We start from the raw sequence: 55,948 nt of genomic DNA, 5'->3' as shown, positions 1-55,948 counted from the left end.
CCGTGCGCAGGAACGCCACCCAGCGCCCGTCCGGCGAGATCGCCGGGGCGGAGTCGCGCCGGCCGTGGGTCCACGCGGACTCACCGCCGTCGAGCGACACGCGGCGCACCGCGCCGAGCGTGGCGTTCGCCTTCAGGTCCGGCTGTTTCAGCGCGGTGAGCAGCAGGTTCCCGCGCAGGGCGGGACGGCCGGGGACGACGAGGTCTTCGATGTCGGCAGGACGCACGTCACCGACCGTACCCGACATCCTTAGCGAGGCGAACGATTTTGCCGGACGTTAAGCCGCTACCTGCTTGCGCTCGTCGCGCCGCGCCTTGGCCAGGCTGGCCGCCGTGGTCACCGACAGCACGACGACGATCACGCCGAGGGAGACCCAGTTGTTGATGTCCAGCCAGTCGGGCACGACGTGGTACTCGTGCAGCGCGTGCAGGAACAGCTTCGCGCCGATGAAGGCGAGGATCACCGCGAGGCCGTAGCTGAGGTAGACGAGCTTGGTCACCAGGCCGCCGAGCAGGAAGTACAGCTGCCGCAGACCCATCAGCGCGAACGCGTTGGCGGTGAAGACGAGGAACGCCTCCTGGGTGATGCCGAAGATCGCCGGGATGGAGTCGACGGCGAACAGCAGGTCGGCCGAGCCGATGGCCACGATCACCAGCAGCATCGGGGTGATCATCCGCTTGCCGTCGATCTTCACCGTGTAGTGGTGACCGTGGTAGTCGTCGGTCACCGGGGCGAACCGGCGGACCTGCCGGGTGACGGCGTTCTCGTGGTATTCCTCTTCCTCGCCCTTGCCGCGCAGCATGCTGATCGCCGTCCAGATCAGCACCGCCCCGAACAGGAAGAACACCCAGACGAACTGGGCGATCAGCGCGGCACCGATGGCGATGAAGACGCTCCGCATGGCGAGCGCGAGCAGGATGCCGACCAGCAGCACGCGGTGCTGGTGGATGGCGGGCACCTTGAACGAGCCCATGATGATCATGAAGATGAACAGGTTGTCGACGCTCAGCGAATACTCGGTGATGTACCCGGTGAAGAACTCGACGCCCGGGTCGTGGCCGGCGAAGACCCACACGCCGATGCCGAAGACGATGGCGCACGAGACGTAGAAGATGACCCAGCGAGCAGCTTCCCCCGTCGTCACTTCGTGCGGCTTGCGATCGACGATGACCAGGTCCAGCGCGATCAGCGCGAGCAGGCCACCGATCGTGGCGATCCACAGCCACAGGGGGACAGTCATGGAACTCGAACCTCCGGATAGTGCGCAGCAGCAACTAACCGGAGGTCTCTCCCGCCGGTGAAAACACCGGCCGACGGTGCCGGGGGCGCAGGGCCACCGTGCTGACGACACCGCCGCGAAGGAATACTCCCCTCACAGCGCGTCCAGTTTGCCGGTTCCTCCCACCGAAAGCCAGCCGGGATCGCGCACGTCACCGGGTTGGGCCTGTAATTCCGGTCACTTCGGTCCACCAGGCGGTCGCGGAGGTGTGATCACTGTGAGGAGCGCAGGACACTCTCAGCAAACTTCACCTACGGTCACGTCGTGCCCCGACTCCCGCTCCCGCGCACCCGCCGAGCCCGCGTCACGGCGCTCGGCGCCGTCGTGGTGGTGCTCGCCGCCGCGATCGTCCTCTGGGCGACGCGCGACACGGCCCCGCCCGCCGTGCCCACCCAGGACGCGATGATCGACCTGCCCGCCGCCCCCGGCTCGGCGGAGCAGGTCAAGATCGACACGACCACCTACCTCCCCGCCACCGTGCCCGCGCCGGCCGTCCTGCTCGCGCACGGCTTCGGCGGGGACAAGACCAGCGTCGCCGACGACGCCCGCGAGCTCGCGCGGAAGGGCTTCGTCGTGATGACGTGGTCCGCGCGCGGCTTCGGCAAGAGCACCGGCAAGATCGGGCTCAACGACCCGGACGGCGAGGTGGCCGACGCGAGCCGGCTGATCGACCGGCTCGTCGCGCAGCACCAGGTGACGCTGGACGCGAAGGGCGACCCGAAGGTCGCCGTCACCGGCGCTTCCTACGGCGGCGCGCTGGCGCTGCTGCTGGCCGGCACGGACAAGCGCGTCGACGCGATCGCGCCGGTGATCACCTACAACGACCTCGCCCAGGGCCTGGTCCCGAACGCGGCGACCCCCGCGTCCACGGCTCCGGGCACCCCGTCCGCCGGTGCCTTCTCGGCCGACGGCGTCTTCAAGAAGAGCTGGGCGGGCATCTTCTTCTCGGCCGGTTCCGGCGCCGCGGCGAGCGGCTCGCCGTCCGCCGAAGCCCCGGAAGCCGGGCAGGAGACCGACACCGGATCGACCGGCGCCACCGGGGCCGGCGCGGCCGCGGGGGCCGCCCTCCCCGCCGGTCCGCCGGGCGCCGGCGGGCTGCGCGGCGGGCCCGCCGACCCGTGCGGCCGGTTCACCGCCGCCGTCTGCCGCGCGTACACCGAACTCGGCACCACCGGGCGGGCGAGCCAGGCGAGCGTCGACCTGCTGCGCCGCGTCTCCCCGGCGTCGGTGACGGGCAAGATCACCGTGCCGACGCTGCTGGTGCAGGGCGAAAGCGACACGTTGTTCGGCCTGGACCAGTCCGACGCGAACGCCCGGCAGATCACCGCGGCGGGCGGCAGGGTCAAGACGATCTGGTACACCGGCGGCCACGACGGCGGCAAGCCGGGGCCGCAGCTGCGCGCCAAGATCGGCGACTTCCTGAAGACGGCGCTGGACGGCGGCGACCCGGGCACCGGCTTCAGCTACGACGTCCAGGGCACGTTGCGCGCCAACGGGACGCCGTCGGTCCGCACGGTCAACGCGGCCGCCTACCCCGGGCTGACCGGGCCGGCCACCGAACGGCGGCTGCTGGCGCTGAACGGGCCCGCGCAGCCGGTGGTGCGCCCGGCCGGGGCGAACCCGGCGGCGGTCAGCGGGATCCCCGGTCTCAACGGCGTCGCGAGCAGCTCGTCGCGGCTCGGCGCGCTGTTCAGCAACGACCCGCCCGGCCAGGCCGCGCAGTTCGCCACGGCCGCCTTCGACGGCCAGGTCGTCATCAGCGGCTCGTCCACCGTGCGGCTGCAGGTCGCCGCGGACCCGGCGCACCCGCAGCCGGACGCGGTGCTGTTCGCGAAGCTCTACGACGTCGGGCAGGACGGCTCGCGCGTGCTGCCGGCCAACGCCATCGCGCCGTTCCGGGTGAGCGGGCTGCCCGCCGACGGCACCCCGGTCGAGGTCACCGTGACGCTGCCCGGCATCGTCCGGCCGATCGAGGGCGGGCACTCGCTGCGGCTCGTCGTCGGCACCACCGACCAGGCGTTCGCCGCCCCGGCCGCGCCCGCGGTGTTCCGCGTCGGGCTCGCCGGCGGCACCGCGCTGGCGGTGCCGGTCGTGCCCGGGACGTCGGTCGGTTCCCCGGCGCCGGCCGGGCAGCTCGTCGGCATCGGCGTGACGCTGGCGATCGGCCTGGCCGCGGTGCTCTTCGCGGCGCTTCGGCGGCGTCGGGCCACCGACGTCGACCCCGAGCTGGCCACCACCCCGCTGGTCATCGAGGGGCTGCGCAAGCAGTACGCGGGCGGGTTCGTCGCCGTGAAGGACCTGTCCTTCCGCGTCGAGCCGGGTCAGGTCCTCGGCCTGCTCGGGCCGAACGGCGCGGGCAAGACGACCACGCTGCGGATGCTGATGGGCCTGATCACCCCGACCGCGGGCAGCATCCGCGTGTTCGGGCACAAGATCACCCCGGGCGCGCCGGTGCTCTCGCGCATCGGCTCGTTCGTCGAGGGTTCCGGCTTCCTGCCGCACCTGTCCGGCCGGGCGAACCTCGAGCTGTACTGGGCGGCGACCGGGCGTCCGGCCGAGAAGGCGCACTTCGCGGAGGCGCTGGAAATCGCCGGGCTCGGCAACGCGGTCGAGCGCCGCGTGCGGACCTACAGCCAGGGCATGCGGCAGCGGCTCGCGATCGCGCAGGCGATGCTCGGCCTGCCGGAGCTGATGGTGCTCGACGAGCCGACCAACGGGCTCGACCCGCCCCAGATCCACCAGATGCGCGAGGTGCTGAAGCGGTACGCCGCGACCGGCCGCACCGTGGTGGTGTCCAGCCACCTGCTGGCCGAGGTCGAGCAGACCTGCACGCACGTGGTGGTCATGCACCGCGGCTCGCTGGTGGCCTCGGGCGAGGTCGGCGAGCTGGCCGCGGCCGGCGGCGAAGCGACGTTCCGGGTCGACGACCCGGCGGCGGCCGCGGCGGCGCTCAAGGCGCTGAGCGGGGTCACCGACGTCGACGTCGACGGTGAGCTCGTCCACGCGAACCTCGGCGAGCTGCCGCGGGCCGAAGGCGTGGCCGCGCTGGTGCGCGCCGGCGTCGCGGTGGAGCAGGCCGGGCCGCGGCGCCGGCTGGAAGACGCGTTCCTGCAACTGGTCGGAGAAGAGTCGTGACCGCCGACGTACTTCTCCCGCGGAGGCGAAATGAGCACTGAGGGTGTCCACACCGATCCGCACGCGCTCGACGAGCTGAGCGACCTCGCGTCGGCCGAGCACGCGGGCGTCGGGCCGGATGGCGCGGTCGAGGGCTACTCGGCGCGCCGGACGCTGCGGCTCGGCGTCGAACTGCGGCGCCAGCTCAAGCGGCGGCGCACGCAGTTCCTGCTCGGGTTCGTCGCGCTCCTGCCGTTCATCCTGGTGCTCGCGTTCCAGCTCGGGCAGTCGAGCCCGAACCGGCGCAGCGGCGGGTTCGTCGACCTGGCCACGGCGTCCGCGCCGAACTTCGTCGTGCTGGCGCTGTTCGTGTCGGGCACGTTCCTGCTGCCGATGATCGTGGCGCTGTTCTTCGGCGACACGATCGCGAGCGAGGCGTCGTGGTCGAGCTTGAAGTACCTGCTCGCGGTGCCGGTGCCGCGGCAGCGGGTGCTGCGGCAGAAGGCGATCGTGTCCGGGCTGCTGTCGGCGTTCGCGCTCGTCCTGCTGCCCTTGGTGTCGCTCGGCGTCGGGGTGCTCTGGTACGGCGCGGGCGACGCGATCAGCCCGACCGGCGACGCGGTGTCCTTCGGCGACAGCCTGCTGGCCATCGCCCTGTCCACTGTGTACATCATCCTGCAGCTGGCCTGGGTGGCCGGGCTCGCGCTGGCGCTGAGCGTGTCGACCGACGCCCCGCTCGGCGCGGTCGGCGGCGCGGTGCTGGTGGCGATCCTGTCGCAGATCCTGGACCAGATCACCGCGCTGGAGGGCCTCCGGAACTACCTGCCGACGCATTACGCGTTCTCCTGGATGGACCTCATCTCGACCGACGTCGACTGGACCAACCTGGCGAGCGGGATGTTGTCGGCGGCGATCTACGGGACGGTGTTCTTCCTCTTCGCCGGGCGGCGGTTCGCTCGAAAAGACGTCACCAGCTGACGCCCGCACCCGGCGTACGCTCCATCGATGACGTCCGCAGTGGAGTGGTACCAGCCGCCCGCGGCGCTGGTGCGGACGATGAACGTGGTGTTGCGCCGGGTGCTGCCCAGCCCGCTCGGCCGCGGGGTCGGCGAGTTCATGCTGCTCGCCTTCACCGGCCGGCGGACCGGGCAGCACTACCGCGTGCCGGTCACCGCCCACCGCGTCGACGGCGCCCTCGGCGCCCTGACGCCCGCGGGCTGGCGGCTCAACTTCCGCGGCGGCGCCGACGTCGACGTGACGTTCGCCGGCCGGACGACGCCGATGCGCGGCGTGCTCGTCGAGGACCGGGCCGAGGTGGCCCGGATCCACCTGGACCGGATGACCGAGCTGGGCATGCGCCGGGCGGCCCGCATGATCGGGGTGAAGTTCCCCCTCGGCCGCCTGCCGACCCTCGACGAGGTCGCCGACCTGGCGCGCCGGGAGCACTTCGGCGTCGTCCGGTTGAGCGTCGCGGGCTGACCCGCCGCCGGCCCCGCGGTACGGTCGGGCCGTGCCGATCACCCTGGACCGCCACCGCGACGTCGCCGTGCTCCGGATCGACCACGGCCGGGGCAACACCCTGGACACGGATTCCTGCCGCGAGCTGGTGCTCCGGCTCGAGGAGGCCGAGCAGGCCCGGGCCGTGGTGCTCACCGGAACGGGCGGGATCTTCTGCGCGGGCGTCGACCTCAAGCGCATCGACGACGGCGGTGCCCCGTACGTGGCGGAGTTCCTGCCGCTGCTGTCCGACGCGTTCCTCTCGGTGTTCGGCTTCCCGCGCCCGGTGGTGGCGGCCCTGAACGGCCACGCGATCGCCGGCGGCGCGGTCCTCGCGGCGGCCTGCGACCACCGCGTGCTAGGCACCGGCACGATCGGCGTGACCGAGCTGCTGGTCGGCGTGCCGTTTCCGCTGGCGGCCCTGGAGATCCTCCGGTGCACGTACGGAACGACGCGCCTGCCGTCCCTCACCTACCCGGGTGAAACCTGGGGCGGGGCGGCGGCCCTGGCCCGCGGGCTGGCCGACGAGCAGGCGGCGCCGGAGGAGGTGCTGGACCGGGCGATCGCCGTGGCGTCCCGGCTCGGCGAGCTGCCCGCCGAGCCGTTCGCCCACACGAAGGCCCAGATCCGGCAGCCGTTCCACGAGCGGACCGCCGAGTACCGCCACTCGGACGACCCGCAGGTGGAGCGGATGTGGCAGTCCGCCGAGGCGCTGGCCGCGGTGAAGTCCTATGTGGACCGGGTGCTCCGCTAGGCGGCGCGGACCCCGCTTTCGGCCAGGGACTTGATGCCCTCGACCGTCTTCTGCATGTTGGCCTGCAGCTCCCCGAGCCGCATCGCGACGATCTCTTCCTCGTGCTCGGGCATCGAGCTGATGATCTTCGTCAGGTTGGACGGGCCCGGGCCGATCTGGGCCCACTGGCGCAGGACCGTGCCGTCGCCGTCCGGGATCAGCTCGAAGCGCCACGAGGCCGCCGGGTTCGTCACGTCCATCACCGCCCAGGCGAACAGGCGGCCGGGCTCGTAGCCGGTCACCGTCGAAACCGTCTCCCACTCCCCGGCGACCGGGTGGGAGTTGCGGCCGCGGAACTGCGCGCCGAGACCGGGCTCGGATCCGTCGACCCAGCCGCCGCCCTGGAACTCGTTCGAGAACCGGGCGGGCAGGTCGACGTCCAGCAGCCAGGACCAGACCTCGGCCGGCTGGGCGGCGATGCGGACCTCGACCTGGGTCGTAGGGCAGTCGGAAACCTTCATGGCGGACCCCTCGCTCGATGCCGGTGCCTACGGGTTCGGACCGTAACGTGGCCCCGATCACCCGGACAACTTGCACGGTGCCCGCGGCTGCGCACGCCGGAGGACGCCGGACCCGGTGCCGCACCACCCGCCGAAAGTCGGATCCTGACCGATTCTGCGCCCGGACAGCCGATTGCCGACCCGGGCCGGTTCTGTGAGGGTCCCTCGGAGGGTTCCGAAGCCGGGGAGAGTGCTCGATGCGCAGACTTTTCACCGCCGGGGCGGTCCTGCTCGCGCTGGCCGGCCTGGCGCCGGCGGCCGCGGCGGCGCCCGACATCAGGACGGAGCTGCAGCGGATCCCGGGCCTGACCATCGTGTCGGAGGACCCGGCGCCGGCCGGGTTCCGGTTCTTCAAGCTGACCTACACGCAGCCCGCCGACCACCGGCACCCCGAGGCCGGCACGTTCCAGCAGCGGTTCACCCTGCTGCACCGGGACTTCGCCGCCCCGACGGTCGCCTTCACGAGCGGCTACAACGTCAGCGGTTCGCCGAACCGGTCCGAGCCGACGCAGATCGTCGACGGCAACCAGCTTTCGATGGAGTACCGCTACTTCACGCCGTCGCGCCCGGAGCCGGAGAACTGGGCGAAGCAGCTGACGATCTGGCAGGCGGCGGCGGACGAGCACCGCGCGGTGCAGGCGTTCAAGGCGATCTACCCGGGCAAGTGGCTGGCCACGGGCGGCAGCAAGGGCGGCATGACCGCGACGTACTTCCGGCGCTTCTTCCCGGACGACGTCGACGCGACGATCCCGTACGTCGCGCCCAACGACGTCATCGACCCGGTCGACGTCTACAACAAGTTCCTTTCCCGCGTGGGCAACGATCCGGCGTGCCGCGCGGCGCTGAAGGCCATCCAGCGCGACGCGCTGAAGCGGCGTGACGAGCTGGGCGCGATCGCCGCGGCGGACGCGGCGCAACGCGGGCTGACGTTCTCGATCGTCGGCTCGGCGGACAAGTCCCTCGAGATCTCGGTGATCGACTCGTACTTCGCGTTCTGGCAGTACCAGAAGCAGTCGGACTGCGCGACGGTGCCGGCCCCGGGAGCACCGGCGGCCGACGTCTACGCCTGGTACGAGAAGGTGGAGAGCCTCAACACCTACTCGGACCAGGACCTGGCGCCCTACATCCCGTACTACTACCAGGCGGCGGTGCAGCTGGGGTCGCCCGAGGCGTACGACGGATACCTGCGCGACCTGCTGCGCTACCCGGGCGCGGACCAGCCCAGGACGTTCGTGCCGTCGTCGATCCGCCTGCCGCGGTTCGACTACCTGGCGATGCCGGACATCGACTTCTGGGTGAAGTCCCGCGGCACGCGGCTGTTGTTCGTGTACGGGTCCAACGATCCGTGGGGCGCGGAGCCGTTCGAGCTGGGCTTCGGCAGCCGCGACTCGTACCGCTACTACGTCCAGGGCGGCAACCACGGATCGAAGATCGCCCAGCTGGCCCCGGCGGAAGCCGCGGCGGCCACGGCGACGGTCCGTCGCTGGGCGGGACTGCCGCCGGTCGCTTCGGTGGCTCCGCGTTCGGCACCGGCGGGCTTCCCGGACTTCGACGCGGACCTGACACCGCGCGCGCGGCTGTAACTTTTCTCAGGCCGGGCGTACTCTCACGGCACCTGACGGCCCGGCCTGAGGAGGCAGCATGCCTCGTCCCGTCCACTTCGAGATCCACGCGGGCGATCCCGAACGAGCTGTGGCGTTCTACACGGCGGTGTTCGGCTGGAAGTTCGAGCGGTGGGGTGATGTGCCGTATTGGATGATCACCACCGGGGAGGGTCCTGGGATCGATGGGGGGTTGCTGCCCCGGCAGGGTCCGCCGCCGGAGGCATCGGCGCCGGTTCACGGGTTTGTGAACACGATCGATGTGGCGGATCTGGATCGGGCTTTGGGTGAGGTGAACCGGGCTGGGGGGACGTTGGCGTTGCCGAAGAATCCGGTTCCCGGGGTGGGGTGGCTGGCTTATTGCAAGGATACCGAGGGGAATGTTTTCGGGATGCTGGAGGCGGATGAGAACGCTCCGGCTCCGGAGTGATCTGGGGTTAGGGGTGGTTCGCCGGGCGTTCGGACGGGTTGGCCTGGTTTGGCGGCCGCCGGTTCCGTTGTGGGAGCAATCCTGCTTTGGGTGGGCCCTCCATCCCGATGGCCCATTGTGACTACGGCCAGCAGCACCGCGTCAAGGCGGGAAAGCGTGCCTTGACCCGGTGCTGCTGGCCGTGTTGGGGCTTCGGATCGGGATGCAGGGCGAGGTGTGGCTGTCGGTCCCGGTTTTGCGCGGTGTCCTTGCCGTGCCGCGTCGGCTGCTTCGCCCTCCTGGACCGGAGGCCCAGCCAACCTGCCGCCGGCCCGGCGGCCTGGGTCCGATCCGGCGCCGGCGCTACTTGATGCCGGCCGCGTCCATTCCCCTCAGCTCCTTCTTCAGGTCCGAGATCTCGTCCCGCAGGCGGGCCGCCAGCTCGAACTGCAGGTCCCTCGCCGCCTGCATCATCTGGTCCGTCATCTGCTGGATCAGGTCCGCCAGCTGGGCGCGGGGCATCGCCGACACGTCCTTGTCGACCAGCATTCCCGAGCTGCGCACGCGGTCGCCCTGCTCCGGCTTCTTGCCGCGTGAGGAGTTGCGGCCCGAGCCGCCCACCGAGACCTGCTCGGTGTCCTCCGCCTCGCTGTACACGCGGTCGAGGATGTCCGCGATCTTCTTCCGCAGGGGCTGCGGGTCGACGCCGCGCGCCTTGTTGTACGCCACCTGCTTTTCGCGGCGGCGGTCCGTCTCGTCGATCGCGTGCTGCATCGACTCGGTGATCTTGTCCGCGTACATGTGGACCTCGCCCGAGACGTTCCGGGCTGCGCGGCCGATCGTCTGGATCAGCGACGTCCCGCTTCGCAGGAAGCCCTCCTTGTCCGCGTCGAGGATCGCCACCAGCGAGACCTCCGGGAGGTCGAGGCCCTCGCGCAGCAGGTTGATGCCGACCAGCACGTCGAAGTCGCCCGCACGCAGCTGGCGCAGCAGCTCCACCCGGCGCAGCGTGTCGACCTCCGAGTGCAGGTAGCGCACCCGGATGCCCAGCTCCAGCAGGTAGTCCGTCAGGTCCTCGGCCATCTTCTTCGTCAGCGTCGTGACCAGGACGCGCTCGTCCTTGTCCGCCCGCTCGCGGATCTCGTGCACCAGGTCGTCGATCTGGCCCTCGGTCGGCTTCACGACCACCTTCGGGTCCACCAGGCCCGTCGGCCGGATCACCTGCTCGACGAACTCGCCGCCGGCCTGGCCCATCTCGTACGGGCCCGGTGTCGCCGACAGGTACACCGTCTGGCCGATCCGGTCGGAGAACTCCTCCCACGTCAGCGGCCGGTTGTCGACCGCGCTCGGGAGGCGGAAGCCGTACTCCACCAGGTTGCGCTTCCGGGACATGTCGCCTTCGTACATGCCGCCGATCTGCGGGACCGTCTGGTGCGACTCGTCGATCACCAGCAGGAAGTCGTCCGGGAAGTAGTCGATCAGCGTCGCCGGCGCCGAACCCGGGCCGCGGCCGTCGATGTGGCGCGAGTAGTTCTCGATGCCGGAACAGAAGCCGACCTGGCGCATCATCTCGATGTCGTAGGCCGTGCGCATCCGCAGCCGCTGCGCTTCCAGCAGCTTGCCCTGCTTCTCCAGCTCCGCCAGGCGCTCTTCGAGCTCCTTCTCGATGCCCTGGATCGCCTTTTCCATCCGCTCCGGGCCGGCGACGTAATGCGTCGCCGGGAAGATCCGGACCTCGTCGACCTCCTTGACGATGTCCCCGGTCAGCGGGTGCAGGTAGTACAGCTTCTCGACCTCGTCGCCGAAGAACTCGACGCGGATCGCGAGCTCCTCGTACGCCGGGATGATCTCGACCGTGTCACCCCGCGCGCGGAACGTCCCCCGCGCGAAGGCGATGTCGTTGCGCGTGTACTGGACGTCGACCAGCGCGCGCAGGAAGACGTCCCGGTCCAGCTGCATGCCGACCGCGAGCTTCGACGACCGGTCGAGGTAGGACTGCGGCGTGCCGAGGCCGTAGATGCAGGACACACTGGCGACCACGATGACGTCCCGCCGCGACAGCAGGTTCATCGTCGCCGAGTGCCGCAGCCGCTCGACGTCGTCGTTGATCGACGAGTCCTTCTCGATGTAGGTGTCCGTCTGCGCGATGTACGCCTCGGGCTGGTAGTAGTCGTAGTAGCTGACGAAGTACTCGACCGCGTTGTGCGGGAAGAGCTCGCGCAGCTCGTTCGCCAGCTGGGCGGCGAGGGTCTTGTTCGGCGCCATGACCAGCGTCGGCCGCTGGACGCGCTCGATCAGCCACGCCGTCGTCGCCGACTTGCCGGTGCCGGTGGCGCCGAGCAGCACGACGTCCTTCTCGCCCGCCTTGATCCGGCGTTCGAGCTCGTCGATGGCCGCCGGCTGGTCACCGGCGGGCTGGTAGTCACTGACCACCTCGAACCGGCCGCCGGTCCGGGGGATCTCCGAGACGGGCCGGAAGTCGGACTGGGCGAGCACGGGGTGTTCGGTTGCGAAAGCCACGTCCACAAGAGTAGGCCGACCCACCGACAATTTCCGTCGGGCCAGGTCAGGGGCCCGGAACACCGTGACGGACGTGACATCGGAGCCGTCGACGGCGCAGTGCAGGACGGCGTCGTCGCCGAAGCACGAGACCAGCACGCGGTCGGGGCCGGTCGCCTGGACCTCGGCGACCTCGCCGCCGGGCGCCGCCAGGTGCGCGAGCACCACCTCACGCGCGGACGGCGGGGGCGGGGATCGGCAGGCCGTGGCCTTCGAAGAGGCGGTTCAGCTGGTCGGCGGCCGCAACGGCGCGCGGGAACCCGGCGAACGCGGCGGTCTGGACGACGACTTCGCAGATCTCCGCGGGCGACAGGCCCGAGGCCGGCCCGGTGCGGAGGTGCACGCTGAGCGGCGGGCCGACCATCCCGGCGGCGACGATGGCGGCGAGCGTCGCGGCTTCGCGGGTGCGGGCGTCCAAGGCCGGGCGTTCGTGCAGGTGGCCGTAGACCGTGCCGACGGCCAGCTCGCCGAGCGCCGGGACGGTGGCGAAGAGTGCGTCGAGGCGCGCCTTACCGCCTTCGACCAGCCCGGCGAAGTTTTCGCGTCCGCGGTCGTGGAGGCCGGCCATGGGTTCGGTCTTGTTCTGCCCCCCTCAGCAGCTGCAGTCGCAACAGCTGCAACAGTCGCCGTCGCAGCCGTCGCACGTGGTCACCGGTTTTCCGCTCCAGGGGCCAGGATAGGGATCGCGGCAGCAGAACTGGCAGGTGCAGCACATGTAGGGGGTGAGGGCGCAGCCGAGGAAGAAGTTGCGCTTCTTCGGGGGGACGGCGAATTTCGGGTACCAGAGACCGCCGCCCTTGCCGTCGTAGAACTCGGGCTTGTCGTGCTTGCCGGGGTCATTGGGGTCCTTGGGGCCTCCAGGTTCGCCGGGTCCGCCAGGGCCTCCGGGTCCCCCGGGGCCATTGGGACCGCCCGGCCCACCCGGGCCGCGCCCGCCAGGCCCATTCGGACCGCCGGGGCCACCCGGACCGGGAGCTCCTGGCGGCGGAACCGGACCCGGCGGCGGAAACCCGTGCGGCCGCGGGGAAGCGCCCCGGCCGGGCGGCACCTGGTGCGGGTGCTGCTGCGGCGAAGGTCCGGGCCCGATCCAGCCGGGCGGAGTCTGGTGCGGGTGCTGCTGCGGGGTCGGCCCCGGCCCGATCCACCCGGGCGGCGGCTGCTGGCCGACCGGCTCGCCCAGCTGCCGCAAATCGCCGTGGGCGGGCAGCGAGCATTGCCCAGCCGAAGAGCCTTGCCCCGGCAGCAGATCTTGGCCGGAGGATGAACCCGCCCCTGGCCGCGAGCCATGGGCGTGAGCCGAGCCGTGACCGAAGGCCCGTCGCACCGCCTGCCGCAGCTCGTGCACCAGCAGCGCGTGCACCAGCGCCGGCTGCGCGAACTCCGCCTCCCGCAACGCCAGCTCCACCCCCATCACCGCGTCATCACACAACCGCCGGGCCTCCGCCATCCCCGTCCCCGTCGCCACCAACGGGTTCCACGCGCCCACCGCCGCGTCCGCCGCGTAGTCCTCCACCGCGTCCAGCAAGTGGGCCACCCGGCCGAACAGGCGGCCCGCCTCCCGCAACGGGGCCACGTTGCCCGGCCGTCCCGCCAGCTCCGCCGTCCGGGCGAACGCCGCCGCCGTGGCTCGCTCGGCCGGTTCCGTCGCCACCAGCGGCGAATCACCGAGGCGCACCGACGACTCCAGTGCCGCCTGGCCCGAGACCGCCTCTGTCAGCACCGACGTGTCGAACCCGACGCGCCCGCCTGTGCGGTGGCCCTGCGAAGCCCAGCGGGCCGCGACCCGGCGCGCTGCCGCAGCCACCGGGCGCCTGCCGTATGCGCCGTCGCCGTCCTCGACGTGGTCGCCGACCTTCGCCGCCGCCAGCACCAGGGACACCGCCGCCGCCAGCTGGGCTCCTTCGCCGCGGGCCACCGATGCCGTGCGCATGCCGCGCAACGGGCACGGGCCCGCTTCGCGCCGGCCGTCCGCCCGGGGGGTCTGGGCCTCGACCAGCACCGAAATGATCAGGCCGTCGTAGTTGGTGACCACCCGGGCCAGCTGGCCGTGTTCGTCGCGCAGCGTGAGGCACAGCCCGCACAGGTGGGCCTGCCAGTCCGCGTACAGGCCGGCGGCCAGCCGGTGGCGGCACGGCCGGATGATCCCGAACATCCCCAGTCCCCCTCGATCGCCCGAAACTCGGCGCACCTTAGCCCGAACGCGTGACGCCCGGGGCGGGAGTTCGCGTTTCGTGACCGGCCCGGCAGGATGACCCGCATGGCCGCACTGCACCCCCCGAAGGTCGAGGTCTTCGACCCCGCCGCGCGCGCGAACATCGACCCGAAGGGCATCCTGCGGGAGGTCGAGGAGTTCCGCGAGGAGCCGTTCGGCCTGTACCTCGCCCGCCCGACCCCGGGCCGCGCCCAGTTCCACTACCTCGAGTCGTGGCTGGTGCCCGGGCTCGGCCTGCGCTTCACCGACTTCTGGTTCTCCCCCGGCCACGAACGCGACCAGGACTTCTACCTCGACGTCGTCCGCGTCCACCGCGACGGCCCGCGCTGGGTCGCCACCGACCTCTACGTCGACATCGTGCTCAAGGACAAGCTCTCCCTGCGGGTCATCGACACCGACGAGCTCCTCCAGGCCCTCGAAGCGGGCCTGGTCACCGCCGAAGAGGCCGAGTACGCCCTGAAGACCACCTACACCGCCGTCGAGGGGCTGGCCGCGCACGGCTACGACCTCGCCGCCTGGCTGGCCACCCTCGACATCGCGCTGACCTGGCGGCGGCACCCCTGACCCCGTCGGCGCCGGCCCGCACGTAGGGTGCGGGAAGACCGGCGCCGACGAGGAACAGGAGCACGATGGACGCCGTGGCCACGGCCCCCGACCAGGCCGAAGCCGAGCTCGCACCGTTCGCCCGGCTCCCGGTCCTGCTGCTCGCGGCGGGCACGGCCACCGCGCTGCTGCTCACCGCCGGCCGCTACGGCTACTTCGGCGACGAGCTGTACTTCCTCGCCGCCGGACGGCACCTGGCCTGGGGTTACGCCGATCAACCGCCGCTCGTGCCCGCCCTCGCCTGGGCGATGAACACCCTCGCCCCCGGTTCGCTCGTGGTGTTCCGGCTGCCCGCGATCGCCGCCACCGCCGCCGGGGTCGTCGTCACCGCGCTGATCGCCCGCGAGCTCGGCGGGCGGCGGAAGGCGCAGGCCCGCGCCGCGGCGGCGTACGCGATCTGCGGGCAGTTCGTCGGCAGCGGCCACTACCTCGCCACGTCGACGATCGACCCGCTGCTGTGGACGCTCGTGCTGTGGCTCGTGGTCCGCTGGGTCCGCACCCGCAACGACGCCCTGCTGGTCTGGCTCGGCGTCGTGACGGCGGTGGCGCTCAACGGCAAGCTGCTCATCGCCGCGTTCTGGGCGGTGGCGGGGCTCGCGGTGCTCGTGTTCGGACCGCGGGAGCTGCTGCGCCGCCCGAAACTGTGGCTGGGCGCGCTGATCGCCGCCGCTTCCCTGGTGCCCACGCTGCTCTGGCAGCGCGCGAACGGCTGGCCGCAGCTGGACATGGGCGACGCCGTCGGCGCCGAGGTCGACGCCGCAGGCGGCCGCGCGAGCTTCGTGCCGGACCTGCTCGCCGGTGCCGGCTGGGTGATCGGCGCGCTCGGCGTCCTCTACGGCGTCGCCGTGCTGCTGGGGAGCAGGCAGCTGCGGCCCTACCGGTTCCTCGGCTGGACGGCGCTCGGCGTCGTCGCGGTCTTCCTGGTCGCGAACGGGCGGTACTACTACGCGGCCGGGACGTTCGGCGTGCTGTGGGCGGCCGCCGCCGTCCACCTCGAAGCGCGTGAGCCCGCCCGGTGGTGGCGGTGGGTACCGGCGTGGCCGGTGTTCGTGCTGTCCGCCATGTTCAGCCTGCCGTACACGCTCCCGGTCTGGCCGGTGCACTGGCTGGTCGAGCACCCGGGCGCGCCGCGGCCCGCCTACGCGGCCGAAGAGGTCGGCCGGCCGGACCTCGCCGCCGACGTCGCCACGCTGTACCGGACGGCGCCGCCGGACACGGCGATCGTCACCGGCGGGTACTGGCAGGCGGGCGCACTCGACCGCTACGGACCGGAACGCGGCCTGCCCGAGGCGTCCAGCCCCAGCCGCGGCTTCTGGTACTTCGGCCGTCCTGCCGAAGACACCCGCAACGTGCTCTTCGTCGGCTACGACCCGTCGAAGATCGCGAAGCACTTCGGCGACGCAAGGATCGTCGGGGAGGTCGGCAACCGGCTCGGCGTGCGCAACACGAGCGAGCACATGCCGGTCTGGCTGCTCACCGGCCGGGTGGGGAGCTGGGCCGGAATCTGGCCGCAGCTCAAGGACATGCGCGCTCAGGGCGTCCAGCCGGTGGCCGCCGCCCACTTCTCGGCGCGGGCGAACACGCCGTTGACGAACTCCTGCTTCTCGTCGGCGTACGCCTCGAACGTGGGGTCGGCGGCGTGCGCCGCGGCCAGCCGCAGCTTGACGTCGCGGTAGTCGTCACGCTCGTCCGGGTTCACCCGCAGGTAGTCGCGAAAGAGGAGAGCCAGCCGCCACGCGGGCGTCTCCGCCGAGCGGACGTGCAGGTTGACCGGGCGCCGCGGATCGGCGCCGACGTGCATGCGCTTGGGCCACGTCCCGGCGCCGTCCTGGGCGTCGTCGGCCCAGTCGCCGGACAAGCGCGGGAACCCGGCGTCCGCCAGCAGGTCGCCGAGCGTGTCCGCGTCGTCCAATGTGGACACGGTGAGCTGCAGGTCGAGGATGTTCTTGGCGGGCAGGCCGGGCACGGCCGTGGACCCGATGTGGTCGGCGCGGCGGGCGAGCTGCCCCGCCGCGGCGCGGACCCGGGCCAGCACCCGCTCGGCCTGGGCGGGCCAGGTCAGGTCGTAGTCGGCGATCTTCGGCGCCATCGGCGGCCGCGGCCGGCGCAGCCGGACGTTCGCCTCGAACGGCACCAGCCGGTCCGCCCAGAGCGCGTCGACCTCGGCGAGCACGGCGTCTTCGGCTCCGCCGTTGTCGAGCCAGACGTCGGCGACGGCGCGGCGCTGCTCGGTGCTCGCCTGCGCCCGGATCCGCGCCCGCGCATCCTCTTCGGCCATGCCGCGCGCCGACACCAGCCGCCGCACCCGCACCTCGACCGGCGCGTCGACCACCACGACCAGGTGGTACGCCGTGGCGAGACCGTTCTCGACCAGCAGCGGGATGTCGTGGACGATGATCGCGTCCGGCTTCGCGGCCGCCATCAGCTCCCCGGTCCGGGCGCCGACCAGGGGATGCACGATCGCGTTCAGCCGGCGCCGCGACTCGTCGTCGGCGAACGCCTTCGCGGCGAGCGCGGGCCGGTCGAGCGAGCCGTCCGCGGCCAGGATCTCCGGGCCGAACTCGGCGGTCAGCCGGGCGAGCCCCTCGGTCCCGGGCTCGACCACCTCCCGCGCGATCCGGTCGGAGTCCACCAGCACGGCCCCGTGTTCGGCGAGCCGGTTCGCCACGGTCGACTTCCCGGCCCCGATCCCACCCGTCAACCCCACGCGCAACATGACGATCACCCTAGTCACGCTCGGAGCGCGTGACTCAACCGATATCCGGACACGCCGTGTTGCTTACCCACGTGGACCGGCGCGAGTGCGTACGGTGCCCGCGACGAAGACGTCCACGCGGAGGAACGATGGCGGACAGCAAGCACGTCGGGAGGCACCGGCTCGGCACGCCGGGGCTGGTGCACTGCCTTGTCCATCGCCCGGTGGCCGACGCGCTGGCGGACTACCACCGAACCTGGCTGAGCACCCTGCTGGTGCCGGCCAAGCACAGCTTCGCCGGCCTCCGCCGCAAGGCCCGCGCCGCGGCCCTCGAACGCATCTGGGTGCCGTCGGTGAGCCCGGCCCGCCCGGCCGCGGTCACCATGCGCGCCGCCTGAGACCACCGATGCTTCGCCCCCCGAACCCCCGAACCGGGGGTCAGCGGGTTTCGCGCGTCTCGATCGCGATCTCCGACGACAGCGTCCGGTGCACCGGGCACTTGTCGGCGATCAGCATCAGCCGGGCGCGCTGGTCGTCGTCGAGGTCCCCTTCGAGGGTGATCTCGCGGGTGATCCGGCTGAGCATGCCCCGCTCGGTTTCGCACCTCGCGCAGTCCTCGGCGTGGATGCGGTCGTGACGCAGCCGGATCGTCGCGCGGGTCAGCGGGATGCCCTTGCGGTCGGCGTACATCCGCAGCGTGATCGCCGTGCACGAACCGAGCGACGCGAGCAGGAGCTCGTACGGGTTCGGGCCGGCGTCGCCGCCGCCGACCGCGACCGGCTCGTCGACGAGGAGCTCGTGGGTCGCCGTCGTGACCTGCTGGGTGTAGGTGCCGTCGCCGCTCGCGGTGACGACGACGGTGCCGGGCTCGGGGTGGTCCATCGGGCGTCGGCCCTCCAGTGTCGGTGCGCGCGGATCCGGACATCGGCGAACATTCCCAAGACGCCGCGGATATCGTATCTTCTGCAGCGGGTGAGTCACCCGGACGCCGCTTGCGCCGGGCTGCCGCGAAGGGGGTGCGCCGTGGCCACCAGGCACTTGCCGATGCGGGCCGCCGATCAGGGCGGCCGCGAGCGCTACCTCGATGCCGCCTTGTCGGTGCTGGTGAACCGGGGTGTCCCGGGGCTGACCGTGCGCGGGGTGGCCGAAGCGGCCGGCGCGTCGACGCTCTCGGTGTACGCCCGCTTCGGCGGCCGCGCGGGCCTGCTCGACGCCCTGTACGAGCGCACCTTCGACTCGCTGCGGGAACTGCTGGAGAGCCTGCCGCCGTCGAGCGAGGACGGCGTCGGGGATCTGCTGCACCTCGCGCTGGAGTACCGGACCTTCGCCCGGGAGAGCCCGACCCGCTACGCGTTGATGTTCGAGCGGCCGGTCCCCGGGTTCGATCCCGATCCGGCGCTGCGGTCGGCGGTGCTGCGGACGACGTTCTCCCTCTTCATCGCCCGGGTCCAGCGGGTCTGCCCGCCCGGAGCGGACGCCCGGTCCACCGCCTACCAGCTGTGGACGACCATGCACGGCCTGGTCGGCTCGGAACTGATGCTGGCCTCGCGCCGGCCGCTGGCGGACTGGTTCATCCCGCCGACCGAAGAGGCCAACGAGGAGATGTACCGGCAGGGGGTCAGCGCGATGATGGCCGGCCTCGGCCTGCGCAACCGCTGAACCCCGGCAACGAAGAACCCCCGGTCCACTCGGGACCGGGGGTTCTTCGTTCAGCTCAGAGAGCTAGTGAGGCTTATTCAGCCGTCGGCCGCCGCATGACTTCTGCGGTGATCAGCGGTCCGCGTGCGGGGCACGGCGGCCTAACCAGAATAAGCCTCAGTGCTCACGCACCGCCGGAGAGCTTCTCGCGGAGCGCCGCGAGCTGCTCGTCGGAGGCGAGGGTGCCACCGCTGCTCTTGGAGTCGGCCGGGGCCGAGCCCGAGGTGTAGCTTTCCGCGCCACCCTCGATGCCGGTCGCCGCGTCCGCCGCCGCTTCGGCGTCGGCCTCGACGGCCTTCTGGACCTGCTTCATGTGGGCCTCGTAACGAGTGTGCGCCTCGGCGTACTGGCGCTCCCACTCCTCACGCTGCTTGTCGAAGCCTTCCTGCCACTCCTGGGTGTCCGGGTCGAAGCCTTCGGGGTAGATGTAGTTGCCCTCGGCGTCGTACTCGGCGGCCATGCCGTACTGGGTCGGGTCGAACTCGGTGTCCGGCGTGACACCCTCGTTCGCCTGCTTCAGCGACAGCGAGATGCGACGGCGCTCGAGGTCGATGTCGATGACCTTGACCATGACGTCGCCGTTGACCTGGACGACCTGCTCCGGGATCTCCACGTGGCGCTCGGCCAGCTCGGAGATGTGGACCAGACCCTCGATGCCCTCTTCGACGCGGACGAACGCACCGAACGGAACCAGCTTGGTGACCTTGCCCGGCACGATCTGGCCGATCGCGTGGGTGCGGGCGAACTGGCGCCACGGGTCTTCCTGGGTCGCCTTCAGCGACAGCGAGACGCGCTCGCGGTCCATGTCGACGTCCAGGACCTCGACCGTGACCTCCTGGCCGACCTCGACGACCTCGGACGGGTGGTCGATGTGCTTCCAGGACAGCTCGGAGACGTGCACCAGGCCGTCGACGCCACCCAGGTCCACGAAGGCACCGAAGTTGACGATGGACGACACGACGCCCTTGCGGACCTGGCCCTTGGCGAGCGCGTTGAGGAACTCGCTGCGCACCTCGGACTGGGTCTGCTCCAGGTAGGCGCGGCGGGACAGGACCACGTTGTTGCGGTTCTTGTCCAGCTCGATGATCTTCGCCTCGAGCTCGCGGCCGACGTACGGCTGCAGGTCGCGCACGCGGCGCATCTCGACCAGGGACGCGGGGAGGAAGCCGCGCAGGCCGATGTCCAGGATGAGGCCGCCCTTGACGACCTCGATGACGGTGCCCTTGACGGGCTCGTCCTTCTCCTTGAGCTCCTCGATCGTGCCCCAGGCGCGCTCGTACTGCGCGCGCTTCTTGGACAGGATCAGACGGCCTTCCTTGTCCTCCTTCTGGAGGACCAGGGCTTCGACCTCATCGCCGACGGTGACAACCTCAGCCGGGTCGACATCGTGCTTGATGGAGAGCTCACGCGAGGGGATGACACCCTCGGTCTTGTAGCCGATGTCGAGCAGGACCTCGTCGCGGTCGACCTTGACGATCGTGCCTTCGACGATGTCGCCATCGTTGAAGTACTTGATCGTCTTGTCGATCGCCGCGAGGAAGTCTTCCTCCGACCCGATGTCGTTGATGGCGACCTGCTGGGGCCCGGTGGGGGCGGTCGGGGCGGTGGCGGTGTCGGTGGTCATTAGGCGGGTTGCTCCGGTGGATGGGAATCGAGGGTTGGCAGTTGTCGGCGCGATGGGAGAGCATGCGACGACCCTGCGAGCAAACGTCCACCAGTGAACGACCGCGGCATTGACCCCGCATACGGTGCGCGACCCGAGTCCCAACCAGAAGCTGAGCGGAAGGCAGCGCGAACCCACTGCGCTAACACTTATCCTACGCGGCAGCCGCTAGGCGGCACAATCAGGGTCCCCCTGGCTCGCTAAGGTCCTCGCGGAAGCAAACCGCACGCCCGAGGATGCAGGTGGAACAGGTAGCAGCCACCAGGACCGGAGACCCCATCATGCCACCGGAGGAGGCGCCCGCGCCGGGGCGCCACGACGCCGCCGAGCACCGGCTGGGCACCACCGCGGTCGCCTACCGCGAGGTCGGCGGGGCCGAAGCCGCGGCGGCCAACCTCGCCTGGTGGGACGCCGACGCCGACGACTACCAGGCCGAGCACGGCCGGTTCCTCGGCGACGCCGACTTCGTCTGGTGCCCGGAGGGCGTCCGGGAGGCCGACGCGCGGCTGCTCGGCGACGTCCGGGGCAAGCGCGTGCTGGAGGTCGGCTGCGGGCAGGCCGCCTGCGCGCGCTGGCTCACCGCCGAAGGCGCGCACGCCGTGGCGACCGACCTGTCCGCCGGCATGCTGCGCCACGCCCGCGACGGCAACGCGCGCACCGGCCTGGCCGTCCCGCTGGTGCAGGCCAACGCCGAGCACCTGCCGCTGGCTTCGGGCAGCTTCGACGCGGCGTGCTCGGCCTTCGGCGCGATCCCGTTCGTGGCTTCGGTGGACGCGGTGTTCGCCGAGGTGCACCGGGTGCTGCGGCCGGGTGCGCCGTGGGTGTTCTCGGTGACTCACCCGATGCGGTGGATCTTCCCCGACGACCCGGGCCCGCAGGGGCTCACCGTCACGCAGCCGTACTTCGACCGCACGCCCTACGTCGAGGTCGACGACGAAGGCACCGCGACCTACGTGGAGTACCACCACACCCTCGGCGACTACGTGCGCGCGCTGTCCGGCGCCGGGTTCACCCTCACCGACCTGGTCGAGCCCGAGTGGCCGGCCGGGCACACGCGGGTCTGGGGCCAGTGGAGCCCGTTGCGCGGCAAGCTCTTCCCGGGCACCGCGATCTTCCGCACGCACCGGTCGTGAACTCCCTCGAAGCGCAGCAGAACGCCCGGTTCGCCGCGCTCGACCCGCTGCTCCCGCCGATCACGGCCCCGCCGTCGGCGTCAAGCGAGCCCCTGCTGGTGACGGCGGGCGAGCGCCGGGCGGGCGGCCTGCTGACGCACGCGGTGCACGCGCCGGGGTCCTGGCCGACGCTCTGGGGGCCGTCGGAGATCCGGGACCTGACCGCGGTGCCCGGCGACAGCGGCGCGGCCGGCCTGGCCGCGCTGCTGGGTGCGTGGCGCGAGCGGCTGCGCGGGACACCGGCCGGCCCGGACTCGGGCTGCACGCTGACCTGGCCGAGCCGCGACGCCGAGGCGTCGGCGGTGCTGCTGGCGCACGGGTTCGCGCCGATGACGTGCCTGGCGGTGCGGCCTCCGGACCCGCCCGGCGAGCCGGGGCCGGCGACGGTGACCGTCCGCCGCGCCGGCGAGGGTGACGTCGACGCGCTGACCGAGCTGCGGCTGGCGGAGTGGCGCTACACGTCGCTGGTCGGCACCGCGGTGCCGAGGCCGGGCGCCCGGGCGCTGCTGCGCGCGGAAGTCGTCCGCTCGCTGCGGTTCAGCGGGCTGGTCTGGCTGGCGGAGGACGACGGCGTGCCGACGGGCATGGCCGCCTGCGCGCTGGCCTCGCCCGCGCCGGGAGACAGCATCCACGGGCGGCTGCTCCCGGGCCGCTGGGGGTACGTCGACACGCTGTCGGTCGCGCCCGCGGCCCGCGGCGGCGGGGTCGGCCGGGCGCTGATGGCGGTGGCGCACCGGGAGCTGGTCCGGCCCGGGACGCGCGGGACGTTCCTCTTCTACCACCCGGCGAACCCGCTTTCGCCGGTGTTCTGGCACCGGCAGGGCTATCGTCCACTGTGGACCATGTGGATCCGGCGCCCGGCCTGGTCCTGACCGCACGCCACGAGGGGGCACCATGGACATCGCCGAGCCGCTGCTCGCCGCCCACCGCGCGCGGTTCGCCGCGGTCGACGCGCTGCTGCCGCCCGCCGCGCCCCCGGCCGAAGGCGAGCGCCTGGACGCGGCGACCGCCGACGGCACGCAGGTCACCGGCGTGCTGCAGCGGCAGCGGCTGGCGCCCGGCGACGTCCCGATGCTGTGGTCGGCCGCCGATACCTGGCAGCTCTTCCCGTACTTCGGCGCGACCGGCACCGAAGGCGCCGACCTGCTGCTGCGGGCGCTCAAGGCCCGGCTCACCGCCGAGGAGACCGGGGACGACTCGGCGTGCGTGGTCGTCTGGCCCAGCCGGGACGCCGAAGCGATCCGCGCGTTCCTCGACCACGGTCTCGTCCCGTTGTCGGCGGTCGGCGTGCGGACCGCTCCCCCGCCCGCAGCCGAGCCGGGCGTGACGATCCGCCGGGCCGGCCCCGGCGACTTCGCCGCGGCCCTGGACCTGGCGGCGGCGACGTTCGACTACACCGGGCTCGTCGCGGCGCCCCGCCGCGACAACACGGCAGAGTTGCTGGCGCCGTCCCTGCGGGCGGCCCTCGCCGAGGACGAGCCGTCCGTCTGGCTGGCCGAAGCGGACGGCGAGACCCGGGCGTTCGCGCACTGCGCGTGGGTCGACGCGGTGCCGGGCAGCGAAGCGGGCGAGTTGCTGCCGCCGGGGCGCTGGGGGTACGTGAACAACGTCGTGACGGCACCCGGTGAGCGCGGCAGCGGGCTGGGCCGGGCCCTGATGGCCCACGTGCACCGGGAGCTGCACCGCGGCGGCGCGACCCGGACCTACCTCTACTACAACCCGACCAACCCGTTGTCTTCGGTGTTCTGGCACCGGCAGGGCTACCGTCCGTTGTGGACGACGTGGGAGGTGCGCCCGGCGGCGGCGCTCCGGTGAGCCACCCACAAGTGTGACGTGCGTCCGGTGATCTTGCCGCCACCTCCCCACGGGACTAGCTTTTGAACTGACCGGTCAGTTCAAAAGTTCTCGAAGCGGGAGAAACCGTGCAGGTCCGAGCCGATCGGGTGTCCCTCGAGGGGCACCACGGCACCTTGTTACCGCCCACCTCGCTGACCTTCGGCGAGGGCGACCTGGCGATCGTGCACGGCGAACCCGGCGTCGGTGTCACCGCCTTCGGCCTCGCGCTGGCCGGCCGCCTGAAGCCGACCACCGGCACCGTGCACGCCGAGGGCGTCGACACGCCGCTGACCGAGCTCGTCGCCGTCGTCGACGCCCCCGGGGTCAGCGAACCCGACGACGCCCTGCCGCTGCGCGTGGTCGTCGGCGAGGAGCTGGCGCTGGCGCACCGCCCGGCGGGCAAGGAGGACGTCGCCCGCTGGCTGGCCGGCCACGACGCCGCGCCGTTCGCCGGCACGCGGTTCGAGAACCTCACCCCCGCCCTGCGTACGCGGCTGCTGACCGAGCTGGCCGCCGAGCGCAAGGGCGTGCGCGTGCTCGTCCTCGACACGCCCGACCGGCACACCAGCGACGTCGAGAGCTGGGCCGGGCCGGCGCGCGAGCAGGCCGGGCGCGGCCTGGCCGTGGTCGTGCTGACCGCGACGACGCCGCCGTCCGCGCTGCCCGGCACCCCCGCGCTCCTCGGCGCGGCGGAGCAGCCGGAGCCGCAGCACTGTGCTCCCCCCGCCGCCCCCGAACCCACCGAAGAGCTCCCCGCGAGCACTGACGGAGACCCCGAATGAACGCCTTCCGGATCGCGCGCAACGAGCTGCGCCGCCTCTCCACCGGCACCCTGCCGAAGCTCGCGCTGGTCGCGCTCGTGCTGGTGCCGCTGCTCTACGCGTCCTTCTACCTCTACGCCAACTACGACCCGTACGGCCGCCTCGACAAGCTGCCCGCCGCCGTCTTCACCAGCGACACCGGCGCGAAGGACGCCAGCGGCCAGCAGCGCAACGTCGGCCGCGAAGTGACCGACGAGCTGGTCAAGTCCGGCACGTTCCAGTGGCACGAGGTGTCCGAGCAGGAGGCCCGCGACGGCGTCCGCGACGACAAGTACTCGTTCGCCATCGGCATCCCCAGCGGCTTCTCCGCCGCGCTGCTGTCGGTCGGCAACTTCCAGCCGCAGCAGGCGACGATCACGCTGACCACCAACGACGCCAACAACTACCTGTCCGGCACGATCGCGAAACAGGTCGCCGAGCAGGTGCGCAAGACGATCGCGGAGAAGGTCGGCAGCGAGGCCGCGGACCGGTTCCTGGTCGGCTTCTCCACGATCTACGCCAAGATCCAGGAGGCGTCGAACGGTGCGTCGCAGCTCGCCGACGGGGCCACGCAGCTCAAGACGGGCCAGCAGAAGCTCGCCGACGGCGCCGCCAAGCTGGCGGACGGCTCGTCGACCCTCGCGACCGGCCTGGGCACGCTGAAGAGCGCCACCGCCGACCTGCCTTCGCAGACGCAGAAGCTGGCCAACGGCGCTTCCCAAGTGGCCGCTGGGGACCAGAAGGTCGCCGACGCGGCTTCCATCGCCGCGACGGCGTCGTCCGACATCCAGGGCAAGCTGGACTCCTACCGCAGCCAGCTGCAGACGGACCTGCGCAGCGCGGGTGTGCCGGAGACCCAGGTGGAGGCGATCCTGGCGAAGGCCGACCAGCTGCGCTCCCCCGTCGACCAGGCCAACGGCAAGATCCAGCAGGCCAACGGCGACCTCGCGAAGCTGGCCGACGGCGCCCGCCAGGTGTCCGACGGCGCGGCCAAGCTCGCCGCCGCGTCCCCGCAACTGGCGAGCGGCATCGCGCAGGCGTCCGACGGCGCGAACCAGCTGAAGGACGGGGCGTCGCAGCTGAGCGACGGCGAGAAGACCGCGGTCACCGGCACGAACCAGCTCGCGGACGGCGCGGTGAAGCTGCGCGACGGGCTCGCGGCCGGCCTCCAGCAGATCCCGAACCCCGACGACCCGACGCGCAGCGCGACGGCCAACACGATCGCGGACCCGGTGGCGGTGAACGCCAACGGCGAGGCGTCGGCCGGGACGTACGGCGCCGGCCTCGCGCCGTTCTTCATCTCGCTGGCCACCTGGATCGGCGCGTTCGTGCTGTTCCTGATCCTGCGCCCGCTCTCCACGCGCGCGCTGACCGCGGGCGCGGCGCCGTTCCGGGTCGCCGTCGGCGGCTGGCTGTCTTCGGCGCTGCTGGGCATCGCGCAGGTGGTCGTCCTGTTCGGCGCGGTGACCTGGCTGGTCGGCATCCACATCGCCCACCCGCTGGAGGCGATCGGGTTCGCGGTGCTGGTGTCGCTGACGTTCACGTCGGTGGTGCACGCGCTCAACGCCTTCTTCGGCGCGGTCGGCAAGTTCCTCGGCCTGGTACTGCTGGTGCTGCAGCTGGTCAGCGCGGGCGGGACGTTCCCGTGGCAGACGATCCCGGACGCGCTGTACCCGCTGCACGTGGTGCTGCCGATGGGGTACGCGATCGACGGCTTCCGCCACCTGTTCTACAGCGGCGCCTCCACCGGGCGGCTGCTCGGCGACATCGGCGTGCTGCTGGCCTACCTGGTGGGCGGGATCCTCGTGTCGACGCTGGCCGCCCGCAAGCGTCGCGTTTGGACGGTGTCGGCCCTCAAGCCCGAGCTGAGCCTGTGAGCGGCGGGACGAAGCAGAAGCTCTTCGAGGCCACGCTGGAGCTCTCGAAGAGCCGGGGCCTGGTGGGCCTGACGGTCGACGACATCGCGGCGGCGGCCGGCGTCGCGAAGGGCACGGTGTACTACAACTTCGGGTCGAAGGACGGCCTGGTCGACGCGCTCCTGCGGTACGGCGTGGACATGCTGGCTTCCCGGCTGCGGGACGCGGTGTCTTCCGCGGACCCGCTGGACGTCATCGAGGCCCAGGTCGACACGACGCTGGAGTTCATCGCGCAGTACCCGGGGTTCTCGCAGATCCTGGTGAGCGAGCTGTGGCGGACGCCGGGCCAGTGGCACGGGACGTTGTCGTTGCTGCGCGAGGAGATCATCTCGATCGTGAAGCAGCAGTTGTCCCGGTTGGAGTCCGCCGGCCGCCTGCCGGAGGGGGTCCAGATCCCGACGGCGGCGGCCGGGCTGTTCGGGACGATGCTCGTGGTGGCCCTGGACTGGCAGGTGTTCGGGCCGCAGCGGACCCGCGCGGAGGTGCGGGACGCGGTGATGGTGCTGATCCGCGGTCTCGGTCGCCGCTGACGCACGGCTCGGACGCCTCCGGTTTCCCGCGGGGTCGCCGGACATGAGGCCCCGCCGGCCGCTGTGCCCGCGGGGTGGCGCTTCGCGGGCGGGTGGCGGCCGCGGGGGCGCCCCCGTTCCCTACGTGTGATGTCTAGGGAGATTGGTCAGCCGGGTGACCGGCGGTTTGCCGCCGGTTGAGCTGTGGGGTCGGTGGTGATGGTAAAAGTGCAGCCAGCCTGGTAGCGCCGCCCGCCGCAGGGTCTCCGATGGGCAGAAACGGGCGTAGGCCCACCCGTCGGCCAGGGTGCGGTGGAACCTCTCGATCTTGCCATTGGTCTGCGGCCGATAAGGCCGGGTCCGTTTCGGGGTGATCCCCAGCTCGGCGAACCAGGCGACTGCCCGGTGCAGTACCGCGGTGGCGGTGGCGGCGGTTTCGTCGGTGTGAATTTCGGCGTAGGCGACGCGGGAGTGGTCGATGCGGGACAGCCAGTTGATCCGGCAGCGCACCCGCACCGCGTGCACCGTCGAGGCAGGTAGCCCGAGCCGGCCACCGATCTGGACCGGGCCCAGCCGCTGCCGCCACCGCAGTCGCGCGATCTGCCGCACTATCGGAGCAGGGTGCGGTTCGGGCTGTCGTGGGGACGGCTGCTGCGGTCGGTCATCCCAGCCACACCTTCGGCGCGATACCGCCTGGCCCGACTTCACATCCGGAGGCCTTCACCTGTCTGCACGACAGGCCGTCACCAGGTCACCTCAACTCGGGACAACGTTCCTGGACATCACACCTACGCTACCGGAGGGCACCGACAATTCGGGCGCGCCGGAAGCCGCTCGAGCGCGGCCATCTGCCCGGCCGCGGGGGCGCCCCCCGATTTCCACGCTACCGGTCGGCACCGACAATTCCGGCGCCCGGCAACCGGATCAGCCGCGGTCCTCGATCCGGGCCCGGACCGCCGCCGCGTAGGTATCGACCGCCGTGGCCGCTGCCGTCAGCTCGCAGGGGCCGTCGATCAGCAGCCTCTTCGCCGGGATGTACGCCTGCTCGATCTCCGGGTCCCCCACCAGCCCGTGCTCGCGGGCCAGTTCGTGGTCGCCGGCCAGGCGGGCTCGCAGCTCCTCGCGGCGGGCCACCAAGCCGTCGAGGACCGCTCGCTGGCGGCGGCCGTCCTCGACCGCCGGGGCCACCGCGTGCTCGTGGCTGTCGATGTGGCGCTCCACCCACTCCGCGTCGCCGTCCACCTCGGCCGATCGGAGCTGCTTGAGTGCTCCGCGAAGCCGTTGTGCGCGGGCCGGCAGCATCGCGACGCCCGTGAAACGCGTGGCCACGCGCAGCTGGTACGCCTCGATCTCCGCCAGCTCCGCCACCGCCTGGGTCAGCACCTCAAGCCGGCCCGCGAGGTCGTCCGGGGCCGGGCGGGCCTGGCCCGTGCTCGCCCTCACCGCCGCCACCCCCGGTGACGACTCCTCGCGGAACCCCAGCAGCAGACGCAGGCCGAGCTCGGCCGCGCGGCCGGCCAGCGGGGCCAGCACCTCGCCGACCAGGCGGTCAGGCTCGGCGGAGTCGTCGATCCCGTCGACGACCAGCGTGCGGCCCGCCACTCCGTTGGTGAGCCGGTCGGCGATGCGGTGGCGGACGGCGTCGGCCGTGCGGCCGGTCGCGTCGACCGCGAGGTCGACGCTGCCCGGCGGCGGCATCTCGCCGAGCGCGGGCGGCAGGCCGGGCACGCCGAGGGAACGTTCCCGGTCGGCGAGGACGATCCCGAACCGCAGCGCCGCCGCGACGGGCGAGCCGGCCTCGCCCGTGTCGACCACCCAGACGGTGCCCGGCTCCGCGCGGGAAAACCAGTCGGCGACGCGCTGCACGAAGGACACGTCGACGGCCTCGCCGACCGGGCGCGAGAAGCTGGCGTCGACCGCCGGGCTGCCCGAGGTCCAGATGCTCAGCTGGGGCAGGTGACCGAGCATCGTTTCGACCGGCACCATCCACGTGCCGGTGTCCTTGCCGACGACCATGCCGACGACGTGCCCGGTCGCCTCGTCGAGCACCGCCGTGCCGCCGAAGCCCGGGCCGAGCGGCTCGGCTTCGGCCGTGCGGAACAGGCGGACCCACTCGCCGCCGGTCTGCTCCGGGCCGCCGAGCCGCGCGTGCGTCCAGCGGCCGACCGAACCCGGCGGGAAGCCGAACGCGCGGACGAGCTGGTGCTCGCCCAGCGGCATGCGGTGCAGCGGGGCGCGGAACACGCGGGATTCCGGCCGTTCCAGGCGCAGCAGGGCGAGATCGCCGTGGCCGCCGCCGTCGGAGGGCACCCAGCAGCCTTCGACGACGGTCGCGGCGCCGGGCAAAGCCTCGGCCAGGCCGACGAAATCGACGCTCAACGCGGCGCGCGGGCCACCGGCGGTCTCGACGACGTGCGCGCTCGTGAGCACGTGGTACTCGTCCAGTACCGTGCCCGCGCCGCACACCCGGCCGAGTTCGTCGTGCAACCGGACCCGCCAGCGTCGTCGCTCACGCTCGAACCCCATTCGGCGGACCCTACGCCGTGATCGCCACGCGTTGGCGCCGACCCACTTACCCAGCGGTAATGGCTCACCCGAACGGAGTCGTCCGTTCGGCGCAACGCCCGATCACAGTCGCCCGAACACGCGGCTGCCGGGCGCGGCCGGATCGTCGCCCGCCCAGAACTCGAACCAGTGCTCGACGAACTCCTCGCGCGACAGGCGGCCGTCGCCGTCGGTGTCGAGGAGGGCGAAGACGTCCTCGGACGGCGTCCCGACGCCGTTCCAGGCCGCGATGAGGCGGTCGTACTCGGCGGCGGAGATCACACCGTCGCCGTTTTCGTCGACAACTTCGAACATCGCCTCCGCCGTGCCGGTGACCGCGCCCGGCATCGCCGGGAGGGCGTCGACGACCTGCAGCACCTGGTCGAGGCCGACCTTGCCGCCACCGCCCGCAGCGTCGTCGAGGGTGCCCCACCAGCCCATCATGATGCCGGTGAGGCGCCGCCCGTCGGGCGTGCTCGCGTCGGTGCCGCGGAGGTCGAGCCACCGCGTGGTGAGCGCCCGGAAGTCGGTCTCCGTCAGGAAGCCGTCACCGTCGGCGTCCATGGCGCCGAACACGCCGGAGATCTTGCGCCGCTGGAAGTCACTGGCCATGGCGCCAGCATCGCCGCGGCCCGGGACTCCCGGCGACGTCCGCCCGAGTACTCCCGCGTCACGACCCGGTGATCCGGGCCGTGACGCGGAGTGAGCGGAACCTAGTGCGCCGCTTCGTTCCAGGAGCGGCCGTAGCCGACCGAAACCTCGAGCGGCACCGCCAGGGCGTACGCCGAGCCCATGCCCTCGCGCACCAGCTTCTCCAGCTGCTCCTTCTCCCCGTCCGCGACCTCGAGGACGAGTTCGTCGTGGACCTGCAGCAGGATCCGGCTCTTCAGCTTCGCCTCGACGAGCGCGCGGTGGACGTTCAGCATCGCCACCTTGATGATGTCGGCCGCGCTGCCCTGGATCGGGGCGTTGAGGGCCATCCGCTCGGCCATCTCGCGACGCTGGCGGTTGTCGCTGTTGAGGTCCGGCAGGTAGCGGCGGCGGCCGAAGATCGTCTCCGTGTAGCCGCACTTCGCCGCTTCGCCGACCACAGAGTGGAGGTAGTCGCTGATGCCGCCGAAGCGCGCGAAGTACGCCTCCATCTGCTCCTTGGCTTCTTCGGTCGAGATCCGCAGCTGCTGCGAAAGCCCGTACGCCGACAACCCGTACGCGAGTCCGTACGACATCGCCTTGACGCGGTAGCGCAGCTCCGGCGTGATCTCCTCCGGCGGCATCGAGAACGCCCGCGAGGCGACGAACGTGTGCAGGTCCTCCCCGCTGTTGAACGCCTCGATGAGGCCCTCGTCCTTGGACAGGTGCGCCATGATCCGCATTTCGATCTGGCTGTAGTCCGCGGTCATCAGCTCGGTGAAGCCCTCGCCGACGACGAAGGCGTCGCGGATGCGGCGGCCTTCCTCGGTGCGGACCGGGATGTTCTGCAGGTTCGGCTCGGTCGAGGACAGCCGTCCGGTGGCCGCGATCGTCTGCAGCAGCGTGGTGTGGATGCGCCCGTCGTCGGCGACGGACTTGATCAGGCCCTCGACGGTGGTGCGCAGCTTCGTCGCGTCCCGGTGCTCCAGCATGTGCTGCAGGAACGGGTGCTCGGTCTTCTCGAACAGGCCCTGCAGCGCCTCGGCGTCGGTGGTGTAGCCGGTCTTGGTGCGCTTGGTCTTCGGCATGCCGAGCTCGTCGAACAGCACGACCTGCAGCTGCTTCGGCGAGCCGAGGTTGATCTGCTTGCCGATCACCGCGTACGCCTCTTCGGCGGCCTGGGTGACGCGCGAAAGGTAGTGTGCCTCCAGGGTCGTCAGCTGCTCCAGGTCGACCGCGACGCCGGCGATCTCCAGCTCGGTGATCACCTCCAGCAGCGGCAGTTCGAGCTCGGCGAGCAGCTTCGCGCCGCCGATCTGCTCGAGCTCCTTGTCGAGCGCGCCGGCCAGCTCGAAGATCGCGCGGGCCTTGACCAGCTCGTCCTGGATTTCCTTCTGCTCCAGGCCTTCCGCGCCGCCGTCGAGCAGCGACAGCTGCCCGTCGCCGCCGTCGGCCTCCGAGCGCAGCTCGCGGTGCAGGTAGCGCAGCGCGAGGTCGTCCAGCTCGAACGTGCGCTGCCCGGGCCGCACCAGGTACGCCGCCAGCGCGGTGTCCATGGCGAGCCCGGCGACGGCCCAGCCGCGGGCCCGGATCGCGTGCAGCGGGACCTTGAGGTCGTGGCCGGTCTTGCGGATCGCCGGGTCGGCGAGCCAGGCGGCGAGCGCCGCGTCGTCGGCCTGGTCCATCGCCGTGACGTCGACGTACGCGCCTTCGCCGTCGGACGTCGCGAAGGCCACTGCCCGCAGGTCGGACCGGACCGACGTGCCCACCGCCCGGAAGGACAGGGCCACCGGCTCGCCGGCGCCCGCGTGCGCGGTCAGCCACGCACCCAGCGCTCCGGGAGCCAGCGCCGAACCCGAGACCTCGAAGCCCTCGTCGGCCTCCGGCTCGGCGCTCTGCAGCGTCGCGAACAGCCTGTCCCGCAGCACGCGGAACTCCAGCTCGTCGAACAGCGCGTGCACGGCTTCGCGATCCCACGGGCGCAGCTCGAGCCCGGCCGGGGCGACCTCGAGTTCGACGTCGCGGATCAGCTCGGTCAGCTGGCGGTTGAGCTGCACCGAGGACAGGTGCGCCCGCAGCGCGTCGCCGACCTTGCCCTTGACCTCGTCGACGCGGTCGATGAGGTCGTCGAGCGAGCCGAACTGCTTGATCCACTTGGCCGCGGTCTTCTCACCGACACCGGGAATGCTCGGCAGGTTGTCCGACGGGTCGCCGCGCAGCGCCGCGAAGTCCGGGTACTGCTGCGGGGTGAGCCCGTACTTCTCCTCGACGGCGTCCGGGGTGAAGCGGGTCATCTCCGAGACGCCGCGCTTGGGGTAGAGCACGGTGACGTGCTCGGTGACCAGCTGCAGCGCGTCGCGGTCGCCGGTACAGATGAGGACGTCGAAACCGTCCGCGGTCGCCTGTGTCGTGAGCGTGGCGATGATGTCGTCGGCTTCGAAGTTCTCCTTCACCAGCGACGGGATGCCGAGCACCTGCAGGACGTCCTTGACCAGGTCGACCTGGCCGCGGAACTCGTCCGGCGTCGTGCTGCGGTTCGCCTTGTAGTCGGCGTAGGTTTCCGAGCGGAACGTCTTGCGCGAGAGGTCGAACGCCACCGCGAGGTGGGTCGGCGCTTCGTCGCGCAGGAGGTTGATGAGCATCGAGGTGAAGCCGAAGACCGCGTTCGTGACCTGCCCGGTCTTCGTCTTGAAGTTCTCCGCGGGCAGGGCGAAGAACGCGCGGTAGGCCATCGAATGGCCGTCGATCAGCAGCAGCTTCGGACGCTCGGCGAGGCTGGTGGATCCTGTGGCGTTGGCAACGGTCGTCTTCTCACTCGGGCTCACGGGGCCGAGTCTAGGCTGAGGGTCCGACACTCTTACGTGTCGCATAGGAACAGGAGCTTTGTGTGACGGAAAGTGCCGCCCCCATCGACGTGGAGCGGCTGTCGGGCATCGACCCGGCGGCGGCGGACCAGCAGCTGAACGACAAGGTCGGGATGAAGCTGCTGGAGGCGACGGCCGAACGCGTGGTCGGCACGATCCCGGTCGAGGGCAACCTCCAGCCGTACGGCCTGCTGCACGGCGGCGCCAACGCCGTGCTCGCCGAAGCGCTCGGCTCCACGGTCGCCGCGCTCAACGCCGGCCCGGGCAAGGCGGCGATGGGGCTGGAGCTGTCCTGCACGCACCACCGGGCCGTCCGCTCGGGCACGGTCACCGGGGTGGCGACGCCGCTGCACGTCGGCCGCGGCACGATCACCGCGGAGATCGTGCTCACCGACGACGAAGGCCGCCGCACCTGCACCGCGCGGCTCACCTGCGTGGTCCGGGACCGGCCGCCGGGCGCCTGAGCCGGTGGACCTCGACCTCGCCCAGGTGCGGGCGTTCGTGGTGACCGCGGAGCACCGCCACTTCGGGCGGGCCGCCCAGGCGCTGTTCCTCACCCAGCAGGCGCTGTCGAAGCGGATCCGGAGGCTGGAAGACACCCTCGCGGCACCGTTGTTCCTGCGCACGCCCCGCGCGGTCGAGCTGACCGCCGACGGCGAGCGGTTCCTGCCGCACGCGCGCGAGCTGCTGCGGGTGGCCGACGCGGCGGTGGCCGCGGTGGGCGGCGAAGACCGGCCGCTGCGGCTCGACGTCCTCGACTACCGGCTCTCCCCCATGTTCCTGCTCCGCCGCCTCGCCGAGCGCGAGCCGGCGCTGGAGATCGACCGGGTCGCCGGTGGCGGGTTCGCCAACGCGGTCGAGCCGCTGCTGTCGGGTGAGCTCGACGCCGCCTTCGGCCGGGTCGCCGGTGGCGAGCGGCCGCTGCCCGATGAGCTGGAGCACCGGGTCGTCCGGCTCGAGCCGCTGGTCGCGCTGCTCGCGCCGGAGCACCCGCTGGCGGTGCAGGACGTGCTGCCGCTCGACGAGCTGCGCGCCGACGGGATCTGGCTGCCGGGCCTGCGCGGCCCCGCCGAGTGGCTGTCCTACCTGCAGGCGATGTGCACCCGGTTCGGGGTGCCGATCGACGACTCCGGCGTCAGCTACGACCTGCGCCACACCCTGGAGCAGACGCGGTACGGCAAGCGGCGCGTCACCCTCGCCGGCGCCGACATGGAACTGGCGCCGGAGCTGAACCTCAAGGTGCTGCCGTTCGAGCCGTCGCCGTTGTTCCCGTGGTCGCTGGTGTGGCGGCGCGGCGTGGCGCACCCGGCGCTGCGGCGGCTGCTGGCCCTGGCCGGGCGCACCAGCCGCGAAGAGGGCTGGTGCGCCCAGGACCCGGACCACACGTGGCTGCCGGACGACGACGTCAGCCTCGCAGCCGCCGCGCGAACCACTCCGTGAAGGCGACGTCGACGCGCGCCGCTTCCGGGGTCCCCGGCGGGAATTCGTGCCCCATCCCGTCGACGGTCACCAGCTCGCTGCCCAGCTTCGCGCGCAGCGCCTCGGCCGGCTCGCGCACGGCGGCGTCGTCGTCCGCGCCGGTGACGATCAGCAGCGGCGCGGTCAGCTCGGCCACCCGGTCGACGTAGTCGTAGCGCCCGGCGACGGCCCGGGACCGCGGGGTCCACGGGTAGACGACGTCGAAGAGCCGTTCGTTGCGGCCGATCACCGGCGCCAGCTGCGCCACCGGGCTGACCACCGCGGCGGCCGCCACCGGGACCTCGCCGCGGGCGAGCACCTCCAGCGCGACCAGGGAGCCGGCCGAGCCGCCGAAGAGGCCGAGCGGGCCGTCCGCGCCGGGCAGCCGGTCCCGCAGGTCCGCCAGCGCCGCCGGGAACTCCGCCACCGCCTGCTCGGTGACCGGTTCGAAGACGTTGAGCACGGCGTCCTCACTCGCCCGCCGGAACAGCTCCGCCGGGCCGCCTTCGGGCAGCCGCGCCCCGGTCAGCGGCAGGCCGAGGTAGACCCGCCACGCCTGCAGTCCCGCCATCGGCACGGCTTCGGCGAACGCCCGCTCGCTCGACGGCTCCTCCATCAGGTGCCAGCCGGCCACCAGCGCGGCCGGCGCGTCCCGGTCCGCCGGCGGCAACGCCACGAACGGCACGCCCGCCGCCACACCCTCGATCTGCATCCCGCTCTCCTTCGTTTTCGGTTCCCCACCAGGAAACCGCCGGAGAGCGGGCCGGGTCCAACAGCCTTTCCGGCGTCGGCGACAACCGCCGGTTGTCGCCGGAAACGCGCACCGGCCCCGCACGCCGGAGCGCGCGGGGCCGGTGCGGGGCACCCGGGACGTCAGCCGACGCCCAGGTACGCCTCCTTGATGCTGTTGTCCGCCAGCAGCTCCTTGCCGGTGCCGGTCTTGGTGATCCGGCCGGTTTCGAGCACGTACGCGCGGTGGGCGCGGGACAGCGCCTGCTGCGCGTTCTGCTCGACGAGCAGCACCGTGGTGCCCTGCTTGTTGATCTCCGTGATGATCCGGAAGATCTGCTGGATGAACTGCGGCGCGAGACCCATCGACGGCTCGTCGAGCAGCAGCAGCTTCGGCTTCGCCATCAGGGCGCGGCCGATGGCGAGCATCTGCTGCTCGCCGCCGGACATCGTGCCGCCCATCTGCGTCTTGCGTTCGGCCAGCCGGGGGAACAGCTCGAAGACGCGCTCCAGGTCCGCGCTGAGGTCCTTGCGGTCCTTGCGCGCGTAGGCGCCCATGTCGAGGTTCTCCATCACCGTCATGCCGGGGAAGATGCCCCGGCCTTCCGGTGCCTGGGAGATCCCGCGGACCACGCGGAGGTCACCGCGCAGCTTGGAGATGTCCTCGCCGGCGAAGGTGATCGTCCCGGAGGAGATCGGCCGGATGCCGGAGATGGCCCGCATGGTCGTCGACTTGCCGGCGCCGTTCGCGCCGATGAGCGTGACGACCTCGCCCTCGTTCACCGTGATGGACAGCCCGGAGACCGCCTGGATCCGTCCGTAGTGGACGGACACGTCCGACAACTCAAGCAACGTCATCGTCAGGCACCCCCAGGTAGGCCGCGATCACCGCGGGGTTCTCGCGGATTTCGGCCGGCACGCCTTCGGCGATCTTCTTGCCGAACTCCAGCACCACGATCCGGTCGGTCACGCCCATGACGAGCTTCATGTCGTGCTCGATGAGCAGGACGGTGTAGCCGTCGTCCCGGATCGTCCGGATCAGGCCCATCAGGTCTTCCTTCTCCGCCGGGTTGAAGCCCGCCGCGGGCTCGTCCAGGCAGAGCAGCTTCGGCTCGGTGGCCAGCGCCCGCGCGATCTCCAGGCGCCGCTGGTAGCCGTAGGGCAGGTTCTTCGCCCGGTCGGCCGCGCGGTCGGCGATGCCGACGAACTCCAGCAGGGCCATCGCCTTCTCGACGGCGGCCTTCTCCTCGCGGTGGTGCCGCGGCAGCCGCAGCAGCGCCCCGAGGAGGCTGGTCTTGTGCCGCGCGTCGGTGCCGACGACGACGTTCTCCAGCGCCGTCATCTCGCTGAAGAGCCGGATGTTCTGGAACGTCCGCGCGATGCCGAGCTGGGTGATGCCGTGCCGGGACGTCTTGCCCAGCGCGTTGCCTTCGAGCCGGACTTCGCCCGACGTCGGCCGGTAGACGCCCGTCATCGCGTTGAAGCACGTCGTCTTGCCCGCGCCGTTCGGCCCGATCAGGCCGAGGATCTCCCCGCGGCGGATGTCGAAGGAGATCTGGTCGAGCGCGACGAGACCGCCGAAGCGCATGGTCACGTTGTCGACCTCGAGCAGCGTCTGCCCGACCTCGACGTCGATCTCGCGGTCCGGCGCGACGACCTCGGCGACCTCGGCGTCGTGCTCGGCCCGCTCCTCGGCCGTCATGTGCTGCAGCTCGGCGACGAGGCCGCCCTCCGCGACGACCTCGGGGCCGCCGTTCTGGGGGTCGGTCATGGCTTGCTCCCCGGGGTCGGTTCGGTCTGCAGCGCACCGTCACTGCTGATCTGCTCACCCCGGCCCAGCAGCCGCTGGTACGCCTGCCTGCCGTAGGCGAGCAGGCGCTGGCGGGCACCGAGCAGGCCCTGCGGGCGGAAGATCATCAGGACGATCAGCGCCAGGCCGAAGATCAGGTACTTGTACTCGGCGATCGCCTGGAAGCGCAGCGGGATGTAGGCCACCACACAGGCACCGAGGATGACACCGACCTTGTTGCCCGAGCCGCCGAGGATCACCGCGGCCAGGAACAGCATCGACGTCACGACGTCGAACTTCTGGTTGTTCACGAAGCCCAGCTGGCCGGCGTAGAGCGCCCCGGAGAGACCGCCGATCGCCGCGCCGCTGATGAACGCCCAGATCTTGAACTTGAACGTCGGGACGCCCATGATTTCGGCCGCGTCCTCGTCGTCCCGGATCGCCACCCACGCGCGGCCGACCCGGCTGCGCTCGAGGTTGCCGACCAGGAACAGGACGGCGATGATCAGCGTGACGCACAGCCAGTACCACGGCGTGCCGTTCGAGTTGTTGAACAGCGGCGTCCCGTCGGCGTTGGTGCCCGGCGGGTGCCCGACCTCCTTGAAGCCGGAGTTGCCGCGCAGCGGGGCGACGTTGTCGGCGAGCAGCCGGACGATCTCACCGAAGCCGAGCGTCACGATCGCCAGGTAGTCCCCGCGCAGCCGCAGCGTCGGTGTCCCGAGGATCACGCCGAAGATCATCGTCACGACCATGGCGATCGGCAGCACGACGAGGAACGGCAGGTGCGACAGCGACGAGTCGGGGCTGGTGAACAACGCCATCACGTAGGCGCCGATCGCGAAGAACCCGACGTACCCGAGGTCCAGCAGGCCCGCCTGGCCGACGACGACGTTGAGGCCGATGGCGACCAGCGCGTACCGGGCCACCTCGAACATCGCGATCGGGAAGTCGTAGCCCGGCTGGGTGGTGATGATCGGCGGGTTCAGCACCGGCAGCAGGTAGATGAGCACCACCAGCGGGATGAGGATGCCCCACTGCTGCACGCGGCTGAGGTTGTTCCACCGCTCGCCGAGCGGGCGCTTCTTGGCGGTCGCGGCCGCCGGTGGAGTCGTGGTCGTGGTCATACCCGGGCCTTTCCGAGCGACTCACCGAGGATGCCGGTGGGCCGGATCATCAGGACCAGCACCAGCAGGACGAACGCGACGATGTCGCGCCAGCCGCCGCCGAACAGCGCCTGGCCGTAGTTCTCGGCGACGCCGAGCAGCAGGCCGCCGAGCAGCGCGCCGCGCAGGTTGCCGATACCGCCGAGCACCGCCGCGGTGAACGCCTTGATGCCGAGCAGGAATCCGCCCTGGTACCACGCGCCCTGCGGGATCTTCATCATGTAGAACAGGGCCGCCGCACCGGCGAGCAGGCCGCCGATGAGGAAGGTCAGCATGATGACGCGTTCCTTGTTCACGCCCATCAGCGTCGCCGTGTCGGGGTCCTGCGCCACCGCGCGGATGCCGCGGCCGAACTTGGTCTTGTTGACGAAGTAGTTGGCGCCGAGCATCAGCACGATCGAGGCGATCACCGTGATGATCGTGACGTTGGTGACGCTGCCGCCGAAGATCTCGAAGACCTCTTCGTTGCGCATCAGGCGGATCCCGAGCTCGGGGTTGCCGCCGCGCCAGATGAAGATGAGCTGCTGCAGCACGAAGGACGCGCCGATCGCGGTGATCAGGAAGACCAGTTTGGGCGCCCCGCGTTTTCGCAGGGGCCGGTAGGCCACGCGTTCCAGGACCACCGCCGTGCCGCCGGATATCGCCATCGAGGCCAGCAAGGCCAGGAGCAGGAAGCCGACCAGCTCGACCACGGTCAGCGTGGGCGTCTTGCCGGGCCGGAACCCGAGGCCGTAGAAGGTGAACCACGTCGCGTAGACGCCGTAGATGAAGACTTCGGAGTGGGCGAAGTTGATGAGCTTCAGGACGCCGTAGACCAGGGTGTAGCCCAGCGCCACGAGCGCGTAGATGCTGCCGTAGGCGAGCCCGTCGAACGTGTTGTTCCAGAACTGGTCCAGGAACGCGCTCACGTCGAACTTGATCCAGCTGTCGCCCTGGGCCAGCACGAGCGAGCCCAGTTCATGAGTCAATGACACACTAGTTCTCCATGTGGGACCGGGGTGCAGGCCCGGCGGGATCCAGCCGCCGGACGTGCACCCCGGTAATCAGAACGGAAGCGTTGCGCTACTTGATCTCGGTGTTGCGGACGATCTTCCCGCCCTCGACCTTGTAGGTCCACACGGTCGTGCTGGACAGCTCGCCCTTGTCGTCCCACTTGAAGTGCTTCGTGATGCCCTGGCCGTCGTAGCTCTTGACGAAGTCGAGCAGGCCCGCGCGGTCCTTCTTGCCCGAGTCGATGCCCTTGAGCAGGATCGTCGCCAGGTCGTAGGCCTCGGGCGAGTAGGTGCCCGGGTCCTTGCCCACCGCGGCCTTGTAGGCGTCGGTGAACTTGGTGAACTGGTCGGCCGGGACACAGGGGCAGGTGAAGTACGCGTTCGCGGCCGCCTCGCCGGCGCCCTTGACGAACTCGTCGTCCTTCACGCCGTCCGGGCCGACGAACTTGGCCGTGACACCGGCGTCGTTCAGCTGCTGCGCGAAGGGCGCGGCTTCCTGGTAGTAGCCCGAGTAGAAGACGGCGTCCGGCTTCTCGCCCTTGATCTTGTTGACCACGGCCGAGAAGTCGGTCTGCTTGGTCTTGACGCTGTCCTGGCAGGTGCCCTTGTCACCCAGCGCCTGGATGGTCGAGGCGGCCAGGCCGGTGCCGTAGTCGGAGTCGTCCTTGATGACGCACACCTTGTTGGCCTTGAGCTCGCCGGTCATGAACTTCGCGGCGGCCGGGCCCTGGGTGTTGTCGTTGCCCAGGCCGCGGAAGAAGGTCTTCCAGCCGTTCTGGGACAGCGTCGGGTTGGTGGCCGACGGGGTGACCGTGACCAGGCCGGCACCGTTGAAGATGTTGCCGGCGGCCTTCGACTCACCCGAGAACGGCAGGCCGACGACGCCGATGATGGCCGGCGTGTTGACGATCTGCGTCACGATGCCGGGCGCCTTGTCCGGCGTGCCCTCGGTGTCGAACTGCTCCAGCTTGACCTGGCAGCCCGGGTTGGCCTTGTTGTGCTGGTCCACGGCGAGCTTCGCGCCGTTCAGGATGTTGACGCCCAGCGCGGCGTTGGCGCCGTTGATGGTGCCCGCGTACGCGATGGAGGTCGGGGCACACTGGGCCTTGCCGTCGCCGGCCGGGTCGGCCGCGTCGGCGGCGGCGGACGGCGCCGCGGCCTGGGACTGGGAGCTCGAGCTGTTGCTGTTCGAGCCGCTGTCCGTCCGCGCCGAACACGCGCTGAGGGCGATGGCCCCGACACTGGCCAGCACGATGACCCTCGCAAGTCGTGCTTTCTGCACTCGTTCCTCCAAATGCCACCTGGCCGCCCGGTCGGGCGGCTGTCCCGGCGTGGGACCTGACTGGCCGCTGAAAGTAGCCGCCCCGGGGGCCGTTGCACAGAGTCACACGTGCTCTTGTAGCCACATCGTGACGGTCGTCACGAGTATTAACGTATGGTTTACACCCGCTCGTCGTAATACGACCAGCGGGTGGTGACTCTCGGTGCCCGACAGCCCGCAGACTGCCCCTTGACGCCCGGCGCAAGGTGTGCAGAGTCTACGGACCCGACGTCGGCTGTCGTTCCCGGCCACGCCGGGAAGGCTCGCAAAGGTACCAAGTACGCCCTTTCGGGCACCCGGAGCGTCACGAAAAAGGGGGCGACCGCGGACGCGGCCACCCCCTTTTCGGGTGGATCAGCTGCCGATGCTCTCCACAACGGCCTCGGCCACGGCCTTCATCGTGGTCCGCCGGTCCATGGCGGTGCGCTGGATCCAGCGGAAGGCATCGGGTTCGGTGAGCCCCTGCCGGCTCATCAGCAGCCCCTTGGCCCGGTCGATGACCTTCCGCGTCTCGAGCCGGTCGGTCAGCCCGGCCACCTCGGCCTCGAGGGCCTGCAGCTCGGAGAACCGGCTGACGGCGAGCTCGATCGCGGGCACGAGGTCACGCTTCGCGAAGGGCTTGACGAGGTAGGCCATGGTCCCGGCATCCCGGGCCCGTTCGACGAGATCCCGCTGGCTGAAGGCGGTGAGGATGACAACGGGCGCGATCCGGTCACCGGTGATCTTGGAAGCGGCCTCGATGCCGTCCAGCTTCGGCATCTTGACATCGAGGATCACGAGATCGGGCTTCAGGTCGGTGGCCAGCGCGATGGCCTGCTCGCCATCCCCGGCCTCCCCGACCACTTCGTAGCCTTCTTCCCGCAGCATTTCGACGAGGTCAAGCCGGATGAGAGCCTCGTCTTCCGCAACGAGCACCCGACGCTGCGGCACGGTGGCGGCACCGTGGGCCTCGGTAGCCTGATCGGTCACCGGGGTCCTCCTGAAGACTCGGCGGGCGTGGACATTCCGCGGCGTTCCGCGAACCTGAAGCCTACCGGGAACGATCCAGTGGAAGAGATGGCGTTCACCACGAAGTGGCCAGCATGACACTGGCAGCCGGGAGGGTGGCCCCGGGCAGGGGCGGGGTGCGGTGATCCCGTAGAGTCACCACGTCACGCCCCCGTAGCCCAACTGGCAGAGGCAACGGATTCAAAACCCGTCCAGTGTGAGTTCGAATCTCACCGGGGGCACAGTGACCCACCAGCACAGAACGGCCCCTGATCAGGTGTTATCCGGTCAGGGGCCGTTCTCGTGAGTCCGGTCGTGTCTGGCTCTGTCCGGCCGTCTACGACCCTCCACCCCCTATGCGCCCCCGCGAGTTGGGCCCTCGTCGCCCTGCCAGTCGAGCGCCTTCTCGATGCGGTCGTGGGCCGCCGACTCCAGGCCGGCGATGACCTTGGCGTAGATCTGGTGCAGGACGGCGACTGAGTGGCCGGCCCACTCCGCGCACTGCGTAGAGGGCACCGCAGCGGCCAGCCAGGTCGACACGCAGGCGTGGCGGAGGTCGTAGGGACGCTTTGCCAGCGGAGAAGCGTACTCGTCGTCCGAGAACGCCGCTTTACGCGCCTTGTCCCAGACCCGACCGATCGTGGATTCGGCCAGGTCACCCCCAGTCAGATTCCGGAACAGCCGGCCGTCTGCCGCCGTGCCGAGCGTGGTCAGGTGCGTGTGCAGGATCGCCGTCAGCGGCGGTGGCGACGGCACTGTGCGGACCTCTCCCTTTCCCCTCTGCTTGAGCTGCCTGCGGTCGCGGCGTTCCCCGCTGTCCGTCCAGGCCGCGCCGGTGATCGGCGCGGTCTCCGACAACAGCAGCTCGCCCCACCCCTCTTCGGGGAGCTGCAAGTCCGACTTGCGGAGCATGGCCGCTTCCTCCGGCCGGAGAGCCGCGTAGTACATGACGGCGAAGAACGCGACCAGCATCGGCCCAGACGACCGGCGCGGCTGCCCTTCGACCCGCTGCGCCTCCACTTCGGACAGCAGGCTCTTCGCCTGCTTCGGGTTTATGACCACGCGCTTATCGATCGCCCGGACGCTCTTCGGGGCCGTCCACTTCACCTCGGAGAGTCGATTTGCGGTCAACAGCTTCAGTTCGTGGGCGTACTCCAGCGCGTTGTACAGAACGGCGCGCTTACGGTTGACGGTCTTCGCGGCGGCCTGCTTTCCGTCGAGCTTGAGTGACAGCACTTCCAACACTTCCCGAAGCGCTGCCTTGTCGTTGAGCCTCGACACCGGCGCGGTGTTCGTCTTGAGCCACTTCAACGCCTGCTCCACATCTCGCGGCTTCGGCTCATCGCGGCGTTTGGTGTTGAACGCCCACCCGGTGAGCGCCCGGCGAAGCGTCCGGCTGTCCGGCGCGCCCCGGGTCGTCTTGAGCAACGCCGGCGTCACGCTGGCGAGCGCGTCAGCGTTCCCCGCCCGCGACTTCCCCGCGGCCCGTGGCCACTTCATGTCGACGTACTTGCACGCGAAGTCGAACCACGGCATTTCGTTCTCCTCCCGCAGCTTCGAGACCGGGAGACCTTGCGTGCGCTCAAAAGCCTCGCCGCGTCGTGACGCGGCAACCAGGTCTGAGCGGAAGCTATCGGCTAGCGCACTCGTCTCGAACGTCTCACCGAAGCGCACGCCGGCGACGAACCAGACGACGCGGTAACTCGTCTTCGACTTCCAGACGCGGGTTTCGATCTTCCAGATCTTGACGTCGTAGGTCGTGTCCATCAGGCGGCCTCCTCACAGTTGTCGAGCCAGGTTTCGAGGTCGATTCGGCGAATGCGGATCTCTCCGTTCGGGAGCTTGATGCAGCGGGGCGCGCGCTTCTTGGCGCGCCACTCGTAGAAGGTCGAGCGCGCTACGGCGAGTTCGGCGCAGAGTTCAGCGATGGTGAGGTGCTGGCGTGGCGTGGCCATCGTTGGTGAGCCCTTCGGGTCGTGCTGTCGGTGGCGGCGATGCGCATGGGCTCTCCTCGGTCTGGTGTGGTCGGGTCGGTGCTGAGGGGTAAGCCGTACCAGCCGTACCAGCCTCGTTTTGCCTGGTCAGGTGCGGTACGGCTTGGTTTAGTGGTACGGCTTGAGCCGTACCAGGGCAGTTGCGGCGGTACGGCTTGAGCCGTACCAGGCGGGGAAGCCGTACCAGGGCTGACCTGCGAAAACGAGGCTGGTACGGCTGGTACGACTACCCCGCCCGGCAGTGTCAGGCCGACCGCGCCCGGCGCAGCGGAATCGCGCCCCCGGCGGACTCGTCGCCGTCGCCCTTGGCCGGCGGATCGGCGCAGTAGCGCGCCCACGAGTCGGTGAAGTCGGCGCGGCGGTAGCCCTTGGCCTGCCCGGCACCGGGGAACCGCATGGTGTCCGAGCGGATGCCGTACTCCTTGAGCAGACTGCCGAGCTTCATGGCGGTGAGCCCGGTCGCGCCGTACTCCCGCCACGGCGACTCCTCCAGGCCCCGCAGGCGGTGCAGCAGTTCGGCGGTCGGCAGGGCGAGTTCCTCGCCGAACGCAGTCCGACAGTCGGTGAGCAGGCGTTGCCGGTCGGAGCCTTCGTTGTCCTCGTCGGCGGTGGCGGTGAGGGCGAGCACGGCGGCGCGGGAGCGGTCGCCCCAGGTGCCGCCGGCGTGGTCGGCGACGGCGACCAGGGGTTCCCAGGTGTCGGCGGCGCGGTCTTCCACGGGCATCTCCGGTTCAGCGGTCTCCAATGTGGACAGGTCGGCGCGCAGCCACGCGTGCAGGTTGTCGGCGAGCATCCGCAGGGCGGGCCGGTCCCGGCGGTGCCGGTACGGGGCCACGGTTTCGCCGGGCGCGCGGCGGCGCATCCGGGCGATGACGGCGCGGTCCTCGATGGTGTCCGGCATCGCGCCGATCCCGGCGAGGGCGGCCATGGCGAACGTGGGAATGGACTCGACGCGCTGGTTGGTCGCGTCGTAGCGCTTGGCCGGCCGGTTGCGCTGGTGCCCGGCATTGAGCAGCCCACGCAGATCCTCGTTCCCGTCGGCCTTCGGCCCGAAGATCGTGTCCGCCTCGTCCACGAGCAGGGTGGGCGGGTCCTCGGAGACGGACCGGTAGACAGCGGCCGGGCTGCTGTTGACCGTGATGAACGGGTTGTGGCAGGTGGCTTCCACGATGTCGAGCAGTCGGGACTTCCCGCAGCGCTTCTCCGGTGCGCGGATCACCAGCCGGGGCGCGTGCGCCCAGGCGGGCTGTGCATGGGTGGCGGCGATCCACAGGACGATGGCGTCGGCGGTCTCGGGGTTGGGCAGAGCCACGTACCGGGTGAGCGCAGCCCGCAGCGAGTCCAGCAAGGCGGCCCCGTCCAGAGTGGACGGTTCAAGGTCATAGGTGCCCATCGGTGCTCCCCCGTCGTTCGGTGTCGTGATGGTCATCAGGCGGCCTCTCGCGTAGCGATCCAGGCGTCAACCCGCGCCCACGACGCGGCGGCCTGCGCGCGGATCTGGGACGGCGTCAGGGCGACCCGGGTGGCGACGGCGCGGCGGCGGTCCAGTTCGGCGTAGGTCGGCGCGGCGGCGATGGCGCGCCAGTCGGCGGCGGCCGACACGGCGTTGGACGTCTCGCGGGCCGTGCGGCGGCGGTCCCACTCGATCCATTCGGCGAGGAGTTCGGCGACGTGCGGGCTGGTGGCCAGCAGTCGCCAGGCGGCGGCGTCGAGGGTGAGTGCGCGGTACTCGGTGAAGGGGATGGTGACCCGGGTGGCCGGGCCGGTGGCGGTGGTGTGCGTGGTCAAGGCGGGTCCTCACGTCGGTCACACAAGGTGACGGTGTGTGGGTGCGTTGAGCCAGGACTAGGACCGGGCGGTGATGGCGCTAGCCTGGTTTTCCGGGTGTTTCCGCAGGTCGGAGCGAGGTGGGTCTAGGGCGCTAGTGCGCTGGTCACGACTGCTGCGGGTGTCTAGAGGAGGGGTCTAGGTCTAGGGGCGGTCCGGTCTAGGACGCGCACCGCCCCTAGCCTCCGAGAGTGGTTACGCTCGGTTGTTCTTGGCGGTGGTGAGGGCGTCGCGGGTGTAGCCGTTGCGGTTGGCTCCCTTGCCGGTGTCGGGGTCGGTGCTCCACACCTGCTTGGGCTTGACGCCGTAGGGCTTGAGCGCGGTGGCGAGGTTCTGCGCGGTCCACCCCCGGTACTGGCCGGGCCGCAGCTCGGCGAGGCGGGTCACGATGGCGTCGGACCACAGCTTGTCCTCGCCCCGGGCGAACACGGCGATGGTGTCGGCCAGCGGGTCCAGCCGCGCGGCCTCGACGTCGACGGCCTCGCCGGCGGCGTAGCCGGTGATGTTGCCCAGCGCTTCGCGGCGGGCGCGGGCGCCGGCGGCGATCTTCTTGGCGTCGGTGGCGTCCTTGTAGACGCTGCGCACGATCTGCGCGTCGTCGCCCTCGCCGGCGAGGTAGCCGATGCCCCGGTCGGAGCGGGCGAACATCGTGGCCCGGACACCGGACTTGTACTGGCTGGTGCCGAGGACCATGTCGTTGGCCTGCTGTCCCATCACTTTGAGGCAGAACCGCAGGATGGCGTTGGCGGAGATGCCGGTGGGCAGCGACTTGGCGTCCGGGCGCTGGGTGGCCAGGATCAGCGTGATCCCCAGGGCGGGGCCGCGCTTGACCAGGTCGGTGCAGATCTCTTCCAGCTCTTCGCCGTGTTCGGGGTGCTCGAACCACACCTGGCACTCGTCGACACCGACCACGATCGGCGCGAGCCGCAAGTCCTTGCGCGCGGCCAGTTCCGGGGTGACCTTGTTGTCCGGGCAGACCGACTCGGGCAGGTTGCGGATCACCTTGGTGCGGCGGCGCATCTCCTCCCGGAGTTCCCGCATCTCGACCACCATGCGCTCAATGTCGTCCGGGTCGTCGCCGACGCCGTAGGCGTGCGCGCACTGCGCCAGCGGGGAGAGGTCGCCGGTGCCTTTGAGGTCGTAGGCGTAGAGCACGGCGCGCGGGTCCAGGGCGGCGATCAGCAGCAGTTCCCGCAGGGTGACGGTCTTGCCCATGCGCGGGACCGCGCCGATCACCATGGAGGCGAACATCAGGGTGATGGGCACCCAGCGGCCGCGCTGGTCGGTGCCGAACGGCTGGGCCTTGAACAGGTCGACCGTCGCGCCTGGCTTGGCCAGCGGCCACGGCTTCTGCTTGGCCTTGGACATGTCGGTGTCCCCGACCCACAGCACCAGCCGTCCTTCGTGGACCTTCGCGTCTCCCTCGGGCCACACGCACCCGATCTGGCGGCGCAGGGCGGAGGACAGCTCGTCGCGCTTGGCGATGATGTCGCCGGCCGTCACCCCGAGGGGCAGGTCGACGTCGGCGCGCCAGCCGTCGCCGTCGCGGGCGATCGGGTTCGGGAACTCGATGCGCTTGCCCTTGGCGTAGGCCTGGTTCAGGCCACCGATGCCGAGGGAGCAGAGCGCGTCCTCGATCATCGACGACGTCAGCTTGGGTGTCTTGACCGAGTCCACGGCGCGGCCGGCGACCGGCTTGTCCGCCGGGGCGCCCCACCAGCCCACGGCGGTGAGGGTGGCCGCCAGGGCCGTCCAGTTCCACACCGGCGGCACGAACGTCAGGCACAGGTACGCCGTGGCCAGCAGTACCAGGACGGCGACCATGACCGGGGCGGAGCGGCGGCGCACGGTCTCGTTGCGGGCCTCGCGCAGCTTCATGTACACGTCCGCGTCGTTGCGGTCGCGGGCGTTCATCCGCACCGGCTTGGACTCCGCGTCGAACACCCACCGCCCCACCCGGGCGGTCAGCCGGCACAACGCGCCCGGGGCGCGCAGCAGCGCCGACGGGACGTACACCGGCACCCGCAGCGCGTGGAACGCGAAGGTGTGGGCGGCGTAGCGGACCAGAAACCGCGCCCGTGCCTTGAACTCCTCCGCCGATGTGAGCCACTTGGCCACCAACGGGCGGGCGGTGGCGTCGGAGACGGTCTCCCACCACGTCGCCTTGGTCGCCGGCGGGTCGACCAGCCGGACGACCGTGCCGGGCTCGGTGTCGTCGGCGGCGGGCCGGTCCTGCTCCGGGATCTCCTCCGGCGTGCGGGCGGTGTCCGGGCGGATCGGGACGACATTCCCGGCCCGCGTCGTGGCCGTGTCGGTGGCGGCCGGGTCGGTGTTCACGGGGCCGTTCACGGGAGCGTCGGCCGGGGTGTTCGTGGACGGGTCGGGCGTGCTGTTCACGGAGGAGGGCCTTTCGGGATCGGGTCCGTTCACGGACTCAGGCGTGTGGTCGGCGGTGGTGGACATCAGGCGGCCTCCTCCTGGTCGACGGTCACGGGCTGGTCAGCGGGCACCGGCGCGACGGCCGGGCGGGCGGTTTCGGCGATCAGGTCGTCGGCGACGTTCTTGCTGGTGCCGCGCGAGATCTCCGGGCAGACGGACCGGACCCAGGCCGGGGTGATCTCGATGCCCGGGGCCCACGCGGCGCGGGCGTCGGCCAGGTAGTCCCCGCGCAGCTTCCGAACGGGCTTCGCGGCCGGCTTGCGAGCCGGACGGCGACGCGGCCGGGTAGCGGGTGCCGACTTCTCCCCCGCGCAGTCCTCCGCCGAAGCAGCGGGCACGGCGGCCGGAGCGTCGGACGGCTGCTCTCCCGTGAACGCGGTGCCGGCGGCGGCCATGACCGCTTCGGTGAGCTTGTCCCGCAGCACCGGCGCGGTCTCCGCCGCGAGGAACACCAGCACCGGCGGCACCGAGTGCAGCACCACCCCGGCCACGTCGAGGTGCGTCCAGGACTTCCAGGTGTTCATGACGTAGGTCGCCAGGAACGCGAACCACTTCGTGCCATGTACCCAGCCGCCGGTGTCGACCTGGTAGCGGGCGGTCACCTGCTCCGCCCGCAACACCGCCACGAGCACGAGCGAGACCATCGGGTCCAGCAGCCACCCGGCCACCCACCCCAGCGACCAGACCGCAGCGCCGGCGGCGGCAAAGCTCTGGACATTGACCATGGTGAAGGCCAGGCCGAGGAAGATCCCGAGCCAGATCACCGCGTCGATCTGCGTGCGGACCTTCTCCACCCGCAGCGCCACCACATCGGGGTGGTTGGCCAGGCGGCGGACCTGCGCAGCGGTGGCGGCGTCCTGGGCGAGCTTGTCGGCTTGGGACAGCGGCTGGTGCTTCGCGTCCTGTGGAGCCAGGGTTTCCGTGCTCATCAGCTCTCCCCCCATTTCGTGCCGTTCTTGCGCTCCCACTGGTCCGCGCGGCCTTCGAGTTCCGCGTTGAGGACCTGGCGGCGCTGGTCGTCGGTCAGCGTGGAGAGAACTTCCTGCCGGACGCTGGGCTTCACGCTGGAGAGCATCAGGTGGACGACCGCGCAGGACGCGGCCTCGTCGTCGGTCTTCTTCTTGCCGAGCATCAGCGACGACCCCCACGGGTGGTGTGGACGATTTCGGTGATGGCCATCAGCCGCACGATCGTGGCGGCGGCCAGCAGCGCCGGGACGACCAGCGCGATCCAGGTGGCGGTGGTGTTCTGGATCTTCACGATCACCAGCCACTGGACGAACGCGATGATCGCCGTGGCCATGACCAGGCGGATCGTGTTGCCGGTCATGCGGGTGATCTCGCGAACGCCCGTCCGGGCGCGGATCGCCGACTTGCGTCCGGAGCGCCATACGGCGAACACGCCGACCAGCGCGAGACCGCCGAGGACCATCAGTACCTGTGCGGACATCTCAGGCCACCTCCGGCACGTCGAAAAGGTCGGCCTGGCCGGGTGCCTGCCAATCCCCGCCGTCCCACACCGAGTCCAGCGCGATGCCGTGTTCGGCGCGGATGACGGGCTCGGTCTCCGCAAGCCAGGCGCGGCGCGTGGTGGTCGGGGTCTTGGCCCAGGACTGGCCGGTCTGGTCGGTGTAGCGGCGGATCGCCAAACGCTCGATTGCGCGAGGGGTGAGGGTGCCTACCATGAGAGACCTCTCCGAGTAGCTACCTGCGTGGTGGTTGATCGGGAGACCCGACGCGGCGTGCGCGTTCTTGGCGGAGTGAGCCGCCGTGTCGGGACCAAATGCGACGGGGATACCGAGCCGGACCGTCATGCGGCCTCCCCGCTCTCCTCCGACGCGGCCGTGTCGAGCCGGAACGGCAGCACCCGCAGCGCCGCGCGGCTGACGCGCCGACGAGTGCGGTGGGCGTGCTGCGCATCGGTGAACGCGTGCCGGGTACGGGTCTCCGCCACGGCCGTCGCGCCGGTCAACTCCTGATCGACTTCGGCGATCAGAGCGTCAATGGCGGACTCGTCCAAGCCGTCCGGACAGTGCCCCTGAACAGCGGAAACACTGTCGGCGGCGCCCCGGGCGACACGGTTGGTGATGTTCGCGGACTTCATGAGGAACCTTTCGATCGAATGCCTTACTGCGCCTTAGTGCACACTATGGTGATTAGGTAAGTCAAGCTCGCACGTGTGGCGCATTAGGGTGATGTTGGTTTTCTGCGTACCCTGGCCAGATGCCTATCGATCAGCAGGGAGCGCAGCCGCTAGGCGCACAGATCCGGGATGACCTGGTCCGACGTATCCGGGCCGGTGAGTTCGCGCTCGGGGAGAAGATCCCGTCCCTCAAAGCGCTGTCGGCCACATACAACGTCGCCGAACTGACGGTCCACAACGCCATCCGGGAGCTTCAGCACGCCGGCGTGCTCGAGTCCGCCGCCGGGCGAGGCACGTTCGTCCGGAGCCTCCCGGACGAGAGCGCCCCCGCCGACGACGTCGCCGCGCTCCGGGCCGAGGTTGCGGACCTCCGGCGCCGGGTAGAGGAGCTTGAGAAGCGGTCGTGATGTTCGGCCATTCGGCCCGTGTTCCGTGATCATGGGAATAGCTTCGCCCGTGAGCGCCACCACAGTCCAAGGCCGGACAGTCCTAACAGCGCTCCCGCATGACAGCCAGGCATAACCGCAGGTCAAGAGCCATCCACCCAGCCCGATCGCAGCCGAAGAAGATCGAAACGAAGGGACTTGCCAGCAGTGGAAGCAGACCAGCCGTGGCTCTCGCCGAGGTCGACAACCGAGCTCGAACTGAACACCGGACTGCTTGCCGAGGTCCTGAAGGAGTACCGGAAGACGAACGGGCTCAATCAGGCCGACTTGGCCCAGATCCTCAACATGGACCAGTCGTACATCTCGAAGATCGAGACCGGTCAACGGCAGGTGCGGGACCTGGACACGCTGCTGCGGGTCGCCAACCAGCTCGGCATCTCACCGTCACGGCTCGGCCTGTCCAAGGAGTTGCTTCAGCCCGTCGCTCCCCCGTCGACGTCGGCACTGGTCAACGAAGTCGACCCGGTCGCGGTGAGCCAGGAGGAGTGGCGCCGGATGCGACGCGAGCTCAACAGCCGCCGTCGCGAACTCGCGGAGGCGGCCGCGTCGCTCTACCGGCCGGAAGCGCGCATCGGAAAGGCCCCGCTGATCGCCCGGCGAGAGTGGATGCCGCCGGCGCCGGTGCGCCTGGAGGACATCAAGCTTGAATGGAAGGATCACCGGGTCCCAATCACGGTCACCGGCACCGAGCCCGAGGCTGACAAGGCGTTGCCGCTCCGCGCGCCCGGCCGGCGCTTCGAGCGGTACACGTCGGCGATCAAGTACCTGGACCCGCCGGCACTGTTGGAGAACCGCACGAGCTATCGCCTCCTGGACGTCGACCTGTCGCCGTCAAACGAGCGAATGACGTTCGGCCTGGCGACGTACTTCGACAAACTCGACTTGTCCGAGGCCATCGCACACGAGCTGGCCGTCGCGCAGTTCCCGAACCGGAAGGTGCCCCGCGCGGACTGGGCCGAACTTCCGCTGCGCGGCCTGATCGGCGACCCGTTCGACCTGGAACGACGGCCAGTTATGCCCGCTATCGAGACGCTGACGCTCCGTCGCCAGCGCGACACCGGTAAGGCGACGTTCCTCCTACACTGGCGCGACCCTGCCAAGGTCGCGACGGCCGCCGGCATCTACGGCCTCATCCCGGCCGGCGAGTTCCAGCCGTCGTCCGTGGCGGCGTGGGACAAGGAGAACGACTTCGACCTGTGGCGCAGCATGGTCCGGGAGTACTCCGAGGAAATCCTCGGCGAGCCCGAGCGGGACGGCAGCCAGGGCGAGCCGCTCGATTACGAGAACTGGTCCCTGTACCGTGACCTCCAAGCCGCACGCGGAAAGGACCGAGTTACCGCCTACTGCCTCGGCATCGGTCTCGACACACTCACTTTGACAGCCACGATTCTCACCGTGGTCGTGATGGACGACGATGTCTTTGACGAACTATTTGGCGACGCCGTGGACGTTAATGCAGAGGGCGTCCTGGTGACAGCCTCAGAGTCGTCGTCAGTTTCCGAGGGTGTGCCATTCAACGAAGAGTGCGTGAATAAGCTCCTCACGAAGGAGCCCATGGCCTCACCTGGCGCCTGTATTTTGGAGCGATCTTGGCGGTTTCGCAACGAGATCCTCAGCTAGACCATAGAAGGATAGTTATGCCTCTGAAGCTTGCAAAGCTGCAAAAGAGAACAGCCGACTCCAATGTTCACATCGAAACATTGCGACCCGTAACAGAAGACGAAGAGAGAAGCATCAGAGATGCACTTCTCTACTGCCGCACATATGCCGCTCGCCTATCCACCCGACTAGTAGTCGGCGCAAAATCAAATTTTGATGAGGTTGCAGGCAGACTAAACCAGCACCTTCACGGCGACGAAGTTCGACAAACATCAGAGGAACTTAGCGCTTCACTCGTCGCACTAGCCCTGATCTGGAGACTTTGCCTCGATCAGCTCAGGCATGACATCTCAGACCGCTTCGGCAAAGACTCCGAGCAGCTCAACAAATTTGCCCTCGCAACCAACCGGGCATATGACGAGCACTTCGGATACAGGCTAATCGAAGGACTTCGAAACTATGTAGCACACCGCGCAATGCCGCCAATCTCGGGGAATGTGGAGCAGAAACGTGGAAACTCTCCTGGCGAGGTAATCATTACAGCAACCATCACCCTAGCCAAAGCTCCACTACTGGAGTCCGGAAAGATGCCAAAGACACTGAAGAATGACCTAGAGGCATATCCCGAATCAGACATACCTCTACCTGAAACCATTGATGACGGAATGGTCGGGTTTCAGAAGGTGAACGATGTCGTATTCGAGATTGATCGACCACAACTAGAGAATCACTTGACACGACTTCGAAATCTTATTCTTGAGACACAACCAGACGTCCCTGCACTTGTTGATTTCACAACAACACCCACGGGCGGCAAGTTCTCAGACTTCATTCGCTTTGACGATCTATTTTGGCTTCTAGGCGTTAATCAGGCCACTCAAGAGCAGTCTAAGAACTGAACGACAGACCCGGGCTATCCGACCCGTTAGCCAGAAAGCCTCGGCAGGTGTTACGCCTCCCTGACCATCGCCTCCTCTGAGGCACGACTGAGCCGCGACTCGACAACTTGATCGTCTTGCCGCCGAGTGAAGTAATAGTTACCGCCATCCGGCGGACCTTGAAAAATGAATCCGATTCGCTTCAACAGTTCCTGCTCCAAGTTGGCAGCCTGAAGCCACACATTCGTCTCAAACCTTGAAATTCCAGCCTGACGAACATCCGGGATAGTTTCAAAAAAGTCAAGTCGCTCACCCCAGTGAGTCCCTACAAAATCATCCCAATTAGCCTGCCCGAAATGATTCAGCTCCCGCCTTGGATAGTCCCGCCCTCGTCCACTCAACGATAACGCACCACAGTAGGCGAGCACCTTGGCAAAGTCAGAGAGAGCCGCAAGGATCATTGCCTCGAAGTACACCGTATCAGCATGACTCCGAGGATCCGCCATCGCTTCAAAGACGCGACAGTTCAAAACATGCAAGCTACTCGATACGGAGTCAGATTCGGCCATTTCTGACGATCCGTAGCCAAGGTCGTACATAGCCCGCTCAATGCGATACTCCTCCAGCGCAGTGCCGCCAATATACCGAAGCTTCCAGCGCCAACCCGGCTTGACTGAAAGACGTTCAGAGCCGACTTCCTCGCCGCTTTCTCCCAAGACTAGATGCCCTGCCTCATGAGCAAGGATGCGTTCGATATCGTGCGGTGAAGACTTCCGGAGATACTGGTCACTCAAGACAATAACTGACACCTCGGGTGTTATGACTGTCCTACCCGCGACTTCGCCCCCACCGCGCTGAGTCGTATACGCGGGAACTGAAGTATCCAACCGTCGAACGGCGGCCTGCAGGTCACTGGTTACTAAAACTTCAGCATCCGGGCGCCCCATGCGCGCGAGCCCTCGTTCCATTGCCTCGACTACCTCAACGCCTACCTCAGGCCCGTCAACAGTTAGATCCATGCGAGCGAGCGTAAGTCACCGTGACCGCAAATCGGCACATCTGTGCCCTGCGCGTACAGGTCAGGTCGACGCCAGCAAACCGAACTCCGCGCCAAGATCCCCCCAGCGTTACCACGACAGCGCCCCCGCTACGCCCCCGCAGGCCTCTTACAACCAACGTTGTCGCAGGTCGGAGGCCAGATTCATGATCCGTTCAAAACCCGTCCAGTGTGAGTTCGAATCTCACCGGGGGCACCCGCGGCGATCACACCAGCGTCGAACTGTGGCTTGGTCATCCGGACGACTTCCGTATCAGCTGCAGATGGGCCTCCCTCCTCGATCCTGTCGCCAGGCCGTGATGTCGATCATGGCGTGATCCGTTTCGTGGTCGATGCTGGTTCGCGCCCGCAAGCCGAGGACGTCCGTGTCTTCGCGGGCGGCCATAGCCGGTGATTGCTGGTCGGCGATCGAGCCGACGCTGGTGTGGGCCTTCAGTTCCGCCGCTCGGGTGGCACGTACTCGAACGTCGGGCCCGCGGTCGTCTTCCCGTCGCCAGTGGGCATCTTCATCAACGCCAGTCCCTGCTTGCGCAGCGCGAACATCGTGCCGACGGCATCCGTCATCCCGCCCGGGTTGCCGGTGAAGGCTTCTTCCAGCTGGTAGAGCAGCAGGCTGTAGGTCTCGTTGAACTCCTCCTGGGCGACGCGGATCGGGCTGCCTTCCGGGTAGTCGGCAGTCCGCGGGTTATGCCGCATCGGCAGCACGCCGCCTAGGTCGACCGCGATCTCCTCTCCGGTCGGGCCGGACTGGGGGGTGTCGCCGGTTCGGTAGCGGCGGCCCACTTTCAGCTCCTGGAACCGGAAATAGTGCGCGACCTCTTCCCGGTCGGGGTGGAAGACGTCGCGGTCGCCGTCCCAGACGTCCGTGCGCGCGGCTCCTTCGCCCTGCTCGACGATTTCCGCCAGCGCGGCCGACGCGGACTTCAGGTCGTGGACCGGCAGCACCTCGCCGCCTCCGCCGCGGAGGTGGAACTCGCCGATCTGGCGAGCCGGGTCGCCGGTGAACACCTGCTCCTCGCCCAGCTTGTCGCACAGCGTGCGCAACCCCTGTTCGATCGCGGCGTAGAACTGGCCGATCGTCCGGTACTCGTCGCTTTGCGGCGGCGCGTCCGCCGACGCGGGCTGCTCGATGCGCAGGAACAGCTCGAGGGCTTCCGGGCCGAACGGGGCCAGGTGGACGTGCACGGACCGGTCGCCGTGGGGCAGCGGATGCGGGTACGGCGGCAACAGGTCCGGCGTGTCGAGCTGGGGCGAGCCGCCGACGGCGTTGAGCAGGTTCGCGGCCAGGGCCAGGTGGATCATCTCCTCGGCGAGGACCGTCCCCACGACCTGGGTGGCTTCGGGATTGCGCGCCGGGTCCAGCGAGTACAGGGCGCACAGGTACGGGGGAATCGTCGCGTGCTCGAGTTCGATCGCCCACTGCAGGTGGCGGCGGAGATCGTCGATCGTGTCGATGGCGTGGGCGCCACGGGTGTCCATGCGGTACTCCGGTTCGTCGGGTCGGTGTCGGCAGCCAAGACCGGATGCCGGCGCGGTTTGTGACAGCCGGGCTGTCACAAACCGGGAGCCTGTCCGGTCCTTGCCGGAGAACGACGTCCCGGAGCGGCCGGGACGCAGGCGGGAAGGCACACCATGAAGATCGTCGTGATCGGCGGCAGTGGGCTGATCGGCTCGAAGCTCGTCCGGAAGCTGACCGCACACGGCCACGAAGCGGTCCCCGCGTCGCCCGATTCGGGCGTGAACACGCTTACCGGTGAAGGCCTGGCCGAAGCGGTGGAAGGCGCCCAGGTGCTGGTCGACGTCTCGAACTCGCCCTCGTTCGCCGACGACGCCGTGCTGGAGTTCTTCCGCACCTCCACCGCGAACCTGCTCGCCGCCGAGGAGAAGGCCGGGGTGGGGCACCACGTGGCGTTGTCGGTCGTCGGCACCGAGCGGCTCGCCGAAAGCGGTTACTTCCGCGCGAAGATCGCGCAGGAGAAGCTCATCAAGGAGTCCGGGCGGCCGTACTCGATCGTGCACGCCACGCAGTTCTTCGAGTTCGTGGGCAGCATCGCCCAGTCGGCGACCGAGGGGAACACCGTGCGCCTGCCGGACGCGCGCATCCAGCCCATGGCCGCCGAAGACGTGGCCACCGCGGTCGGCCGGGTCGCCGCCGGCGCACCGCTGAACGGCACGCTCGAGGTCGCCGGTCCCGAGCAGTTCGGGCTCGACGAGCTGATCCGCACCGGGCTGG

At 70.2% G+C, this 55,948-nt stretch carries 52 protein-coding genes, 1 tRNA gene and 2 pseudogenes (2 of these 55 only partly in view); 23 read left to right on the top strand and 32 right to left on the bottom strand.

Translation table 11 applies throughout. The features are described from left to right. On the bottom strand, positions 1-226 hold the 5' portion of the coding sequence (locus AB0J55_RS38485; RefSeq protein ID WP_364260452.1) for a S9 family peptidase. 1,712 nt of this gene lie to the left of the window's left edge; the window shows 226 of its 1,938 coding nt (coding positions 1-226); it begins with the start codon at positions 224-226; its stop codon lies beyond the left edge, outside the window. 51 nt (positions 227-277) lie between these two features. Next, positions 278-1,240 carry a TerC family protein gene (locus AB0J55_RS38480; protein ID WP_364260449.1) on the bottom strand — a complete coding sequence of 321 codons (963 nt, stop codon included), beginning with the start codon at positions 1,238-1,240 and terminating at the stop codon, positions 278-280. A 303-nt stretch (positions 1,241-1,543) separates the two neighbouring features. Between AB0J55_RS38480 and AB0J55_RS38475 the strand changes: the two genes are divergently transcribed. Genes AB0J55_RS38475 through AB0J55_RS38460 form a run of 4 tightly spaced genes read left to right on the top strand, consistent with a single transcriptional unit; the run spans position 1,544 to position 6,644 of the window. Beyond that, positions 1,544-4,414, top strand: coding sequence for an alpha/beta fold hydrolase (locus AB0J55_RS38475; RefSeq protein ID WP_364260446.1), 2,871 nt, complete (start codon positions 1,544-1,546; stop codon positions 4,412-4,414). Positions 4,415-4,444: 30 nt separating this feature from the next. Then, positions 4,445-5,371 (top strand): ABC transporter permease subunit, encoded by a 927-nt coding sequence (locus AB0J55_RS38470; RefSeq protein ID WP_364260443.1) that lies wholly within the window; start codon positions 4,445-4,447, stop codon positions 5,369-5,371. Between the two features lie 27 nt (positions 5,372-5,398). After that, the gene (locus tag AB0J55_RS38465; RefSeq protein WP_364260441.1) at positions 5,399-5,872 is read left to right on the top strand and encodes a hypothetical protein; all 474 of its coding nucleotides are present in this window, start codon (positions 5,399-5,401) and stop codon (positions 5,870-5,872) included. A gap of 31 nt (positions 5,873-5,903) precedes the next feature. Then, a complete protein-coding gene (locus AB0J55_RS38460; protein WP_364260438.1) occupies positions 5,904-6,644 on the top strand; it encodes an enoyl-CoA hydratase/isomerase family protein in 741 nt (246 codons plus the stop codon). Here the strand turns inward: AB0J55_RS38460 and AB0J55_RS38455 are convergent. After that, a complete protein-coding gene (locus tag AB0J55_RS38455; RefSeq protein ID WP_364260435.1) occupies positions 6,641-7,144 on the bottom strand; it encodes an SRPBCC family protein in 504 nt (167 codons plus the stop codon). The genes AB0J55_RS38460 and AB0J55_RS38455 overlap by 4 nt on opposite strands. 236 nt (positions 7,145-7,380) lie before the next feature. Here AB0J55_RS38455 and AB0J55_RS38450 point away from each other — a divergent pair, with 236 nt between their 5' ends. After that, positions 7,381-8,766, top strand: a complete 1,386-nt coding sequence (locus AB0J55_RS38450; protein ID WP_364260432.1) for a S28 family serine protease — start codon at positions 7,381-7,383, stop codon at positions 8,764-8,766. A 58-nt stretch (positions 8,767-8,824) separates the two neighbouring features. Further along, entirely contained in the window at positions 8,825-9,214 is a 390-nt protein-coding gene (locus AB0J55_RS38445) for a VOC family protein (RefSeq protein WP_364260429.1), read from the top strand. A gap of 342 nt (positions 9,215-9,556) precedes the next feature. Here AB0J55_RS38445 and uvrB read toward each other — a convergent pair whose 3' ends face one another. The 3 genes from uvrB to AB0J55_RS38430 form a co-directional block, all read right to left on the bottom strand. Continuing rightward, on the bottom strand, positions 9,557-11,713 hold the full coding sequence (gene uvrB, locus AB0J55_RS38440) for an excinuclease ABC subunit UvrB (protein WP_364260691.1): 2,157 nt from the start codon (positions 11,711-11,713) through the stop codon (positions 9,557-9,559). A 208-nt stretch (positions 11,714-11,921) separates the two neighbouring features. Beyond that, positions 11,922-12,320, bottom strand: coding sequence for a carboxymuconolactone decarboxylase family protein (locus AB0J55_RS38435; protein WP_364260426.1), 399 nt, complete (start codon positions 12,318-12,320; stop codon positions 11,922-11,924). A 24-nt stretch (positions 12,321-12,344) separates the two neighbouring features. Further along, on the bottom strand, positions 12,345-13,904 hold the full coding sequence (locus tag AB0J55_RS38430) for a DUF5685 family protein (RefSeq protein ID WP_364260423.1): 1,560 nt from the start codon (positions 13,902-13,904) through the stop codon (positions 12,345-12,347). Positions 13,905-14,009: 105 nt separating this feature from the next. On the opposite strand from AB0J55_RS38430, the gene AB0J55_RS38425 reads away from it, so the two are divergent. Continuing rightward, positions 14,010-14,528, top strand: coding sequence for a DUF402 domain-containing protein (locus tag AB0J55_RS38425; protein WP_364260420.1), 519 nt, complete (start codon positions 14,010-14,012; stop codon positions 14,526-14,528). A gap of 65 nt (positions 14,529-14,593) precedes the next feature. Beyond that, a pseudogene (locus AB0J55_RS38420) lies at positions 14,594-16,096 on the top strand (glycosyltransferase family 39 protein); the annotation flags it as partial. A 2-nt stretch (positions 16,097-16,098) separates the two neighbouring features. On the opposite strand, the gene coaE reads toward AB0J55_RS38420, so the two are convergent. Further along, positions 16,099-17,283 (bottom strand): dephospho-CoA kinase, encoded by a 1,185-nt coding sequence (gene coaE, locus AB0J55_RS38415; RefSeq protein WP_364260417.1) that lies wholly within the window; start codon positions 17,281-17,283, stop codon positions 16,099-16,101. Positions 17,284-17,411: 128 nt separating this feature from the next. Between coaE and AB0J55_RS38410 the strand changes: the two genes are divergently transcribed. Then, the gene (locus tag AB0J55_RS38410; protein ID WP_364260414.1) at positions 17,412-17,660 is read left to right on the top strand and encodes a hypothetical protein; all 249 of its coding nucleotides are present in this window, start codon (positions 17,412-17,414) and stop codon (positions 17,658-17,660) included. 40 nt (positions 17,661-17,700) lie between these two features. Here the strand turns inward: AB0J55_RS38410 and AB0J55_RS38405 are convergent, their stop codons facing one another. Then, positions 17,701-18,144, bottom strand: coding sequence for an OsmC family protein (locus tag AB0J55_RS38405; RefSeq protein ID WP_364260411.1), 444 nt, complete (start codon positions 18,142-18,144; stop codon positions 17,701-17,703). Positions 18,145-18,306: 162 nt separating this feature from the next. Between AB0J55_RS38405 and AB0J55_RS38400 the strand changes: the two genes are divergently transcribed. Continuing rightward, on the top strand, positions 18,307-18,921 hold the full coding sequence (locus AB0J55_RS38400) for a TetR/AcrR family transcriptional regulator (protein ID WP_364260688.1): 615 nt from the start codon (positions 18,307-18,309) through the stop codon (positions 18,919-18,921). Positions 18,922-19,084: 163 nt separating this feature from the next. Here the strand turns inward: AB0J55_RS38400 and rpsA are convergent, their stop codons facing one another. After that, on the bottom strand, positions 19,085-20,584 hold the full coding sequence (gene rpsA, locus AB0J55_RS38395) for a 30S ribosomal protein S1 (RefSeq protein WP_003098851.1): 1,500 nt from the start codon (positions 20,582-20,584) through the stop codon (positions 19,085-19,087). A 320-nt stretch (positions 20,585-20,904) separates the two neighbouring features. Between rpsA and AB0J55_RS38390 the strand changes: the two genes are divergently transcribed. From AB0J55_RS38390 to AB0J55_RS38365, 6 genes are all read left to right on the top strand, one after another. Further along, positions 20,905-21,756 (top strand): class I SAM-dependent methyltransferase, encoded by an 852-nt coding sequence (locus AB0J55_RS38390; RefSeq protein ID WP_364260408.1) that lies wholly within the window; start codon positions 20,905-20,907, stop codon positions 21,754-21,756. Continuing rightward, positions 21,753-22,667 carry a GNAT family N-acetyltransferase gene (locus tag AB0J55_RS38385; protein WP_364260406.1) on the top strand — a complete coding sequence of 305 codons (915 nt, stop codon included), beginning with the start codon at positions 21,753-21,755 and terminating at the stop codon, positions 22,665-22,667. The genes AB0J55_RS38390 and AB0J55_RS38385 overlap by 4 nt, the downstream gene beginning before the upstream one ends. A 22-nt stretch (positions 22,668-22,689) precedes the next feature. After that, entirely contained in the window at positions 22,690-23,610 is a 921-nt protein-coding gene (locus AB0J55_RS38380) for a GNAT family N-acetyltransferase (protein ID WP_364260403.1), read from the top strand. Positions 23,611-23,717: 107 nt separating this feature from the next. Further along, complete coding sequence (locus tag AB0J55_RS38375) at positions 23,718-24,413, top strand: ABC transporter ATP-binding protein (RefSeq protein ID WP_364260400.1); 696 nt, start codon at positions 23,718-23,720, stop codon at positions 24,411-24,413. Further along, positions 24,410-26,308, top strand: coding sequence for a YhgE/Pip domain-containing protein (locus AB0J55_RS38370; protein WP_364260397.1), 1,899 nt, complete (start codon positions 24,410-24,412; stop codon positions 26,306-26,308). The genes AB0J55_RS38375 and AB0J55_RS38370 overlap by 4 nt, the downstream gene beginning before the upstream one ends. Continuing rightward, entirely contained in the window at positions 26,305-26,877 is a 573-nt protein-coding gene (locus AB0J55_RS38365) for a TetR/AcrR family transcriptional regulator (protein WP_364260394.1), read from the top strand. The genes AB0J55_RS38370 and AB0J55_RS38365 overlap by 4 nt, the downstream gene beginning before the upstream one ends. Before the next feature lie 120 nt (positions 26,878-26,997). Here the strand turns inward: AB0J55_RS38365 and AB0J55_RS38360 are convergent. From AB0J55_RS38360 to polA, 4 genes and pseudogenes are all read right to left on the bottom strand, one after another. Continuing rightward, positions 26,998-27,521, bottom strand: a pseudogene (locus AB0J55_RS38360) (integrase core domain-containing protein); the annotation flags it as partial. Between the two features lie 259 nt (positions 27,522-27,780). Then, positions 27,781-29,382 (bottom strand): serine protease, encoded by a 1,602-nt coding sequence (locus tag AB0J55_RS38355; RefSeq protein ID WP_364260391.1) that lies wholly within the window; start codon positions 29,380-29,382, stop codon positions 27,781-27,783. Positions 29,383-29,484: 102 nt separating this feature from the next. Beyond that, positions 29,485-30,012: an EF-hand domain-containing protein gene (locus AB0J55_RS38350; protein WP_364260388.1), complete on the bottom strand. Its 528-nt coding sequence runs from the start codon at positions 30,010-30,012 to the stop codon at positions 29,485-29,487. 101 nt (positions 30,013-30,113) lie between these two features. Then, positions 30,114-32,855: a DNA polymerase I gene (polA, locus tag AB0J55_RS38345; protein ID WP_364260385.1), complete on the bottom strand. Its 2,742-nt coding sequence runs from the start codon at positions 32,853-32,855 to the stop codon at positions 30,114-30,116. A 62-nt stretch (positions 32,856-32,917) separates the two neighbouring features. On the opposite strand from polA, the gene AB0J55_RS38340 reads away from it, so the two are divergent. Continuing rightward, a complete protein-coding gene (locus tag AB0J55_RS38340) occupies positions 32,918-33,358 on the top strand; it encodes a hotdog fold thioesterase (protein WP_004559050.1) in 441 nt (146 codons plus the stop codon). 4 nt (positions 33,359-33,362) lie between these two features. Continuing rightward, positions 33,363-34,334: a LysR family transcriptional regulator gene (locus AB0J55_RS38335; RefSeq protein ID WP_364260381.1), complete on the top strand. Its 972-nt coding sequence runs from the start codon at positions 33,363-33,365 to the stop codon at positions 34,332-34,334. Here AB0J55_RS38335 and AB0J55_RS38330 read toward each other — a convergent pair. From AB0J55_RS38330 to AB0J55_RS38300, 7 genes are all read right to left on the bottom strand, one after another. Beyond that, on the bottom strand, positions 34,300-35,064 hold the full coding sequence (locus AB0J55_RS38330; RefSeq protein ID WP_364260378.1) for an alpha/beta hydrolase: 765 nt from the start codon (positions 35,062-35,064) through the stop codon (positions 34,300-34,302). The two genes, AB0J55_RS38335 and AB0J55_RS38330, sit on opposite strands and share 35 nt — an antisense overlap. Before the next feature lie 161 nt (positions 35,065-35,225). After that, positions 35,226-35,939, bottom strand: a complete 714-nt coding sequence (locus AB0J55_RS38325; RefSeq protein ID WP_364260375.1) for an ABC transporter ATP-binding protein — start codon at positions 35,937-35,939, stop codon at positions 35,226-35,228. After that, the gene (locus AB0J55_RS38320) at positions 35,926-36,852 is read right to left on the bottom strand and encodes an ABC transporter ATP-binding protein (protein ID WP_004559046.1); all 927 of its coding nucleotides are present in this window, start codon (positions 36,850-36,852) and stop codon (positions 35,926-35,928) included. The genes AB0J55_RS38325 and AB0J55_RS38320 overlap by 14 nt, the downstream gene beginning before the upstream one ends. Continuing rightward, positions 36,849-37,994 carry a branched-chain amino acid ABC transporter permease gene (locus AB0J55_RS38315; RefSeq protein ID WP_364260371.1) on the bottom strand — a complete coding sequence of 382 codons (1,146 nt, stop codon included), beginning with the start codon at positions 37,992-37,994 and terminating at the stop codon, positions 36,849-36,851. The genes AB0J55_RS38320 and AB0J55_RS38315 overlap by 4 nt, the downstream gene beginning before the upstream one ends. Then, on the bottom strand, positions 37,991-39,001 hold the full coding sequence (locus tag AB0J55_RS38310; protein WP_364260685.1) for a branched-chain amino acid ABC transporter permease: 1,011 nt from the start codon (positions 38,999-39,001) through the stop codon (positions 37,991-37,993). The genes AB0J55_RS38315 and AB0J55_RS38310 overlap by 4 nt, the downstream gene beginning before the upstream one ends. Before the next feature lie 94 nt (positions 39,002-39,095). Then, positions 39,096-40,277 carry a branched-chain amino acid ABC transporter substrate-binding protein gene (locus AB0J55_RS38305; protein WP_364260682.1) on the bottom strand — a complete coding sequence of 394 codons (1,182 nt, stop codon included), beginning with the start codon at positions 40,275-40,277 and terminating at the stop codon, positions 39,096-39,098. A gap of 423 nt (positions 40,278-40,700) precedes the next feature. Further along, entirely contained in the window at positions 40,701-41,315 is a 615-nt protein-coding gene (locus tag AB0J55_RS38300; protein ID WP_364260368.1) for a response regulator, read from the bottom strand. 186 nt (positions 41,316-41,501) lie between these two features. Between AB0J55_RS38300 and AB0J55_RS38295 the strand changes: the two genes are divergently transcribed. Then, a tRNA-Leu gene (locus tag AB0J55_RS38295) sits at positions 41,502-41,575 on the top strand. Between the two features lie 112 nt (positions 41,576-41,687). Here AB0J55_RS38295 and AB0J55_RS38290 read toward each other — a convergent pair. From AB0J55_RS38290 to AB0J55_RS38245, 10 genes are all read right to left on the bottom strand, one after another. Then, positions 41,688-43,100: an integrase gene (locus AB0J55_RS38290; RefSeq protein ID WP_364260365.1), complete on the bottom strand. Its 1,413-nt coding sequence runs from the start codon at positions 43,098-43,100 to the stop codon at positions 41,688-41,690. Further along, the gene (locus AB0J55_RS38285) at positions 43,100-43,288 is read right to left on the bottom strand and encodes a helix-turn-helix domain-containing protein (RefSeq protein WP_310976721.1); all 189 of its coding nucleotides are present in this window, start codon (positions 43,286-43,288) and stop codon (positions 43,100-43,102) included. The genes AB0J55_RS38290 and AB0J55_RS38285 overlap by 1 nt, the downstream gene beginning before the upstream one ends. Positions 43,289-43,571: 283 nt before the next feature. Further along, positions 43,572-44,720 (bottom strand): DUF3631 domain-containing protein, encoded by a 1,149-nt coding sequence (locus AB0J55_RS38280; protein ID WP_364260361.1) that lies wholly within the window; start codon positions 44,718-44,720, stop codon positions 43,572-43,574. 35 nt (positions 44,721-44,755) lie between these two features. Beyond that, positions 44,756-45,115 carry a hypothetical protein gene (locus tag AB0J55_RS38275; protein ID WP_364260358.1) on the bottom strand — a complete coding sequence of 120 codons (360 nt, stop codon included), beginning with the start codon at positions 45,113-45,115 and terminating at the stop codon, positions 44,756-44,758. A gap of 234 nt (positions 45,116-45,349) precedes the next feature. Beyond that, on the bottom strand, positions 45,350-47,551 hold the full coding sequence (locus tag AB0J55_RS38270) for an FtsK/SpoIIIE domain-containing protein (RefSeq protein WP_364260355.1): 2,202 nt from the start codon (positions 47,549-47,551) through the stop codon (positions 45,350-45,352). 65 nt (positions 47,552-47,616) lie between these two features. After that, the gene (locus tag AB0J55_RS38265) at positions 47,617-48,522 is read right to left on the bottom strand and encodes a hypothetical protein (protein WP_364260352.1); all 906 of its coding nucleotides are present in this window, start codon (positions 48,520-48,522) and stop codon (positions 47,617-47,619) included. Continuing rightward, complete coding sequence (locus tag AB0J55_RS38260; protein ID WP_364260349.1) at positions 48,522-48,725, bottom strand: hypothetical protein; 204 nt, start codon at positions 48,723-48,725, stop codon at positions 48,522-48,524. Before AB0J55_RS38260 ends, AB0J55_RS38265 begins: the two co-directional genes overlap by 1 nt. Then, complete coding sequence (locus AB0J55_RS38255; RefSeq protein WP_364260346.1) at positions 48,725-49,042, bottom strand: hypothetical protein; 318 nt, start codon at positions 49,040-49,042, stop codon at positions 48,725-48,727. The genes AB0J55_RS38260 and AB0J55_RS38255 overlap by 1 nt, the downstream gene beginning before the upstream one ends. A gap of 1 nt (position 49,043) precedes the next feature. Further along, positions 49,044-49,406, bottom strand: a complete 363-nt coding sequence (locus AB0J55_RS38250; RefSeq protein WP_364260343.1) for a hypothetical protein — start codon at positions 49,404-49,406, stop codon at positions 49,044-49,046. Then, positions 49,403-49,696: a hypothetical protein gene (locus AB0J55_RS38245; RefSeq protein WP_364260340.1), complete on the bottom strand. Its 294-nt coding sequence runs from the start codon at positions 49,694-49,696 to the stop codon at positions 49,403-49,405. The genes AB0J55_RS38250 and AB0J55_RS38245 overlap by 4 nt, the downstream gene beginning before the upstream one ends. A 119-nt stretch (positions 49,697-49,815) precedes the next feature. On the opposite strand from AB0J55_RS38245, the gene AB0J55_RS38240 reads away from it, so the two are divergent. From AB0J55_RS38240 to AB0J55_RS38230, 3 genes are all read left to right on the top strand, one after another. Then, the gene (locus tag AB0J55_RS38240) at positions 49,816-50,142 is read left to right on the top strand and encodes a GntR family transcriptional regulator (protein WP_310976736.1); all 327 of its coding nucleotides are present in this window, start codon (positions 49,816-49,818) and stop codon (positions 50,140-50,142) included. A gap of 186 nt (positions 50,143-50,328) precedes the next feature. Beyond that, complete coding sequence (locus AB0J55_RS38235) at positions 50,329-51,801, top strand: helix-turn-helix transcriptional regulator (RefSeq protein ID WP_364260337.1); 1,473 nt, start codon at positions 50,329-50,331, stop codon at positions 51,799-51,801. Positions 51,802-51,818: 17 nt separating this feature from the next. Next, complete coding sequence (locus AB0J55_RS38230) at positions 51,819-52,679, top strand: hypothetical protein (protein ID WP_364260335.1); 861 nt, start codon at positions 51,819-51,821, stop codon at positions 52,677-52,679. A 50-nt stretch (positions 52,680-52,729) separates the two neighbouring features. Here the strand turns inward: AB0J55_RS38230 and AB0J55_RS38225 are convergent, their stop codons facing one another. Continuing rightward, positions 52,730-53,677: a hypothetical protein gene (locus tag AB0J55_RS38225; protein WP_364260332.1), complete on the bottom strand. Its 948-nt coding sequence runs from the start codon at positions 53,675-53,677 to the stop codon at positions 52,730-52,732. A 470-nt stretch (positions 53,678-54,147) separates the two neighbouring features. Continuing rightward, positions 54,148-55,194, bottom strand: coding sequence for a ferritin-like protein (locus AB0J55_RS38220; protein WP_364260329.1), 1,047 nt, complete (start codon positions 55,192-55,194; stop codon positions 54,148-54,150). A 153-nt stretch (positions 55,195-55,347) separates the two neighbouring features. On the opposite strand from AB0J55_RS38220, the gene AB0J55_RS38215 reads away from it, so the two are divergent. Next, on the top strand, positions 55,348-55,948 hold the 5' portion of the coding sequence (locus AB0J55_RS38215; protein WP_364260326.1) for an SDR family oxidoreductase. 158 nt of this gene lie beyond the right edge of the window; the window shows 601 of its 759 coding nt (coding positions 1-601); its start codon is at positions 55,348-55,350; the stop codon falls past the right edge of the window.

The sequence above is a fragment of the Amycolatopsis sp. NPDC049688 genome (assembly GCF_040674975.1).
Taxonomy (GTDB): Bacteria; Actinomycetota; Actinomycetes; order Mycobacteriales; family Pseudonocardiaceae; genus Amycolatopsis.
Note: the sequence above shows the minus strand (reverse complement) of the source record. Positions and strands in the feature narration are given on the sequence as shown.

Bases quoted from the DNA above. Each gene is read 5' to 3' on its own strand.
- AB0J55_RS38380 (WP_364260403.1), top strand. From the start codon at position 22,690: ATGGACATCGCCGAGCCGCTGCTCGCCGCCCACCGCGCGCGGTTCGCC.
- AB0J55_RS38370 (WP_364260397.1), top strand. From the start codon at position 24,410: ATGAACGCCTTCCGGATCGCGCGCAACGAGCTGCGCCGCCTCTCCACC.
- AB0J55_RS38225 (WP_364260332.1), bottom strand. From the start codon at position 53,677: ATGGATCTAACTGTTGACGGGCCTGAGGTAGGCGTTGAGGTAGTCGAG.
- AB0J55_RS38470 (WP_364260443.1), top strand. From the start codon at position 4,445: ATGAGCACTGAGGGTGTCCACACCGATCCGCACGCGCTCGACGAGCTG.
- AB0J55_RS38430 (WP_364260423.1), bottom strand. From the start codon at position 13,904: ATGTTCGGGATCATCCGGCCGTGCCGCCACCGGCTGGCCGCCGGCCTG.
- AB0J55_RS38220 (WP_364260329.1), bottom strand. From the start codon at position 55,194: ATGGACACCCGTGGCGCCCACGCCATCGACACGATCGACGATCTCCGC.
- AB0J55_RS38285 (WP_310976721.1), bottom strand. From the start codon at position 43,288: ATGGCCACGCCACGCCAGCACCTCACCATCGCTGAACTCTGCGCCGAA.
- AB0J55_RS38450 (WP_364260432.1), top strand. From the start codon at position 7,381: ATGCGCAGACTTTTCACCGCCGGGGCGGTCCTGCTCGCGCTGGCCGGC.
- AB0J55_RS38290 (WP_364260365.1), bottom strand. From the start codon at position 43,100: ATGGACACGACCTACGACGTCAAGATCTGGAAGATCGAAACCCGCGTC.
- AB0J55_RS38230 (WP_364260335.1), top strand. From the start codon at position 51,819: ATGCCTCTGAAGCTTGCAAAGCTGCAAAAGAGAACAGCCGACTCCAAT.
- AB0J55_RS38390 (WP_364260408.1), top strand. From the start codon at position 20,905: ATGCCACCGGAGGAGGCGCCCGCGCCGGGGCGCCACGACGCCGCCGAG.
- AB0J55_RS38400 (WP_364260688.1), top strand. From the start codon at position 18,307: ATGCGGGCCGCCGATCAGGGCGGCCGCGAGCGCTACCTCGATGCCGCC.
- AB0J55_RS38280 (WP_364260361.1), bottom strand. From the start codon at position 44,720: ATGGGCACCTATGACCTTGAACCGTCCACTCTGGACGGGGCCGCCTTG.
- AB0J55_RS38445 (WP_364260429.1), top strand. From the start codon at position 8,825: ATGCCTCGTCCCGTCCACTTCGAGATCCACGCGGGCGATCCCGAACGA.
- AB0J55_RS38330 (WP_364260378.1), bottom strand. From the start codon at position 35,064: ATGCAGATCGAGGGTGTGGCGGCGGGCGTGCCGTTCGTGGCGTTGCCG.
- AB0J55_RS38455 (WP_364260435.1), bottom strand. From the start codon at position 7,144: ATGAAGGTTTCCGACTGCCCTACGACCCAGGTCGAGGTCCGCATCGCC.
- coaE (WP_364260417.1), bottom strand. From the start codon at position 17,283: ATGTTGCGCGTGGGGTTGACGGGTGGGATCGGGGCCGGGAAGTCGACC.
- AB0J55_RS38480 (WP_364260449.1), bottom strand. From the start codon at position 1,240: ATGACTGTCCCCCTGTGGCTGTGGATCGCCACGATCGGTGGCCTGCTC.
- AB0J55_RS38315 (WP_364260371.1), bottom strand. From the start codon at position 37,994: ATGACCACGACCACGACTCCACCGGCGGCCGCGACCGCCAAGAAGCGC.
- AB0J55_RS38240 (WP_310976736.1), top strand. From the start codon at position 49,816: ATGCCTATCGATCAGCAGGGAGCGCAGCCGCTAGGCGCACAGATCCGG.
- rpsA (WP_003098851.1), bottom strand. From the start codon at position 20,584: ATGACCACCGACACCGCCACCGCCCCGACCGCCCCCACCGGGCCCCAG.
- AB0J55_RS38265 (WP_364260352.1), bottom strand. From the start codon at position 48,522: ATGAGCACGGAAACCCTGGCTCCACAGGACGCGAAGCACCAGCCGCTG.
- AB0J55_RS38255 (WP_364260346.1), bottom strand. From the start codon at position 49,042: ATGTCCGCACAGGTACTGATGGTCCTCGGCGGTCTCGCGCTGGTCGGC.
- AB0J55_RS38245 (WP_364260340.1), bottom strand. From the start codon at position 49,696: ATGAAGTCCGCGAACATCACCAACCGTGTCGCCCGGGGCGCCGCCGAC.
- AB0J55_RS38425 (WP_364260420.1), top strand. From the start codon at position 14,010: ATGGCCGCACTGCACCCCCCGAAGGTCGAGGTCTTCGACCCCGCCGCG.
- AB0J55_RS38435 (WP_364260426.1), bottom strand. From the start codon at position 12,320: ATGGCCGGCCTCCACGACCGCGGACGCGAAAACTTCGCCGGGCTGGTC.
- AB0J55_RS38410 (WP_364260414.1), top strand. From the start codon at position 17,412: ATGGCGGACAGCAAGCACGTCGGGAGGCACCGGCTCGGCACGCCGGGG.
- AB0J55_RS38325 (WP_364260375.1), bottom strand. From the start codon at position 35,939: ATGACGTTGCTTGAGTTGTCGGACGTGTCCGTCCACTACGGACGGATC.
- AB0J55_RS38355 (WP_364260391.1), bottom strand. From the start codon at position 29,382: ATGGGGTTCGAGCGTGAGCGACGACGCTGGCGGGTCCGGTTGCACGAC.
- AB0J55_RS38350 (WP_364260388.1), bottom strand. From the start codon at position 30,012: ATGGCCAGTGACTTCCAGCGGCGCAAGATCTCCGGCGTGTTCGGCGCC.
- AB0J55_RS38250 (WP_364260343.1), bottom strand. From the start codon at position 49,406: ATGACGGTCCGGCTCGGTATCCCCGTCGCATTTGGTCCCGACACGGCG.
- AB0J55_RS38260 (WP_364260349.1), bottom strand. From the start codon at position 48,725: ATGCTCGGCAAGAAGAAGACCGACGACGAGGCCGCGTCCTGCGCGGTC.
- AB0J55_RS38405 (WP_364260411.1), bottom strand. From the start codon at position 18,144: ATGGACCACCCCGAGCCCGGCACCGTCGTCGTCACCGCGAGCGGCGAC.
- AB0J55_RS38320 (WP_004559046.1), bottom strand. From the start codon at position 36,852: ATGACCGACCCCCAGAACGGCGGCCCCGAGGTCGTCGCGGAGGGCGGC.
- AB0J55_RS38465 (WP_364260441.1), top strand. From the start codon at position 5,399: ATGACGTCCGCAGTGGAGTGGTACCAGCCGCCCGCGGCGCTGGTGCGG.